Source organism: Halomonas sp. WWR20 (assembly GCF_054602495.1).
In genome coordinates this window covers 114,813-163,274 of the sequence record NZ_JBTRHR010000008.1, presented here as the reverse complement: position 1 = coordinate 163,274, position 48,462 = coordinate 114,813, and the positions used below count along the sequence as shown (strand labels likewise).

General features: G+C 61.1%; 43 protein-coding genes and 1 tRNA gene (1 of these 44 cut by a window edge). 28 read left to right on the top strand and 16 right to left on the bottom strand.

All coding sequences use genetic code 11. The features are described from left to right. Positions 1-224 precede the first annotated feature (224 nt). From lamB to ACW4DH_RS15680, 4 genes are all read left to right on the top strand, one after another. Positions 225-1,622 (top strand): maltoporin LamB, encoded by a 1,398-nt coding sequence (gene lamB, locus ACW4DH_RS15695; protein WP_459637342.1) that lies wholly within the window; start codon positions 225-227, stop codon positions 1,620-1,622. 72 nt (positions 1,623-1,694) lie between these two features. Then, complete coding sequence (locus ACW4DH_RS15690; protein ID WP_459637341.1) at positions 1,695-3,065, top strand: MFS transporter; 1,371 nt, start codon at positions 1,695-1,697, stop codon at positions 3,063-3,065. A 1-nt stretch (position 3,066) separates the two neighbouring features. Then, positions 3,067-4,002 carry a glycoside hydrolase family 43 protein gene (locus tag ACW4DH_RS15685; RefSeq protein WP_459637340.1) on the top strand — a complete coding sequence of 312 codons (936 nt, stop codon included), beginning with the start codon at positions 3,067-3,069 and terminating at the stop codon, positions 4,000-4,002. 413 nt (positions 4,003-4,415) lie between these two features. Further along, the gene (locus tag ACW4DH_RS15680) at positions 4,416-4,706 is read left to right on the top strand and encodes a hypothetical protein (protein WP_459637339.1); all 291 of its coding nucleotides are present in this window, start codon (positions 4,416-4,418) and stop codon (positions 4,704-4,706) included. Positions 4,707-4,737: 31 nt separating this feature from the next. Here the strand turns inward: ACW4DH_RS15680 and ACW4DH_RS15675 are convergent, their stop codons facing one another. Then, entirely contained in the window at positions 4,738-5,646 is a 909-nt protein-coding gene (locus ACW4DH_RS15675) for a LysR family transcriptional regulator (protein ID WP_459637338.1), read from the bottom strand. Between the two features lie 156 nt (positions 5,647-5,802). Between ACW4DH_RS15675 and ACW4DH_RS15670 the strand changes: the two genes are divergently transcribed. Together ACW4DH_RS15670 and ACW4DH_RS15665 are read left to right on the top strand one after the other, a co-directional pair. Then, positions 5,803-7,314, top strand: a complete 1,512-nt coding sequence (locus ACW4DH_RS15670) for a CoA-acylating methylmalonate-semialdehyde dehydrogenase (RefSeq protein WP_459637337.1) — start codon at positions 5,803-5,805, stop codon at positions 7,312-7,314. Between the two features lie 22 nt (positions 7,315-7,336). Then, the gene (locus ACW4DH_RS15665) at positions 7,337-8,986 is read left to right on the top strand and encodes a GMC family oxidoreductase (protein ID WP_459637336.1); all 1,650 of its coding nucleotides are present in this window, start codon (positions 7,337-7,339) and stop codon (positions 8,984-8,986) included. Between the two features lie 10 nt (positions 8,987-8,996). Here ACW4DH_RS15665 and ACW4DH_RS15660 read toward each other — a convergent pair whose 3' ends face one another. Continuing rightward, positions 8,997-9,938 carry a LysR family transcriptional regulator gene (locus tag ACW4DH_RS15660; RefSeq protein WP_459637335.1) on the bottom strand — a complete coding sequence of 314 codons (942 nt, stop codon included), beginning with the start codon at positions 9,936-9,938 and terminating at the stop codon, positions 8,997-8,999. Positions 9,939-10,079: 141 nt separating this feature from the next. Between ACW4DH_RS15660 and ACW4DH_RS15655 the strand changes: the two genes are divergently transcribed. From ACW4DH_RS15655 to ACW4DH_RS15640, 4 genes are all read left to right on the top strand, one after another. Further along, positions 10,080-11,597 carry a CoA-acylating methylmalonate-semialdehyde dehydrogenase gene (locus ACW4DH_RS15655; RefSeq protein ID WP_459637334.1) on the top strand — a complete coding sequence of 506 codons (1,518 nt, stop codon included), beginning with the start codon at positions 10,080-10,082 and terminating at the stop codon, positions 11,595-11,597. A gap of 11 nt (positions 11,598-11,608) precedes the next feature. Beyond that, positions 11,609-12,385, top strand: a complete 777-nt coding sequence (locus ACW4DH_RS15650; protein ID WP_459637333.1) for an enoyl-CoA hydratase — start codon at positions 11,609-11,611, stop codon at positions 12,383-12,385. A gap of 65 nt (positions 12,386-12,450) precedes the next feature. Then, positions 12,451-13,341 (top strand): 3-hydroxyisobutyrate dehydrogenase, encoded by an 891-nt coding sequence (gene mmsB / locus ACW4DH_RS15645; protein WP_459637332.1) that lies wholly within the window; start codon positions 12,451-12,453, stop codon positions 13,339-13,341. Positions 13,342-13,372: 31 nt separating this feature from the next. Next, positions 13,373-14,524 carry an acyl-CoA dehydrogenase family protein gene (locus ACW4DH_RS15640; protein ID WP_459637331.1) on the top strand — a complete coding sequence of 384 codons (1,152 nt, stop codon included), beginning with the start codon at positions 13,373-13,375 and terminating at the stop codon, positions 14,522-14,524. A gap of 71 nt (positions 14,525-14,595) precedes the next feature. Here ACW4DH_RS15640 and ACW4DH_RS15635 read toward each other — a convergent pair whose 3' ends face one another. Beyond that, on the bottom strand, positions 14,596-15,960 hold the full coding sequence (locus tag ACW4DH_RS15635) for an alpha-amylase family glycosyl hydrolase (protein ID WP_459637330.1): 1,365 nt from the start codon (positions 15,958-15,960) through the stop codon (positions 14,596-14,598). Positions 15,961-16,255: 295 nt separating this feature from the next. Between ACW4DH_RS15635 and ACW4DH_RS15630 the strand changes: the two genes are divergently transcribed. From ACW4DH_RS15630 to flhC, 4 genes are all read left to right on the top strand, one after another. After that, the gene (locus ACW4DH_RS15630; RefSeq protein ID WP_459637329.1) at positions 16,256-16,441 is read left to right on the top strand and encodes a hypothetical protein; all 186 of its coding nucleotides are present in this window, start codon (positions 16,256-16,258) and stop codon (positions 16,439-16,441) included. A 42-nt stretch (positions 16,442-16,483) separates the two neighbouring features. Continuing rightward, positions 16,484-16,696 (top strand): hypothetical protein, encoded by a 213-nt coding sequence (locus tag ACW4DH_RS15625; protein WP_459637328.1) that lies wholly within the window; start codon positions 16,484-16,486, stop codon positions 16,694-16,696. A gap of 589 nt (positions 16,697-17,285) precedes the next feature. Continuing rightward, entirely contained in the window at positions 17,286-17,621 is a 336-nt protein-coding gene (flhD, locus tag ACW4DH_RS15620; protein WP_459636090.1) for a flagellar transcriptional regulator FlhD, read from the top strand. 4 nt (positions 17,622-17,625) lie between these two features. Continuing rightward, positions 17,626-18,222 (top strand): flagellar transcriptional regulator FlhC, encoded by a 597-nt coding sequence (gene flhC, locus ACW4DH_RS15615; RefSeq protein ID WP_459636091.1) that lies wholly within the window; start codon positions 17,626-17,628, stop codon positions 18,220-18,222. A gap of 31 nt (positions 18,223-18,253) precedes the next feature. Here the strand turns inward: flhC and ACW4DH_RS15610 are convergent, their stop codons facing one another. The 5 genes from ACW4DH_RS15610 to mntR form a co-directional block, all read right to left on the bottom strand. Further along, positions 18,254-19,417 carry a metal ABC transporter permease gene (locus tag ACW4DH_RS15610; RefSeq protein WP_459637327.1) on the bottom strand — a complete coding sequence of 388 codons (1,164 nt, stop codon included), beginning with the start codon at positions 19,415-19,417 and terminating at the stop codon, positions 18,254-18,256. After that, positions 19,417-20,565 carry a metal ABC transporter permease gene (locus ACW4DH_RS15605; RefSeq protein WP_459637326.1) on the bottom strand — a complete coding sequence of 383 codons (1,149 nt, stop codon included), beginning with the start codon at positions 20,563-20,565 and terminating at the stop codon, positions 19,417-19,419. Before ACW4DH_RS15605 ends, ACW4DH_RS15610 begins: the two co-directional genes overlap by 1 nt. Further along, positions 20,562-21,359, bottom strand: coding sequence for a metal ABC transporter ATP-binding protein (locus ACW4DH_RS15600; protein ID WP_459637325.1), 798 nt, complete (start codon positions 21,357-21,359; stop codon positions 20,562-20,564). The genes ACW4DH_RS15605 and ACW4DH_RS15600 overlap by 4 nt, the downstream gene beginning before the upstream one ends. A gap of 65 nt (positions 21,360-21,424) precedes the next feature. Beyond that, on the bottom strand, positions 21,425-22,402 hold the full coding sequence (locus ACW4DH_RS15595; RefSeq protein ID WP_459637324.1) for a metal ABC transporter solute-binding protein, Zn/Mn family: 978 nt from the start codon (positions 22,400-22,402) through the stop codon (positions 21,425-21,427). A gap of 179 nt (positions 22,403-22,581) precedes the next feature. Further along, entirely contained in the window at positions 22,582-23,034 is a 453-nt protein-coding gene (gene mntR, locus ACW4DH_RS15590) for a manganese-binding transcriptional regulator MntR (RefSeq protein WP_459637323.1), read from the bottom strand. Positions 23,035-23,225: 191 nt separating this feature from the next. On the opposite strand from mntR, the gene ubiT reads away from it, so the two are divergent. Then, complete coding sequence (gene ubiT, locus ACW4DH_RS15585) at positions 23,226-23,702, top strand: ubiquinone anaerobic biosynthesis accessory factor UbiT (protein WP_459637322.1); 477 nt, start codon at positions 23,226-23,228, stop codon at positions 23,700-23,702. A gap of 128 nt (positions 23,703-23,830) precedes the next feature. Here the strand turns inward: ubiT and ACW4DH_RS15580 are convergent, their stop codons facing one another. Next, positions 23,831-24,727, bottom strand: coding sequence for a U32 family peptidase (locus ACW4DH_RS15580; protein WP_459637321.1), 897 nt, complete (start codon positions 24,725-24,727; stop codon positions 23,831-23,833). 26 nt (positions 24,728-24,753) lie between these two features. Continuing rightward, complete coding sequence (ubiU, locus tag ACW4DH_RS15575; protein ID WP_459637320.1) at positions 24,754-25,749, bottom strand: ubiquinone anaerobic biosynthesis protein UbiU; 996 nt, start codon at positions 25,747-25,749, stop codon at positions 24,754-24,756. Positions 25,750-25,909: 160 nt separating this feature from the next. On the opposite strand from ubiU, the gene trhP reads away from it, so the two are divergent. Further along, positions 25,910-27,253, top strand: coding sequence for a prephenate-dependent tRNA uridine(34) hydroxylase TrhP (gene trhP, locus ACW4DH_RS15570; protein ID WP_459637319.1), 1,344 nt, complete (start codon positions 25,910-25,912; stop codon positions 27,251-27,253). A 42-nt stretch (positions 27,254-27,295) separates the two neighbouring features. On the opposite strand, the gene ACW4DH_RS15565 is transcribed toward trhP, so the two are convergent. Together ACW4DH_RS15565 and ACW4DH_RS15560 are read right to left on the bottom strand one after the other, a co-directional pair. Beyond that, complete coding sequence (locus ACW4DH_RS15565; protein ID WP_459637318.1) at positions 27,296-28,186, bottom strand: prenyltransferase; 891 nt, start codon at positions 28,184-28,186, stop codon at positions 27,296-27,298. A gap of 105 nt (positions 28,187-28,291) precedes the next feature. Further along, the gene (locus ACW4DH_RS15560; RefSeq protein ID WP_459637317.1) at positions 28,292-30,520 is read right to left on the bottom strand and encodes a heavy metal translocating P-type ATPase; all 2,229 of its coding nucleotides are present in this window, start codon (positions 30,518-30,520) and stop codon (positions 28,292-28,294) included. 279 nt (positions 30,521-30,799) lie between these two features. Here ACW4DH_RS15560 and ACW4DH_RS15555 point away from each other — a divergent pair, with 279 nt between their 5' ends. Genes ACW4DH_RS15555 through ACW4DH_RS15505 form a run of 11 tightly spaced genes read left to right on the top strand, consistent with a single transcriptional unit; the run spans position 30,800 to position 42,229 of the window. Further along, positions 30,800-31,453: a cytochrome c3 family protein gene (locus tag ACW4DH_RS15555; protein WP_459637316.1), complete on the top strand. Its 654-nt coding sequence runs from the start codon at positions 30,800-30,802 to the stop codon at positions 31,451-31,453. Beyond that, the gene (locus ACW4DH_RS15550; protein WP_459637315.1) at positions 31,441-34,578 is read left to right on the top strand and encodes a TAT-variant-translocated molybdopterin oxidoreductase; all 3,138 of its coding nucleotides are present in this window, start codon (positions 31,441-31,443) and stop codon (positions 34,576-34,578) included. Before ACW4DH_RS15555 ends, ACW4DH_RS15550 begins: the two co-directional genes overlap by 13 nt. Beyond that, positions 34,575-35,936, top strand: a complete 1,362-nt coding sequence (gene nrfD / locus ACW4DH_RS15545; protein WP_459637314.1) for an NrfD/PsrC family molybdoenzyme membrane anchor subunit — start codon at positions 34,575-34,577, stop codon at positions 35,934-35,936. Before ACW4DH_RS15550 ends, nrfD begins: the two co-directional genes overlap by 4 nt. Next, complete coding sequence (locus tag ACW4DH_RS15540; RefSeq protein WP_459637313.1) at positions 35,929-36,456, top strand: DUF3341 domain-containing protein; 528 nt, start codon at positions 35,929-35,931, stop codon at positions 36,454-36,456. Before nrfD ends, ACW4DH_RS15540 begins: the two co-directional genes overlap by 8 nt. Continuing rightward, positions 36,453-37,052 (top strand): c-type cytochrome, encoded by a 600-nt coding sequence (locus tag ACW4DH_RS15535; protein WP_459637312.1) that lies wholly within the window; start codon positions 36,453-36,455, stop codon positions 37,050-37,052. The genes ACW4DH_RS15540 and ACW4DH_RS15535 overlap by 4 nt, the downstream gene beginning before the upstream one ends. Further along, a complete protein-coding gene (locus tag ACW4DH_RS15530) occupies positions 37,049-38,083 on the top strand; it encodes a hypothetical protein (RefSeq protein ID WP_459637311.1) in 1,035 nt (344 codons plus the stop codon). The genes ACW4DH_RS15535 and ACW4DH_RS15530 overlap by 4 nt, the downstream gene beginning before the upstream one ends. Next, positions 38,076-38,603 carry a hypothetical protein gene (locus ACW4DH_RS15525; RefSeq protein WP_459637310.1) on the top strand — a complete coding sequence of 176 codons (528 nt, stop codon included), beginning with the start codon at positions 38,076-38,078 and terminating at the stop codon, positions 38,601-38,603. The genes ACW4DH_RS15530 and ACW4DH_RS15525 overlap by 8 nt, the downstream gene beginning before the upstream one ends. Continuing rightward, positions 38,596-39,615: a cytochrome c oxidase subunit II gene (coxB, locus tag ACW4DH_RS15520; protein WP_459637309.1), complete on the top strand. Its 1,020-nt coding sequence runs from the start codon at positions 38,596-38,598 to the stop codon at positions 39,613-39,615. Before ACW4DH_RS15525 ends, coxB begins: the two co-directional genes overlap by 8 nt. Continuing rightward, a complete protein-coding gene (gene ctaD, locus ACW4DH_RS15515) occupies positions 39,612-41,228 on the top strand; it encodes a cytochrome c oxidase subunit I (RefSeq protein ID WP_459637308.1) in 1,617 nt (538 codons plus the stop codon). Before coxB ends, ctaD begins: the two co-directional genes overlap by 4 nt. Continuing rightward, entirely contained in the window at positions 41,200-41,868 is a 669-nt protein-coding gene (locus tag ACW4DH_RS15510; RefSeq protein WP_459637307.1) for a cytochrome c oxidase subunit 3, read from the top strand. The genes ctaD and ACW4DH_RS15510 overlap by 29 nt, the downstream gene beginning before the upstream one ends. Before the next feature lie 13 nt (positions 41,869-41,881). Further along, positions 41,882-42,229 (top strand): cytochrome C oxidase subunit IV family protein, encoded by a 348-nt coding sequence (locus tag ACW4DH_RS15505; protein ID WP_459637306.1) that lies wholly within the window; start codon positions 41,882-41,884, stop codon positions 42,227-42,229. Positions 42,230-42,234: 5 nt separating this feature from the next. Here ACW4DH_RS15505 and ligB read toward each other — a convergent pair whose 3' ends face one another. Both ligB and ACW4DH_RS15495 read right to left on the bottom strand, forming a co-directional pair. Then, positions 42,235-43,842 (bottom strand): NAD-dependent DNA ligase LigB, encoded by a 1,608-nt coding sequence (gene ligB / locus ACW4DH_RS15500; RefSeq protein WP_459637305.1) that lies wholly within the window; start codon positions 43,840-43,842, stop codon positions 42,235-42,237. Positions 43,843-44,065: 223 nt separating this feature from the next. Continuing rightward, complete coding sequence (locus ACW4DH_RS15495) at positions 44,066-46,099, bottom strand: carboxy terminal-processing peptidase (RefSeq protein ID WP_459637304.1); 2,034 nt, start codon at positions 46,097-46,099, stop codon at positions 44,066-44,068. Positions 46,100-46,228: 129 nt separating this feature from the next. Here ACW4DH_RS15495 and ACW4DH_RS15490 point away from each other — a divergent pair, with 129 nt between their 5' ends. Beyond that, complete coding sequence (locus ACW4DH_RS15490; RefSeq protein WP_459637303.1) at positions 46,229-47,527, top strand: M18 family aminopeptidase; 1,299 nt, start codon at positions 46,229-46,231, stop codon at positions 47,525-47,527. A gap of 112 nt (positions 47,528-47,639) precedes the next feature. Here the strand turns inward: ACW4DH_RS15490 and ACW4DH_RS15485 are convergent. Both ACW4DH_RS15485 and ychF read right to left on the bottom strand, forming a co-directional pair. After that, positions 47,640-47,716, bottom strand: a tRNA-Met gene (locus ACW4DH_RS15485). An 88-nt stretch (positions 47,717-47,804) separates the two neighbouring features. Continuing rightward, positions 47,805-48,462: the 3' portion of a redox-regulated ATPase YchF gene (gene ychF / locus ACW4DH_RS15480; RefSeq protein ID WP_459637302.1), read on the bottom strand. Its footprint extends 434 nt past the window's final position; only the last 658 of its 1,092 coding nucleotides appear in the window; the start codon falls outside the window, past its right edge; the stop codon is at positions 47,805-47,807.

The following is a 48,462-nucleotide window of genomic DNA, read 5'->3' as shown; positions in this document are numbered from 1 at the left end:
CAGCTGTATATCGAGCGGGTGCTGCAGGCCGACGAGGGCTGCGATTTCGACTTCCTGGTCGGCTGCCGCGGCGCCGAGGTGCCCCGACATTCGCATTGAGACATAACTGTAGCTTGGCAGCTCTAAATCTCAAACGGAATGTGCCAAGTCACAGTTACAACGGCCATCGTTGATCGAAATGGCCAATTCACTGCCGCTGTTTATACAAAAATAAGGATTATGGCATGAGTCAAACTCCGAAGACTTTATGTTCGTTTGCCAGCTTTGCGCTACTTGGCGCCGGTTGTTTCGCCTCAACATTTACTTTTGCCGCTCCCGAGCTGCCTGAGTTTGAATTTTCCGGCTATGGGCGTTCCGGCATTGGTAGCACCGCCGGTGGTGGTGATCAGGCCTGCTTCAAAGCTAATGGCGCCCCTTCCAAGTACCGTCTGGGAAATGAATGCGAAACCTATGCGGAAATTGCACTTGGCGCCAATCTTTACGAGCAGGACGATAAGACTTTTTTTGTCAATACCATGATCGGTTATTCTTCTGATCAGTCCGATGATTATGAAGGTACGTCTGGAGACGATAGCGACATTGCACTGCGGCAGTTAAATGTGCAGGCAACCAACGTCATCAATGGCCTACCAGGCGCCACGCTGTGGGCTGGTAAACGTTTCTACCGTCGCCATGACATTGTGATTAACGATTTCTTCTACTGGGATGTTTCAGGACCTGGTGCAGGGATCGAGGATATCGACTTGGGGATTGGTAAACTGAGCGTAGCCTGGCTACGCAACAGTAATAATCTTGATGAGGACTATCCAGACGCCCAGAACCGGACATCGAACGATACAGTGGATATACGCTGGTCCGATGTGCCGACCAACCCTGGTGGTACGCTCGTGATCGGTTATGACTACGGTCGCGCCACGCTTACCGAAGCTCAGGACGATTACCTAGATGATCGCGGTATCGATTATGACGACGCCGACAAAGGTCATATGGTGACGCTTCAGCATAAACAAGAGGGTTGGTTTGGTGGCTTCAACAAGGCTGCCATTCAATACGCCACCGACGGCATAATCAATCAAGGTAACGGCAATGGCCGTTTCGGTGTGGGCGATTTCAGTGATGGCATTTCCAGCGGTCATATGTGGCGCATTCTAGACCATGGTCAGGTATGGCTTGTTCCGGACAAGATCGACATGCTTTATGCCGCCGTCTACGAAAAGCAGAGCTTCGATGACAATTCCGGCCGTACCTGGATTTCTGCAGGTATCCGTCCCTCCTATTATTGGAGCGACATCATGAGCACAGCACTAGAGCTAGGTTACGACTATATCGATCCCGAAGATTCCGATGTCGCTGGCTATAGCGATCATCATCTCGGCAAGCTCACAATCGCACAGCAGTGGTCTGCCGGCCGTGGCGCTATGGCCCGCCCAACCATCCGTCTTTTCGCTACCTATGCCAAGTGGGACGGCGATGCTCTTCAGGCCAATCCTAACTATTCCTCAACCGGAGAAAGCTCACGTTATATCGGCGCGTCACTCGCCGCAGATGACACAACTGATGCTATTGAGATTGATGATAATGATGGGCTGACCTTCGGGCTGCAGATGGAGGCTTGGTGGTAAAGCAGTGCGTACGGGCATGTCACCTTGGGGCATGCCTGTACACCTCTATTTCCTATACAGGGTAGTACTTCCATGAAGACTTCAAGGCTGACCTACCTTGAAAAGGTAGGCTTCGGTAGTGGGGACATGGCAATCAACGTCGTCATCTCCTCTATGTTTCTGATTATTTCTTATTTCTATACTGACGTGTATGGTCTCAAGCCGAGCCATATGGGAATATTGTTTCTTGTAGCTCGATTAGTTGATGCAGTTACCGATCCACTGATGGGCATCATTACCGATAAACATCGCACCCGCTGGGGACGTTACCGTCCTTATTTCCTTTTTTTCTCTGTTCCTTTTGGAATATCAGTATTGCTGCTCTTTACCACACCAGACTGGGACTATAATGCCAAGCTGGTATGGGCATATTCAACCTATATTTTCGTCACGCTTATGTTCACTGCCGTAACGATCCCCTATATTTCCTTAATCGGGGTGCTAACCCCTGATCCCAAGGAAAGGCTTTCCGCTAATGGATACCGGCTTTTCTTTGCCAAGATTGCAGCTTTTCTCGTGACTATCATTGTGCCGAAGCTGGCCGAATACTGGGGCGGCGATAACCTTGCAGTAGGGTATCAAGCAGCTATGGGGTTAATGGGCGCTATAGCGACACTTTTATTTTTATTCTGCTTCTTCACCACTACGGAGCGTGTCGAGCATGTAATAGAAAAGAAGCCTTTGAGTGAACAACTGCGCATGCTGTGGAGAAACGACCAGTGGCAGGTTCTTTGCGCTGTCTGTTTTACCGGTACTCTTGGCTATGTCATTCGCAGCTCCGTAGCCGCCTACTATGCCAAATATTATCTGGATGCAGGGGCAACCATGCTGTCTGCGTTCCTGACGGTTGGCGTAAGCGCCGCCATTCTCGCCATGGTCGTTTCTACCTGGATCACCAAACACTATTGCAAGATTCAATTATTTCGCTGGAGCCAGGTCGCCGTCGGTGTATTGAGCCTTGCCATGCTCTTCGTCGTTAAGCCGGGGGACATCGTCCTTGCCTTTATATTTTACTTCCTGATCTCGTTTGTCGTGGATCTTCATGCTCCGATATTCTGGTCCGCAATTGCAGAATCAGTGGACTATGGTGAAGCCAAGACAGGAAAGCGGGTTTCAGGACTAGCGTTCGGAGGAATTTCTTTTTGCCAGAAGGCTGGCATGGGAGCTGCGGGCTTCTTGGTCGGAATATTGTTAACTTACTTCAATTATGAACCTGATGTCGAGCAGAGCAGTTTTACTCTCACAGGCATCGCATTAATGTTGACTATTATCCCGGGGTTGTTTCATACGTTAATGGGCCTCTTCATGTTCAAGTATCGAATCACTAGCGAGTATTACGAGAACATGGCCCGCAACGGGATGGAACTTCCAGAAATAACCACGACCAAAGCGATGGAGTACTAATATGTCACTATCGAAGCTCTTGATCGAGCAGCGTGCCGATCCTTTTATTCATAAACACGATGATGGTTGCTATTACTTCACAGCCTCTGTGCCCGCTTATGATCGTATTGAACTGCGAAGAGCAAGTACAATCGAAGGCTTGGCAGACGCCGAAGCAATTACTGCTTGGCGTAAACCCGACACAGGCCCCCTAGGCGAACTGATCTGGGCACCCGAAATCCATTTCCACCAAGGCACATGGTATGTCTACTTTGCTGCGGCCCCTACAAGAGAAATAAAGGATGGGTTATTCCAGCACCGCATGTATTGCATCAGTACGTCGTCGGAAAACCCACTAGAGGGTCACTGGGGCGAGCCTGTGCAGATAGAAACCGGCATTGACAGCTTCTGCTTGGATGCCACGACTTTCGAACATCACGGCACGCTCTATTATGTGTGGGCCCAAAAGGACCCTGACGTTCCCGGAAACTCCAATCTCTACATCGCCGCCATGGAGGATCCAACAAGGATTTCAGGGAAGCCGGTGCGTCTGAGTGTACCTGAACATGACTGGGAGAATCGCGGTTTCAAGGTCAATGAAGGGCCTGCACTCATTGCCCGGAAGGGCCGGGTGTGGCTCAGTTATTCGGCAAGTGCGACGGACGAGAACTACTGCGTCGGCCTTTTGCATGCCGATGAGGATGCTGATCTTTTAAACCCTTCTAACTGGTCGAAGCATCCTTCTCCCGTATTCCGTAGCAATTACGATAAGGGTGTTTACGGGCCTGGCCACAACAGTTTTACAGTGTCTGAGGACGGTAATACTGACCTGTTGGTTTACCATGCCCGGACCTATAGGGAGATCCAGGGAGATCCGCTTTGGGATCCCAATCGTCATACTTTCATCAAGCCTATTACGTGGCGAGCGGATGGTTTTCCAGATTTTGGCGAACCTTGATTCCTAACCCAAAGCGCCATTGCCGGCTTCCACTTACTGATACAGAAAAGTGTTATGCGACTGGTCTAATGTGAGCACGAAGGTAGCCTGCGGGCAGCAGTAGTGGAAAGCCCCGAGCAGGCCCGTCTGGCCGGTGGCGATACTATGGCCTGGCTCAGCAGGCCATCGCCGAGGCGCGCCCCTTGGCCGAGGTCGTCGAGGCTGTCCTCACCAAAACTCGCCTTGGCTATATCGTGCTGATCGATGAGACGCGTCTGTGTCCACCGCTGCCCCATCCCGAACCGGGGCACTGCGGGTCAGCGGTACCGGGCTCACTCATCTGGGCCGTGCCGACACGCGTTCGCCAATACACGCCAAGGCCCAGGCCGACGAGAGCGAGTTAACCGATTCGATGCGCATATTCAAGCTTTGGGGTGGAGGGCGATAAGCTGGAGGCTGAGGTCTGCGGTGCCCAGCCAGAATGGTTCCGCAAGGGCGATAGTCAAGGCGCATCCTTCAGGCATCAGTCTGAAACTCCACTGGTAGTCTCGTTCGGCACGCTGTTGCTATGGTTTGCGCTGTTACGCCGCTATTGGATTCACAGCTCGGATATTGCCGGTATTCGGTGTGATTTCGGCGCCGTGCTGTTGAACGAGCCGCTGATGGCCAACTTCATGGTGGGTGGCGTTGTGATTCTGGCGGGTATCGTACTGGTCAGCCACTAAGTCAGTGCGGCTTGACGTATCAGATGTGTAATCAACCAATGGCAATTCCCCAAGCCTTTCCCAGCGCCTGCAAGGCTGTATCGACCACCGGATCCTCACGTTGTTCGCGTCGCCAGATAACGCTGAGTGCGCAGGGTAGCCGTACGTTGGGGACAACGGTCAGTCCGCGTTCCTGACGCTCCTGTATGGCAACGGCATCTCGCGCCAGGCTCAACCCGACCCCTGCGCGAACCAGATCGAGCATGGACATTTCCTGATCTACCTGGGCGACACGGTGGCGCGTCAAACCTTGTGGGGCGAGTACGCTCTCGACCAGGCGGTGGTGTACCGAGGTGGTCGGCGTCACGATCCATGGTAGCTCCGCTAGGTGAGGCCAGTCGGTGCGCACAAGCTGGCGCTCCCAGCCGGAAGGAGCAATAACCAGGTAATCGAAGCAGGTCAGTTCGAAGTGGTCTATCTCGAGTGCCTCATGCTGTCCCCACGGCCCCGGGACTTCGAGGAAAAAGCCGATATCCAGCTCGCGGCGCTGCAGGCGCTCCAGCACGGTGCCGCTCATGCCGTGATGCAGCTCGGTCTCGATCTGAGGCGCGCGCTCCATCAGTCGTTGCAGGAAAGCGCCGAGCCGGATGAATTCGGGATCGACAATGGTGCCGATGCGAAGTTTGCCACGCACAGTGGCATGCAGAGTGCGGGCAGCGAGATCGAAAGCGTCGACGGCGGCCAGTGCCTTTTCGGCTGCGGAGAGCAGGGCGTGGCCATCCGGTGTCAGGGTCAGACCTTGCGGGTGGCGTGTGAACAAGGTGCGTCCGACCTGCTCCTGGAACTGCTTGAGCTTGAGGCTGACCGCAGGCTGGGTCAGATGGAGCGTTTCGGCGGCGCGGGACACGCTGCCTTCACGGGCCACACTGACGAAGGCGTGCAGGGCGCGAAGATCACGCATGCCGATCTCCTGTCGAGCGCGCAATGAGCGTTACAGTATATAAGCCTTGCTTATATCCAGGTTTTGAATTTCTCAATTGCTTGCCTCTTTCAAGTCTCGATAGCCTTGATAAATACCACCAGCTTCGCTGATTACAACGAGACAGGTAAGCATGCCATGACGATCTCTTCTATCGACCATTATATCAATGACCATATGACGGCAGGTGACAGCACGCGCCGCCAGGACGTCACCAACCCGGCCACGGGAAAGACAACCGGGCAGGTGGCGCTGGCCTCACGAGCCGATGTCGATGCTGCGGTTGCTGCCGCCACGGCGGCGTTTCCCGCTTGGGCGGATACGCCGCCGATCCGGCGCGCGCGGGTGATGTTCCGCTTCCTGGAGCTGCTCAACGCGCGCAAGGAAGAGTTGGCCCGTGCCATTACCGCGGAGCATGGCAAGGTGTTAAGCGATGCGATGGGCGAGGTGGCGCGTGGCATCGACATCGTCGAGTTCGCCTGCGGTATTCCACAACTGCTCAAGGGTGACTACACCGAGCAGGTCAGTACCGGCATCGATAACTGGACGATGCGTCAGCCGCTGGGTGTGGTGGCCGGCATCACGCCATTCAACTTCCCGGTCATGGTGCCGATGTGGATGTTCCCGGTGGCCATTGCCGCGGGCAATACCTTCATTCTCAAGCCGAGCCCGCTCGATCCCAGCCCGTCGCTGTTAATTGCCGATCTGCTCAAGCAGGCCGGGTTGCCGCAAGGTGTGTTCAATGTTGTCCAGGGAGACAAGGAGGCGGTCGAGGCGCTGATCGAGCATCCCGAGGTGCAGGCGCTGAGCTTCGTCGGCTCCACGCCGATTGCCAATCATATCTACGAGCAGGGGGCACGCCACGGCAAGCGGGTACAGGCGCTCGGTGGCGCCAAGAACCACATGGTGGTGATGCCGGACGCCGATCTCGACAAGGCCGTCGATGCGTTGATCGGGGCGGCCTACGGTTCTGCCGGCGAGCGCTGCATGGCGGTCAGCGTGGCGGTACTAGTAGGCGAGGCCGGTGACAAGCTGGTGCCGCGCCTGGCCGAGCGGGCCCGTGATCTCAAGATCAAGAATGGCATGCAGGCTGACGCCGAAATGGGGCCGATCGTCACTCGGGCGGCACATGAACGCATTCTCGGCTATATCGAGAAAGGGGTGGCCGAGGGCGCCGAACTGATCGTCGACGGCCGCGAGTTCGATGCCACGGCGACCGGCGATGGCTGCGGTGAGGGCTTCTGGATGGGCGGGTCGCTGTTCGATCATGTCGAGCCGGAGATGGCCATCTATCGCGAAGAAATCTTCGGGCCGGTACTGGTGTGTGTCCGAGTGCCGGACATCGCTTCCGCCATCGAGCTCATCAACGCTCACGAATTCGGCAATGGCGTGAGCTGTTTCACCGAAAGCGGTCACGTGGCGCGCGAATTTGGTCGGCGCATCCAGGTGGGAATGGTCGGTATCAATGTACCTATCCCGGTGCCCATGGCGTGGCACGGCTTCGGCGGCTGGAAGCGCTCGCTGTTCGGCGACATGCATGCCTATGGCGAAGAGGGCGTGCGCTTCTACACCAAGCAGAAGTCGATCATGCAGCGTTGGTCGAACAGCATCGAGGCCGGTGCCGAATTCGTCATGCCCACCGCCAAATAGCAGCGGCGAGAGGAGGCATGACATGAGCCAGCACCATTTCGACTACATCATCGTGGGCGCGGGTACCGCCGGGTGCCTGCTCGCCAATCGCCTGAGCGCCGACCCTACCAAGCGTGTGCTGCTGATCGAGGCGGGCGGGCAGGACAACTACCACTGGATTCACGTGCCGGTGGGCTATCTCTACTGTATCAATAACCCGCGAACCGACTGGCTGTTCAAGACCGAGCCGGATGAAGGCCTCAATGGCCGTTCCCTGATCTATCCGCGTGGCAAGGTGCTGGGCGGTTGCTCAAGCATCAACGGGATGATTTACATGCGTGGCCAGGCGCGTGACTACGATCACTGGGCCCGCGTAACCGGTGAAGACGACTGGCGCTGGGAGAGGTGTCTGGAGGACTTCAAACGCCACGAGGATTATTATCGTCTGGACGACCCGCAAACCTCGGCGCCCTGCCGGGATTTTCATGGCCACGGCGGCGAGTGGCGGGTAGAGCGCCAGCGGTTGAAGTGGCAAGTACTGGACGATTTCGCTCAGGCCGCCCAGCAAGCGGGCATTCCGGCGACCGAAGATTTCAACCGCGGCAACAACGAAGGTGTGGCCTACTTCGATGTCAATCAGCGCAACGGCTGGCGCTGGAATACTGCCAAGGCATTCCTGCGCCCGGTCCTCAAGGCGCGCGATAACCTCACGCTGTGGCACGCCAGTCAGGTTCACCGGCTGCTGTTCGAGCCGGATGCGCAAGGCACGCCGCACTGCTGCGGGGTCGAGCTCAAGCGCGACGGTCGCATGCTCAAGGTCGCGGCCCATCGGGAGGTGGCGTTATGTGCCGGCGCCATCGGCTCGCCGCAGTTGCTGCAGCTCTCCGGCATCGGCCCGGAAGCTCTGCTCAGACGCCACGAGATCGCTCCGGTACGGGTACTGCCGGGGGTGGGCGAGAACCTGCAGGATCACTTGCAGATCCGCTCGGTCTATCGGGTTACCCGTGCCAAGACGCTCAATGCCATGGCTTCGACCCTGTGGGGCAAGATGGGCATCGGCCTGGAATACCTGCTCAGGCGCACCGGGCCGATGAGCATGGCGCCTTCCCAGCTCGGCGCGTTCACGCGCAGCTCACCGGAGTACGAGCACCCCAACGTCCAATACCATGTCCAACCGCTGAGTCTGGAGGCCTTTGGCCAGCCGCTGCATACCTGGCCCGCCATCACCGCCAGCGTATGCAACCTCAACCCCACCAGTCGCGGTCACGTGCGCATCAAGAGTGCCGAGCCCGGCGCGGCGCCGGCCATTTCGCCGTGCTATCTGAGTACTGATGAAGATCGCAAGGTGGCAGCGGACTCGCTGCGCCTGACCCGTCGTATCGCCGAGCAGCCGGCCTTCGCCAGATATGCCCCGGAAGAGGTCAAGCCGGGCGTGCAGTTCCAGACCGACGAGGACCTCTGGCGACTCGCGGGGGACATCGGCACGACCATTTTTCACCCGGTGGGAACGGCGAAGATGGGACGCGAGGATGATCCGACGGCGGTAGTGGATCCGCAACTGCGGGTGCGCGGGGTCGTGGGGCTGCGCGTGGTGGATGCCAGCATCATGCCGACCATCACCAGCGGCAACACCAACTCGCCGACGCTAATGATTGCCGAAAAGGCGGCACGCTGGATGCTGTCGGCAGGTTAATGAGACGTTATCACCAATCGCAGTGTCCGGTGCGTTCAGCGTCGGGACGCGTGCGGCCCATCATGGCGGCCTGCGTAGCCTGCGCCATGTCGCGCAGATGATCCCAGGCCGCTCGCATGCGTGCCACTTCCCTGAGCTCCGTCGGCATCAGCATCCAGAAGGTGCGAACGAATTCTACCTGGCCCCCGAGTACCTGGCGTAGCGCAGGTTGTGCACCTGCGGAAAAGGCCGGCAGGATGGCGATACCGGCACCGGTGGCGCAAGCGTGCTGCTGGGCCAGGATGCTGGTACTGCGCAAGGCAACGTGTCGAGGACGACCGAGCTCCGCGAGATAGCGGAGTTCCTTGCTGTAGAGCAGGTCATCGATATAGCTGATAAAGGTGTGCTGGCGCAGGTCATCGCGTGTCAGGATCGGCGGGTGCTGGCGCAGATACGCTTCGGAGGCATAAAGCCTGAGGACGTAATCGGTCAGTTTGGTAATGATAAAGGGTCCCCGTTCGGGCCGCTCCAGGGTGATGACGATATCCGCCTCGTGCCGGGAAAGCTGAACCATGCGCGGGACAGCCAGCAGATCGACACTGAGATCGGGATGGCGCGCCGTGAGTTCGGCCAGGTGGGGCGCCAGCATTGCGATGCCGTAGCCCTCGGTGGCACCGATCCTGACCAGCCCCGAAAGATTGTCGCGGCCGCCCGGCGCATACTGCTCGATGGACAGGCAGGCACTTTCCATGGCCTCGGCCCGAGGCAGCAGGTTGCGGCCATTCTCGCTGAGGCGATAACCCGCGGCGGCACGGATGAACAGCGGCATGCCGAGCGCCTTCTCCAGCGCCTGTACCCGGCGGGCCACCGTCGTATGATCGACCCCCAGGCGGCGTGCCGCCACGGTCAGCTTGCCGGCCCGTGCCAGCTCGAGGAAGTAGCGCAGATTGTCCCAGTCCAGAGGTTTTTGCATGGCCTGCCTGTGCAAAAATGCAGAGTGTATCTGCAGTTCGTCCTGTTGTATTCCGCAAGATCGCACCTAGTATCGTTAATACCCTCGGTATCGCTTGGGTTATCCGGCTCACAACAACAGTTTCAATACGAGCGACTCACTATGCCAGCGCAACACGATGCTTCCATTCCCACCGTCAAGCTGCTGATCGACGGTGACTTCACCGAATCCAAGACCCGTGAGTGGCGCGATGTGATCAATCCCGCCAATCAACAAGTCCTGGCACGTGTGCCTTTTGCCACTTCCGAGGAGGTCGCCGCTGCGGTAGCGGGTGCCAAACGGGCCTTCAAGACCTGGCGCAAGACGCCGATCGGCGCACGCGCGCGGATATTTCTCAAGTATCAGCACCTGATTCGCGAACACATGCAGGAGCTGGCGGCGATTCTGAGCGCCGAACAGGGCAAGACGCTGCCGGATGCCGAAGGCGATGTCTTCCGCGGCCTCGAGGTGGTGGAACATGCCGCCGGCATCGGCAACCTGCAGCTTGGCGAGCTGGCCAACAACGTTGCCGGCGGTGTCGACACCTATACTCTGCAGCAGCCGTTGGGCGTCTGTGCCGGAATTACCCCGTTCAATTTCCCGGCGATGATCCCGCTGTGGATGTTTCCCATGGCCATCGCCACCGGCAATACCTTCGTGCTCAAGCCCTCCGAACAGGACCCCATGGTCACCATGCGTCTGGTCGAGCTGGCGATGGAGGCCGGCATTCCGGCGGGCGTGCTCAACGTGCTACATGGCGGCGAGGAGGTGGTCAACGCCATCTGCGACCATCAGGACATCAAGGCCGTGTCGTTCGTCGGCTCCACCCGCGTGGGCACGCATGTCTATCAGCGTGCCTCCCAGGCGGGCAAGCGCGTGCAGTGCATGATGGGAGCCAAGAACCATGCCATCGTCATGCCCGATGCCAATCGCGAGCAGACACTCAACAACCTGGCCGGTGCGGTATTCGGCGCGGCGGGGCAGCGCTGCATGGCGGTGTCCGTCGCGGTGCTGGTGGGCGAGGCCAACGACTGGCTGCCGGAACTCGTCGCTAAGGCCAGAACCCTCAAGGTCAATGCCGGGCACGAGGCCGGCACCGATGTCGGCCCGCTGATCTCCTGCGCCGCGCTCGAGCGCGTCACTCGCCTGATCGAGCGCGGCGAGCAGGAGGGCGCGGAGCTACTGCTCGACGGGCGCAGTCCGAACGTTGCGGGCTACGAGAAGGGCAACTTCGTCGGGCCGACGATCTTCTCGGGGGTGACGCCGGAAATGTCGATCTACCGGGAAGAAATTTTCGGGCCGGTGCTCTGTGTGATGCACGCCGCGAGTTTGGATGACGCCATCGAGCTGATCAACGCCAACCCCAATGGCAACGGTACCGCCATCTTTACTCGCTCCGGTGCCGCCGCACGGCATTTCCAGGAAGAGATCGACGTGGGGCAGGTGGGGATCAACGTGCCGATTCCCGTGCCGGTGCCGATGTTCTCCTTTACCGGCTCGCGGGCCTCCAAGCTGGGCGATCTGGGTCCCTACGGCAAGCAGGTCGTGCAGTTCTACACCCAGACCAAGACGGTGACCTCGCGCTGGTTCGACGAGGAGGAGGTCGGCGGTGCCGTCAACACGACTATCACGCTGAAATAAGCGAGGCCATCATGAACTATCGGAATCTGCAGCTTGAACGGCACGGCAAGGTCGCGCTGATCATCCTTGACCGGCCCCAGGCATTGAATGCGCTGTCGCCCGAACTGACGGCGGAACTGTCGACGCTGCTCGACGAACTCGAGGCCGACGACGGCGTCAGCGCGGCGGTGCTCACCGGCAGTGACAAGGCCTTCGCCGCCGGCGCCGATATCAAGGCGATGAAGGACTGGTCGTACATGGATGTCTACCAGGCCGATTTCATCACCGCGACGTGGGAGCGCCTCTCGAGCTTCCGCAAGCCGGTGATCGCCGCGGTGGGCGGCTACGCCCTGGGCGGCGGCTGCGAGCTGGCGATGATGTGCGACTTCATCATCTGCGCCGAGACGGCGAAGTTCGGCCAGCCGGAGATCACCATCGGCACCATTCCCGGCGCGGGTGGCACCCAGCGTCTGGCGCGCTTCATCGGCAAGTCCAAGGCCATGGACATGGTGCTCACCGGGCGCATGATGGACGCCGAGGAAGCCGAGCGCTGCGGTCTGGTCAGTCGCGTGGTACCGGCCGAAAACCTGCGTGAAGAAGCGCTCGCGACGGCCGAGCGGATCAGCCAGCTCTCGACACCGATCACGATGATGGCCAAGGAGGCCGTCAACCGGGCCTTCGAGACCACGCTCGCCGAGGGGGTACGCTTCGAGCGGCGTCTGTTCCACTCGACCTTCGCTACGCAGGATCAGAAGGAGGGCATGGCCGCCTTCGTCGACAAGCGCAAACCCGATTTCAAGGATCGCTGAGACGGCGTGGCTCCTGACGCGTCACGTCAGACAGGCAAACACGACAAGAACAACAGGAGGATGTCATGCATATCGGATTTCTCGGCCTCGGCAATATGGGCGCGCCCATGGCGCACAACCTGCTCGAGGCCGGCCATCGGCTCACCGTCTTCGACCTCAACGCCCAGGCGGTGGCGGGCCTTGCCGAGGCGGGCGCCACGGCGGCCGACTCCGTGGCGGCGCTGGCCAGGCGCGACGTGGAGCTGATCATCACCATGCTGCCCGCCGCACCTCAGGTCAAAAGCGTCTATCACGGCGAGGAGGGCCTGCTCGCGCATGTGGCGCCCGGCGTGCTGTTGATCGATTCTTCCACCATCGATCCCATGTCCTCTCGCGAGGTGGCCGAGGCCGCCAGTCGGCAGGGCAACCCGATGCTCGATGCGCCGGTCTCGGGGGGCACCGGCGGGGCCGCGGCCGGGACATTGACCTTCATGGTCGGCGGCGAGGCCGAAGATTTCGCTCGCGCGGAGCCGATACTCGCCGCGATGGGCAAGAACATCGTGCACTGCGGGGCGGCGGGCAACGGGCAGGTCGCCAAGGTGGCCAACAACATGCTGCTGGGTATCTCCATGATCGGTGTCGCCGAAGCCATGTCGCTGGGGGTGGCGCTGGGCATGGATGCCGACGTGCTGGCCGGGGTGATCAACTCGTCGAGCGGGCGCTGTTGGAGCTCGGACACCTACAACCCCTTTCCCGGCGTGTTGGAGAATGTTCCCGCCTCTCGCGGCTACAGCGGCGGCTTCGGCACCGACCTGATGTTGAAGGATCTGGGCCTGGCCAGCGAGGCTGCCCGGCAGGTACGTCAGCCGATCATGCTCGGCGCTCTGGCCCAGCAGCTCTATCAGAGTTTCAGTGCCCAGGGCAACGGCGGGCTCGACTTCTCCGCGATCATCACGCAGTACCGTTCGCAGAATTGACTCGTTGTCGCCGACGGCATGGAGGTGGCGTATGCACGATATTGAACTGAGCGAAGAGCAGCGCATGGTCCGCGACATGGCCCGTGATTTTGCCCGGCGCGAACTCGCGCCGCACTCGCAGGAATGGGAGAAGGCCGGCTGGATCGATGATGCCGTGGTGGCGCAGATGGGCGAATTGGGCCTGCTCGGCATGGTGGTGCCGGAGCAGTGGGGCGGTGCCGGGGTCGATTATGTCGCCTACGCCCTGGCGGTGGAGGAAATTTCTGCCGGAGACGGGGCCACCGGGACGCTGATGAGCGTGCACAATTCGGTCGGCTGCGGGCCGATCCTGCGCTATGGTAACCAGGCACAGCAGGATGCCTGGCTGACCTCTCTGGCTAGCGGTGAAATCATCGGCTGTTTTTGTCTGACCGAGCCGCAGGCCGGCTCCGAAGCCCATAACCTGCGCACCCGCGCCGAACTGCGCGACGGCCAGTGGGTGCTCAGCGGCGCCAAGCAGTTCGTGACCAACGGCAAGCGTGCCAGGCTGGCCATCGTCTTCGCGGTGACCGACCCCGAACTGGGCAAGAAGGGGCTGTCGGCGTTTCTGGTGCCCACCGACACGCCCGGCTTCGTCGTCGAGCGTAGCGAGCACAAGATGGGCATTCGCGCCTCCGATACCTGTGCGATCGTCCTCGATGACTGCGCGGTTCCCGAAGCCAATCTGCTCGGCGAGCGCGGCAAGGGGCTGGCCATCGCCCTGTCCAATCTCGAGAGCGGGCGCATCGGTATCGCCGCCCAGGCGGTGGGAATCGGGCGTGCCGCCTTCGAGGCTGCGCTGGGGTACGCCCGTGAGCGGGTCCAGTTCGGCAAGCCGATCAGCGAGCATCAAAGCGTCGCCAACATGCTCGCCGACATGCACACGCGGTTGAACGCTGCACGGCTGCTGATCCTGCATGCCGCGCGTCTGCGCAGTGCCGGCCAGCCCTGTCTATCACAAGCTTCTCAGGCCAAGCTGTTCGCCTCGGAAGCCGCCGAGTGGGTCTGCTCCAAGGCGATCCAGATTCATGGGGGCTATGGCTTTCTGGAGGACTACCCGGTGGAGCGTTATTACCGCGATGCACGCATCACCCAGATCTATGAAGGCACCAGCGAGATCCAGCGCCTGCTGATTGCGCGTGAGCTGAGCAATTATGCCCTCTGAGGCGTGCGCCAGCCGATGCGATCATCCACCTGCCCGCATGGGCTTAAAAACGGCTGGGACAGGACGGGCAATCACGCTCTCAAGCTGAGAATGCGCCCGCCATAGGCGGGTAGCGTCTCGATATGCACTTGGCCACCATGAGCTTCGAAGCGTCGCTGCGGCTCCAGCAGGTCGATAAAGACACTGCCATCGGCGACCGGGGCGTCGAGAGTCAGCGCTGCCGGTTGCGCTGTCGCATTGACGGCGACCAGCACGCATTCCTCTTCGACTTGGCGTATGAAGCCCAACTGCTCGTGATGCACTGCGGCCTGACGATAATCGCCATGGCGCAGGGCAGGGCTGGCATGGCGGATATGCGCCAAGCGTGCAATGTAGTCGGCAAGCTCCGGATGCGGCGCGTTGTGCCTGATCTCGGGGCTGGGCATCGCGGGCCGTAGCGCAGAATCATCTCCGGCACGCCGTTCGCCCTGTATGCCCCATTCACTGCCGGCATAAATCGAAGGCATGCCGGGGATGCTGAACAGTAACAGATATAGCGGATAGAGATGCTCCGGCTGGTGCAGCGTGCTGGCGATGCGGTCGACATCGTGATTATCGACGAAGTTGTACAAGGGCAGGTGGCGATAGATCCCCTCGGGACCGAATTCACGGTTCAGCGAGTAGGCGATTTCGAAGAAATTGCGGTCGTTAAGGCTCGACCACAGGCCCTTGTAACACTCGTAGTTAGTGGTGGAGTCGAGAGTGTCGGCGTTGGCCCAGCGGCGATAATCGCCGTGTATGGTTTCGCCGATAAGCAGGAAGTCCTGACGCTGCTTACGGCAGAAATCGGCCAAGGTGCGCAGGAAATCGTCATCGATATTCTCGGCGACATCGAGTCGCAGGCCATCGATATCGAACTCGCGAATCCAGTTCGCCACCGCGCCGAACAGATGCTCGCGGACCTCGGGATTATGCAGGTTGAGCTTTACCAGGTCGTAGTGACCGTGCCAGCCATCGTACGCGAAGGCATCGCCATTGGGGCTTTCACGATTAAAATCGATGCCGGCGAACCAATCCCGGTAAGGGGAGGCTTGCAGGTGATGCTGCAGGTCGCGAAAGGGGCCGAAATGGCGTCCGACATGGTGGAAAACGCCATCGAGCAGCACGCGGATACCCTGTTGGTGGAAGGCGGCGACCAGCTCGGCCAAGGTCTGATTGGTGCCCAGACGGCGATCGACACGAGTGTAATCGGCGGTGTCGTAGCCATGTGCGGTGGATTCGAATACCGGACCGAGATAGACGGCATTGATGCCGAGATACTGCAGATGCTCGATCCAGTCGTTGAGTTGGGCGAGGCGAGGCTCGGGGATGGACGAAAAATCGTTGGTACGCGGCGCGCCACACTGCCCCAGGGGATAGATGTGGTAGAAGACCGCGTCGGATGTCCAGGACGGCATTCGTTTCCTCCTGCTATGGGAATGGGGCCGTTCCGATAAGGCGCCCTGTATCTGCTGATCGTCACCATCACGCGTCAACCATGTCGGTCAGGATGGACGACGCCTGGACGGCTGGCAACGTGTCTCAATCGCGCTGGCAAACGGACATTCGTCCACTGGCTCAAGTGCGGTTAGCACTGGTCAGAGTAGCCGAACATTGCCGACCTCGTTGGCGCAAGGCGTATGACGCCTACGCATATACTGCGGTCTTGCTCATGTCTTAAAGCTTCCCTCGTTCGGGGCCGATAACAGGCAATTGGCTATCCGTTCGGCCGCCGCACGTCAGATCAAGGCACTGGTCGATGCATCGTCGGAGAAGACTCGGGCGGGAGCTGGACGGGTATGCGACGCCGGCATGCCCATGAATGCGCTCGTCGCCAGCGTGGCACGGGTGGCCGATGTACTGGGCGAGATCAGCGCCGCGACTCGGGAGCAGAGCTAGGGTATCGGTCAGGTCAACCAGGCGGTTGCCGAACTCGACCGCATGACTCAGCAGAACGCGGCACTGGTGGAGGAATCCAGCACGGCCGCCAGTCAGCTTCAGGAGCAATCCGAGCGTCTTTCAAGCCTGGTTGCGGCTTTCACGCTCACGGCACATGAGCGAGGACTCCCGCGGCGGCCGACGCCCCGTTTGCGGGCAAGGGAACATTCGATACTCGAGACGAGTCAGGCGCTTTCACATCCCGAGCGCGGGTAAACAGCGATAGAGCAAAGTATCTAACCTGAAGGCGTCCGCATAGCGAAGGCGCCTGAACATACCTTATCCGGCGTTATTCTCCCTATCGTGCTGAGTGGTAACTCCCCATCAGATTCATGATGGGGAGTTTCGTCGCGCGCCCAGCCTGCTCAATGCTTGATTTACAGCTGTCTGGGGCCCGAGAAAGGGTATGTCGCGTCCACCGGGGCATGGGCGCTATATCGATTCTCGCGCCCACTCGGCGAGCGTCTCTGGCGGGAGGTTCAATACGGGCACGCCAAGCGCTTGTTACAAATTTTAACCATTTTATGCGTGAGAGATTATCGAACATTGTTCAGTTACAAAAAAGTCGAGTCTGTGCAGGCCTTGCGACCTCAAAAAAACTCACTTTTAATTCAATTATTTAGACAAGAAATGTGGTTTTCTTCATTGATTTGCGTAAGCTTGATGTAAATGGATGGTTAAAAAAGGCTAGATTTTTCACAAAAATGTCTCAGAATGCATCCCATAATGACTTCACAGCCAATGTGGTGTCTGGCCAAGGCAGCATCGGGCCTTGACCCTTATAACGATACTCTCGGGAATGACAATGCAAATCGACAGCCTTCTGGATGACATCCGCGACATCAACCTTTCCTACCTGCTGCTGGTGCAACGGCTGCTGAGTGAGGATCGGGCCACCGCCATGTTCCGCCTGAAAATCGGCGAATCGATGGCCGACCTGCTGTCCTCGCTCTCCGTCAAGCAGCTGAGCCAGCTGTCACGCACCAACCAGCTGTTGTGCCGGTTGTGTTTCGACGATGCCGCCCAGCTGCAGCAACTGGTCAACAATCCCCGTGAACAGGGCCTCGGACAGACCCATGCCGCTCTGCTCATGGCGGCCGACCGTGTCGTACCGATGACAGCGGCGAAGAAAGGAGCCTGATGTCATGACCGAGAAGAGCCTTGTCAGTGAAATGATGCAGGTCCAACTGGCCATCGAGCTGATCGAGCTCGGCGCCCGCCTGCAAGTGCTGGAAACCGAGACCGACCTGAGCCGTGGCCGTCTCATCAAGCTCTACAAGGAAGTGCGCGGCATGTCGCCGCCCAAGGGCATGCTGCCATTCTCCACCGACTGGTACATGACCTGGCTGCCGAACATTCACTCCTCGCTGTTCTACAACATCTACCGCAGCCTCAACGAAGAGCTCGGCTGCGAGCGCATGGAAGCCTTCGTCAAGGCGTTCCGGCTCTATCTGGAGCAGGTGTCGCTGGACGACGCCGAGCCGGTTCTCGGACTGACCCGCGCCTGGACCCTGGTGCGCTTCTTCGAAAGCGACCTGTTGCAGCTGTCCGCCTGCAAGAGCTGCAAGGGCCATCTCGTCGCCCATGCCCATAGCCCGACGTCGAGCTTCGTCTGCGGCATCTGTCAGCCTCCCTCACGCGCCGGCAAGACACGCAAGGCGCGCCTGGCCAAGGAAGAGGCGCAAGCGCAGGAAGACCACGCCGCCCAGGAGGTTCCGCAACGCCTGGTGCGTTCTGCCTGACGATGGCTAGATAGCGGGGCTTGAGCAAGGCTTAGCCGTAATGGGCTCGTCGCTGAGGGGATAGCCCCGCCTTGGCGGGTTCCAGAATTTCCTGTGCCATGGCGCGTCCGCTGGGCGTAAGGCACAGCAGATCCCCGTCACGCACGATGAGCCGTTGGTCGAGGCTGCGCAGTACGACCCGGCGGGCCCGGGCATCGTCCCAGTGCAGATGATCGCGCAGTGCCTGCGTGACGTTTTCCACGCCCTGGTTGGGCTCGCCTTCATGGTTGTATAGATGTACCGCCAATGTGCGGCTCTCGTTGACACGCCGCTGTCCCTGGCGGCGCAGGCTCTGGGCAATCAGTCCATAGCGAGGGCCGGCCAGGAAGGCAAGCATCAGAAAGACACCGGTCATCACCGCCATCATTCCTCCAATGGACACGTTCCAGGCCACCGCCAGAAAGTAGCCACTGACACTCGAGGCGATCGAGACCGCGATTCCGTAGACAAACATCAACCATAATCGGTCCGTGAGCAGATAGCCCGTGGAGGGCGGGACAATGACGAAGGCGACGAAGAGCACGGCACCCACGGCATCGAACGCCGCCACGGCCGTCCCGCTGGTAAGCAGCAGCAGGACATAGAACAGAATGCCAGGCGCGAATCCCAGCGCCTTGGCCAGCGCGGTGTCGAAGGTGGCGATCTTGAGTTCCTTGTAGAACAGCCCGACAAAGAGCGCGTTGATTAGCGTCATGGCGCCCATCGACAGCAGCGACTGGGGGATGCGGTAGTCGCCGAGCGTTACGGTATCGAGCCATACGAAGCCGATCTCGCCGAGCAGTACGGTATGCGTATCGATATGTACATCGCGGGCATAGAGATTGATCAACAGCACGCCGAGCGAGAAGAGCACCGGAAAGACCAAACCGATGGCAGCATCCTTCTTGACCCGCTGTGTGCTGACCAGCAGTTCGGTGAGAAACACGGTGAGGATACCGGTCAATGCGGCGCCGATGATCTGAATCGGACCGCTTTGCTGATGGGTCAGCAACCAGACGATTACGATGCCGAACACGATCGAATGACCGATGGCATCCGACAGCATGCTGGTACCGCGCAGCACCAGGAACGTCCCCACGAGTGTCGAGGCGGTACCCACCAACATACCCACCAGCATGATCATCAACGGCACATTATCCAACACTGCGCTTAGCATCAGGCGTCCTCCCTGCCCAGCGAGTTGAGGATTCGTTCGGCCTCGTTGATGCCTGCCGGCGTCAATGCCCAATGGGCTCCGCTGCTCGGTTCGTCCGGGGAGGGGGAGCGCAATTCGATGAAGCCGCGGCGCTCGAGCTTGGTCAGTGCCGTCTGCGTGGCCACGCCATGATAGGTGTCAACCATCCCTTGTTCGGAACGATAGGCGGGGTCGCCGTGGTGGACGGCAAGCTGATAAAGCGTGGTCAGCACCTGCTGATACTGCAGGCGTCGCCGGCCGCGCCATAGCCGCGCGGTTTCCCACACGAAACCACGCCCCGGCGCAAAGAGAAGCGAGAAGACGACCACGCTGGAAACGCTGAGAATGATCAGTGGCCCCGTCGCGAGTCCACGTGCCAGGGCACTCAGTAGCGCCCCGCAAACTCCCGATGTGATCCCGATGATCGCCGCGAGCGTCACCATGCTCTCGAGACGCCGGGTCCATTGCCGGGCGGCCACCGCCGGAGCGATGATCATCGCCGCCATCAGAACGACACCGACCATCTGCAGGCCGACCACCACGGCGAGGGCAATCATCACTGTCAGCAGCACTTCCAGCCATACCACCGGTAGGCCGAGCGAAACGGCGAATTCGGGATCGAAGGAGACCAGCTTGAATTCCTTCCACAATAGCGCCACCAGCATCAGGGCGGCGGTGGTGATGCCCCCCATGATCCACAGATCGCTGCGCAGCGTGGCTGCCGCCTGGCCGAACAGGAAGGAGTCGAGCCCGCCCTGGGCAGCATTGTTCATGCCTTGGATATAGGTCAGCAGTACCACGCCGAGCGCAAAGAAGGTGCTCAGGGTAATGCCCAGGCCGGCATCGGTCTTGAGACGGCTGTTACGGGTCAGCAGCAGCATCAACAATGCGGCCAGCGCGCCGGTGAGTAGCGCGCCGATCAGGATGCTGCCCATGTGCCGCGTGCCGGAGACGATGAACCCCAGGCAGACGCCGGGCAGGGCGGCATGCGACAGGGTATCGCCGAGCAGACTCTGCTTGCGCAGCACTGCGAAGCTGCCAAGCACGCCACTGATCATGCCCAGCATCGCCGCACCGATGACGACGTTCTGGAGCGTGTAATCCCCGAGCAGCTCACCGATACTGATCATGGCTTGTCGCTCATCTCGGCAGTGTCGTCATGAGATCGCAAGGTGGATTCCTCGAGCAGGGCGATCTGGCCGCCATAGGCCTTACGTAGATTGGCGGCGGTATACACGTCGCGCACCGTGCCTTGAGCAATGACCCTGACGTTGAGAATCAGCAGCCAATCGAAATAACTGCGCACTGTCTGCAAGTCGTGATGCACGACGATGACCGTCTTGCCGGCATCGCGCAGGCTGCGCAGGATGTCGACGATGGCACGTTCGGTGGTGGCATCGACGCCGGCCATGGGTTCGTCGAGAAAGTAGACCTCGGCCTGTTGTACCAGTGCCCGGGCCAGAAATACGCGCTGCTGCTGCCCACCGGAAAGCTGGCTGATCTGGCGCTGGGCGAAATCCTGCATTCCCATCATCTCGAGTGCCTGCAACGCTGCGTGCCGCTCGCGGCGTCCGGGTCGCCGCAGCCAGCCCAGATGGCCATAGAGCCCCATGGTGACCACATCCAGGGCGGTGGTGGGAAAGTCCCAGTCGACACTTGAGCGCTGAGGCACATAACCCACACGCCGACGCTGGCGGCGGTAGGGCCGTCCGAAGAGTGTGACGTGACCCGCCACGGACGGTACCAGTCCCAGGATGCTCTTGATCAGCGTGCTCTTGCCGGCGCCGTTGGGACCGACGATGGCGGCCATCACGCCGGGGGGAACATCGAAGTCGATATCCCATAGCACCGGCTTGCTGTGATAGCTCACGGTCAGGTCTTCGACATGCAGGGCGAGATTCGGCTCGTGAAGCGGCGTAGTCATGACGCAGACGTTCCTGTCCTTGGTGTTGTGAAGCCGCAGGCTTTCCCTACTGGGCTGATGCTCCGCTACGGTGACTCAAGAGTCCATTGCTCGGCCCAGGCGTTCAGCTCGTCGGGTAGGGCCGGCACATCGCCACCAAGCGCCTCGACGATATGGTGCGTATTGGCGTAGATCATGCCGATATAGGTGCCATCGGCCGTCCCCGCCTCGCCCATGGCATCGGAATAGAGCTGCCCGCCAATCGAGACGTCATGCCCCTGATCTCGGGCGGCATCGATCACGGCCTGAACGGTGCGCGGGTTGATCGTGCTCTCGACGAAAACGGCCGGGACTTGTCGCTCGACGACGGTACGAGTTATCTCACGGATATCGGCGACGCCGGTTTCGGTCTGGGTACTGATACCTTGGATGCCCACCACTTCGATAGCGTAGGCCCGACCGTAGTAACTGAAGGCATCGTGTGCCGTTACCAGGATACGGTGTGCGTCGGGAATCGTGGCGATACTCTGTTTGACCCAGGCATGCAGTGCCTGCAACTGAGCGTCGTACTGCGCGGCATTGGCCCGGATAAGCGTTGCGCAGGCGGGGCGCTGCTCGCTTAGCGTATCGGCAAGGGTAGGAATGATCCGTGACCACAGACCAACGTCCATCCACAGGTGCGGGTCTATGCCGTAGTCATCCTGAACGGTAATGAGGCTTTCGCTGTCGATCGAGGCAGGCGCTACGGCGAGCGTCGGCCTGATATGGGAGAACCGCTCGAGTACATCGCCAAGCTGGCCTTCCAGAGAATAGCCAGAATAGAGAATGATGTCGGCCTGCTGAAAGGTTCTCACATCCTTGGCGCTGGCTTGATAGAGGTGGGGATCGACGCCCGGCCCCATCACGGTCGTGACCTCTACGCATTCGCCACCAACGTGTTCGACGGCATCGCCGAGCATGCCGATCGTCACGACCGCGTTCATGGGAGATGCCTGGGCGTATGCGGCATGCGGCCCATATGCCAGTGACGCCAGTGCGCTCAACCATATCAAGCTACGTTTCATGCCGCTATCTCCCCTGGCGTCATCGCAACGCTGCATTGTATAGCATTAGCTATACTCTCGCTTATACCTTCGGCAAAAGCCCGTCACAAGTCAATTGAAGCCCGAGGCCGGGGGAATGAAGCAATGAAACGGTATCGCCGAACCATATCAAGCTACTGAGGGCAAACAGGACGAGGAGGCTAGCTTTTTTCCAGATAGCGCTGGAAGGCGGCGAGGGTTTCGCCACTGACATGATGTTCGATGCCCTCGGCGTCGATACGCGCGGTTTCGGCATCCACCCCTAACTTGCGCAGGCAGGCTTCGACGATCTGATGGCGCTGCCGGCTCACCACGGCCAGTTGTTCGCCTTCTTCGGTCAGGAGTGCGCCACGGTACGGTCGCTTGATGATCAGGCCCTCTTCGGCCAAGCGCTTGAGCATCTTGGCAACGGTGGGCTGCGCGACTCCCAGGCGGCGTGCGATATCGGTCTGTCGGGCTTCGCCCGTATCGCCGATCAGGTCGGCGATGAGCTCGACATAATCCTCGATCAGCTCGGTACGGCGTGCGTCGCGCGCCTTGCGAAACCCTTCCACGTGGCTCTCGGCTTCTATCAACGGCCCGCGGTGTGAGGCGGGGCGGGATGTGGGTTTCATGCGCGGGCGACGACCTTCGGACATTGACAGGAACGGAGCAACCATCATGCCTGTCGCGACAAACATTGCAACAAGGCATGGCATCGGCGATTCCAATGCGGTCTGGCTTGATGCGTATCAGGTATCGGTCCGGGAGCTCGATCTAGCATGACAGGCATTCCGCTCATGCCCCCTCCACCAGGAGTTGCTTCATGTTCCCTGCTACCTTGCCTCGCCTACCGGCTCCCGCTCGCCTGCTCGGCACGCTCGACTCGCTTCTGCCGGCAACGTTCAAGCGACAGTTGGTCGAGCCACTGCTCAACCGCGTCTTTGCCGAGCCCTTGGCGGAGGGCGAGTTCGACGCACTGGAGGGGCGGTGCATTGCGCTGTGCCTCGAGGACCTGGACATGTCTCTGACGCTGGGCATGCAGGAACGCCGCCTGACGGTGCTCGATTCCAAAGGGGAGGCGGTCATCCGCGGTGGCTGGCGCGAATTCCTGTGCCTGGCCACGCGTAAGGAGGACCCGGACAGCCTGTTCTTTCAGCGCCGCCTGGTGATCGAAGGCGATACCGAACTGGGACTGATGGTCAAGAACCTCCTCGATAGCCGCGAAGAGGGCGTGATTCCCGCGCAACTGGGAGAGTGGCTCTATCGTCTCGAGGCGCGCTCCCGCCGCGAGTCTCGATAGGCACGACCGGACCTGCGAGCACAGGCGGTACGACAGACGCGAGTGCTCGCTTTGGGCGAAGCGCCTTGCGCTGACGCAGCGGACCGGCGGCTATATAGCATAGCGAAACCACCGGTCCGCTGCGACGGTCATGCCGGTGGCTGGGTCAGGGCCATGCCGGGACGGCCGTGCCAGTAGCCATTGCAGACCTCGGCGTCCACCAGGGCCAGCGGGTCGCGGGGCAGCGGCTCTCCCCGGCGGGCGCAGTCGAATGCCATTACCACATCAGTCATGTCCAGGGCAGTGGGGCTCAGGCGTACCACGGCCACGCCCATTTCACGCATGGCGGGGATGTCGTGACGCAGGTCCTGGCAGGCCCCCGAAAGGGTCTGGATACCGTTCAGCGTGAAGACCTCGCAGGATTCCTGGGAGCGTAGCGGCAGACCCTGAGGGTATTGCTGGCAGACGAACTGGCAGCGATCCTTGGGCTTGTCGTGGCGCCGGGCAGTGAAACAGCGTGCCGACCAGGCCAGAGGCAAATGCCCGTAGGCGAACACTTCGCAGGGCAGCGCCAGTTCGCGCTCCTGACAGCTCTCGAGCAGGGCGGCCAGAGCCTGTCGGGACATTTCCACCGGCGCCTGCCAGCGTTGCAGGCCGGCAGCGGCCAGCACGGCAAGCGTGGCCGGGTTGTAAAGATTGAGCGATGCGCCGCCGACGAATGGCAGTCCCGCCCGGGACAGCAGTTGCAGTGCGCTCTGATCGTTGGCCTCGACCAGAAACTCGCCGTTGGCGCACAATCTGCGCAAGCTGCGCAGGTCCGCCTCGGATTCGATCAGGGTCTGCGACGACAGCACCACTTGCTTGCCGCTCTGGCTCAGCCTGCGGCCGATATCCAGCCAGTCGTCGAGCTTCATGTCGCGTCGCCGGGAGCAGACCGTCTCGCCCAGATAGACGATATCGACCGGCCAGCTGGCGACGTCGCAGTAGAAATCGGCGAGACGTTCACGCGTCCAGTAGAACAGCACCGGGCCCAGGGAAAGTTGCATGTTGCCTCCTGCTCTGTCGTATCGGGTCATTTCCAGCGACGTTCGTAGGCACCCAATGTCGTGGTGGTGCCTTCGGAAAGCTCTCCGAGTCCCGTCATCCAGGCTGGGGCGGGGCGGAAGCCTTCCGGGTCGCGTTCGAGGCTGTCCAGCGCCTGGCGCCAGATGCCGGCCACCCTGGCCACATAGGCAGGACTGCGCTGGCGGCCTTCGATCTTTACCGCGCTGATGCCCAGTGCCCTGAGTTCGGGAAGCAGGTCCAGAGTATTGAGGCTGGTGGGTTCCTCGATGGCATGGTAGGTCTCGCCATCCACCTCGAAGCGCCCCTTGCATAGCGTGGGATAGCCGGCACGTTCGTCCGCGGCATAGCGATCGATCAGAACGCCGCCCAGGCGCGATTCCAGGCCCTCGGGAGTCTCCTCCCAGCGTACGTGGGCGGCCGGCGAGCACACGCCGCGCGTGTTGGGCGATTCACCGGTCAGGTAGGAAGAGAGGTAACAGCGTCCCTCGGCCATGATGCACAAGCTGCCGAACGCGAAGACCTCCAGCTCCACCGGGCTCTGGCGGGCCAGATCGCGTACCTGGGTGAGCGACAGCACGCGCGGCAGTACGGCACGCACGATACCGAAATGCTCGTGATAGAAGCGCAGCGCCTCATGACTGGTGGCCGAGCCCTGCACCGACAGGTGCCGTGGCAGGTCGGGGTGGCGGCGGGCGGCGTAATCGAGCAGTCCCATGTCGGCCAGAATCAGCGCGTCGACACCGAGCTCCGCGGCCTGATCCACTGCGCGCGTCCACTGTTCCCAGCCATCCGGCTGGGGATAGGTATTGATGGCGCAGAATACCCGACTGCCTCGCGAATGGGCGTAGGTCACGCCTTCCCGGGCACGCTTGCCGCTGAAGTTGAGTCCGGCGAACTGGCGGGCATTGGTGGCGTTCTGGAAGCCGAAGTAGACGGCATCGGCTCCTTCGTCCACGGCGCGTTTCAGGGCGGGCAGGTTGCCCGCCGGACAGACGAGTTCCATGGGCTGCCTCCTGACTGAAAGACCGACCATGCTAGTCGACTATTTTCGGTTTCCCCTTGATGCGGATCATGGCCGTACCGTTTTTGAGCTTCCCGAGCTGGGCGTGGAAAAGGACCAAAGGCATCATGCCGCTGCTCGTCACTATCATGAGGAACCCGCCATGCCGCAGGCCCCCGAACTGCTGTCCCCCGCCGGAACATTCAAGAACATGCGCTATGCTTTTGCCTATGGGGCGGATGCCGTCTATGCCGGGCAACCGCGCTATTCGCTGCGGGTACGCAACAATGATTTCAGCCTCGATAACCTGCATCGCGGCATCGCTTACGCCCACGAACGCGGCAAGGCGTTCTACGTGGCTTCGAACATCGTTCCCCACAACAGCAAGCTCAAGACCTATCTGCACGATATGGCGCCGGTCGTCGAGGCGGGGCCGGATGCGCTGATCATGTCGGATCCGGGGTTGATCATGATGGTCCGCGAGCGCTGGCCGGAGCAGACGATCCATCTGTCGGTGCAGGCCAACGTGGTCAACCATGCCGCCGCGCGTTTCTGGCAGCGCCAGGGGATTCGTCGCATCATCCTGTCCCGGGAGCTGTCGCTGGAGGAGATCGCCGAGATCCGCCGCGAGTGTCCGGATCTGGAGCTCGAGACGTTCGTTCACGGTGCCCTGTGCATCGCCTACTCGGGGCGTTGCCTGCTGTCGGGTTATTTCAACCATCGCGACCCCAACCAGGGCACTTGCACCAATGCCTGCCGCTGGCAGTACAACACCATTGCCTCGACCACCGACGAGACCGGGGACCTGATGCCGGTCGATGTGGGGGCTGATGCGGGGAGAGCCGTGGCAGGCGAAGCGGCAGGGCAGGAGGAACGTTCGGCGCTGATCGAGGAGGGATCGCGTCCCGGCGATTACATGGCGGTCCACGAGGACGAACACGGCACCTACATCATGAACTCCAAGGATCTGCGCGCCGTGCAACACGTGACGCGACTTGCCGAAATGGGCGTGGCCTCGCTGAAGATCGAGGGTCGCACCAAGTCGCCCTATTACGTGGCGCGCACGGCCCAAGTTTACCGGCGCGCCATCGATGATGCCGTGGCGGGGCGCCCCTTCGACATGCGTCTCATGGACGAGCTCGATAACCTGGCCAACCGGGGCTACACGGAGGGCTTCTATCGCCGCCACGTGCATGACGAGTACCAGAACTACGAGCGCGGCCATTCCATCGGGGTGCACCAGCAGTTCGTCGGTGAGGCGCTCGGCTACGATGCGGACCGCGGCTGGCTGGAGATCGACGTCAAGAACCGCTTCGCCGTGGGCGAGACGCTGGAGCTGATGCTGCCGGGCGGCAACCGTCGCTTCGTCCTTGAGTCGCTTGAAAGCTCGCGCGGCGAGCGGATCGACGTAGCAGCCGGCTCGGGGCATGTGGTGCGGCTGCGTGTGCCGGGAGCCGTCATCGACCCGGCCCGGGCCGAATACGCCCTGCTGATGCGCGACCTGTAAGTCACTGTGCTAAGCAGCCGGGCTCATCGCCGTCGACAACCTTCAGGCCATGAACAGTGCGAGGTCGAGCAGCGCCAGACTGCTCAATAGTGTGGCGACATTCAGGCCCAAGGCCGGTAGCAGACGGTGCGGGGCCTGCCCGACGTGCAGCAATTGCCAGGCGACCCGCAGGGCCGCCGGCAGAGGAAGCAGGGCGATAAGCGCTGCCAGCGGAAAGATGCCGGTGATGCTTGCCGCCGCCACGCCCAGGTAAGCGCCGATCAGCAGTCCCGGGGCGATGCGCGCACAGGCCGGGATGCCCAGCACGATGGGCAGATGGCGACGCCCGACACGTCGATCAGCCTCGATGTCGGGAAACTGGTTGACCAGCAGCAATTCACTGACCAGCAGTAAGGCAACCGCTGAGGCGAGTGTCGCCGTGGCATCGATATTCCCCCCCAGCGCGAGCGTGGTCCCCAACACCATGATCGGACCGAATCCCAGGCCTGGCGCGAGCAGGCACAGCAGTGGCGAACGGGTAATCCAACGGGTATAGGTCACCACGAGCAGCAAGCCGGCCAACCCGATCGCCAGCAGACCGGGACCGCGCAGCCATAGAAAATAACTCCCGATCAGGGTGGTGACGCCAAGCATGAACAGCCCGGTAATCCCGACGCCAGGCGCCGCCAAGGGAAACGCGGGCAGCGAGCCGCTACCGCCCGAGAAGGGCGTGCGCCGTGTCTCCAGGTCGAGCCCTGAGCGGAAGTCCTCATATTCGTTGAGTAAGTTGACGGCGGCATGTGCGCATACGGCCCCCAGCAGCACCAGCAGGACATGACCCGGTGCCAAATCCTTCTGGTGCGAGGCGACGGCGATGCCTAGTAACCCGCACAGGGGGGCGAGAAGAAGGAAGTTGGGCCGCGTTGAGCGGATGACGGCCGATATGGCTTGCATGTGATGGAGAATCGCTTTTGAGTTATAGGAAATCTATTCTGATGCTAATTCAGCAGGGTGCAATGATAGGGGGCAAGGCCTTGTGCGCGCCGGCGCCAAGCCGGGCTACTTCGAGGCGTCGGGAAGATAGAGGCGCGCGGCGTTCGCCAGCACGCTGAGCGAGCTGATGGTCATGGCGGTGACTGCAATCACCGGTGGGATCGGCATCCACACTGCCAGGCTGAGCGCCAACAGATTGTAGACGATGGAAAATCCCAGGTTCTGACGCATTAGCCGGTAGGCACGCTTTGCCAGGTCGTGCGCCTCCCAGACCTGGGCGATGCCCGGCGTGAGTAGCGACACCGCGGCGATATCACGTGCCTGCTGGGTCGCGCCGGCGACACTGATTCCGGTAGTGGCGGACGCCAGCGCCAGCGTATCGTTGATACCATCGCCGACGAAGATAGACGGCCTGGGCAGGGCGTCGATCAGACGCGCCTTGGCCTCGGGCGTCAGTGCAGCGAACAGTTCCCTGTCGCGGAATCCGGCTCGGTGCCCGACAGCATGCACATTGTCATGCTGATCCCCGCTCAATAATGCCAGGGTGAAGGACGCCCGCCGAAACTGGCCAACGGTGGCTTGAGTATTCTCTGTCAGCCTTTCGTCCAGCGCCAGGATGCCCAGCCATTGCGTATTACGGGCCACGGCGACCCGCTTGCCCGTCATATCCGCGATATCGGGCAGGACCACGCCGTGTTCGGCCAGCCATGTCGGTGCGCCGACACGGAGGCATTCATCCGCTGAGAGACGCATCTCGACCCCGAACCCAGGGTAATGGATCGTCTCGACCTCGTCAGCGAGCGACAGGCCTTGATCGGTGGCATGGCGCCGCAGCGTCTGGGCGACGGGATGCATGATGCCCTTTTCGGCCTGGGCGGCAAGCTGCAGCAGGTGTCGGGCATCAACCCCCGGCGCCGTGCGAATCTCGCCGATGCCGAGATTTCCGGCGGTCAATGTCCCCGTTTTATCGAAGGCAATGCTGCGCGCCTTGGCCAACGTCTCGAAGGCCACCAGATCCTTGAACACGATGCCACGCCGCAGGCCGCAGGCGCCGGCGGCCTGTGTCACGACCGGAATCGCCAGACCCACGGCGCAAGGGCAGGCGACGACCAGTACCGACAGCGCCCAGGCAAAGGCCGCTTCGATACCCACGCCACGCATCAAGGTCAGCGCGAAGGTGGCCAGGGCCAGACACAATGCCAGCGAAGGCAACCAACGCGCGAAAACATCGGAAATCTTCTGGAATTCTCCCTTGCGGGCATGTAACTCGAGCATCTTGTAGCGCAGGGTATCGATATAGCGCTTGCCCAGTGCCGCCTCGACGATCAACGTCAGGGCGGGACCGGCATTGCGGCAGCCTGCCTCGAGACGGTCGCCGCGGGTCAAGGTGATGGGGGTGTTCTCTCCGGTCAGTGCGGCCCGGTCGACCAGGGCCTGGGTCTCGATCAGCATGCCGTCGAAGGGGATGGTCTCGTGTTCACCCACCGCCACTTTTTCCCCCACGCGGACCTCGGCGATCGGCAGTTGACGCCATTCTTCCGCCTGCCAAACCTGCGCGGTTTGCGGCGTGAGACTGTCCAATGCCGATAACGCCTCGAGCCCATCCTGGCGGCTGAACATCTCCACCAGGCGTCCCACCAGCAGCAACGTAATCAGCATGACGGCGGTATCGACATACACATCCGCCGAGCCCCGCCAGAGGTGCCACAAGGAAAATAGCATGGCACTGAATACCCCTAGACTGACCAGCACGTCCATGCCCGGCCGGCCGGCCCGCAGCGTACGCCATGCGGCGCGATAGAAGGGTCGCCCGGCATATCCCACCACCGGTAGGGAGAGCGTGGTCGCGACCATTGCGATCACCCAATCTACCTGCGCGCCCAATCCATAATTGAAGTACAGCAGTGCCGAGGCCATGACCGTCCACATGCCAAACGCCACGCTGACGACAAGACGCACGATCAGAGCGCGCCTTTCCTGGGCGAGCCGGGTGCGGCTGGCGGTTGTATTGGACTCGCGGGACAGGGCATAGCCGAGCTTGGCGACCCGGGCGCTCAGGGTCTCGAAGTCGGTCTGAGTAGGGTCCCACTGCAGGAAGGCGGTACCCGAAACGAAATTGACGCTGACCTGTTCGACGCCGGTCTGACGCTTCAGGAAATGCTCGATGGCGAAGGCGCAGCTGCTGCACCACATGCCGTCTATCGTAAAGACTCCCTCGTGCGCTGTGGCGGTTGGGACGCGCTCGGCATCGGAGGGCATTGGCTGCTCACGGGGTACGGCCAGGCGTAGGGACATGGCATTCCATCGATATCGTGTATCCACCGATCAGGGTAGCGGATATCGCCACGGATGCGGCCTATCGATGTCAGGCGGGAGGTGCCGCGGCAGGGCGAAGACGCAAGTACGCGGGAGGGCCGTGGGAATTGCACCCGGCATTACCGGGGGTCGCTAAATTAACCTAAATCGACATACAGGATTGGCACGCTTGGACATTCTTTTCCTATAGTGAGTTCCGTGAGGGCGATATTAGTGCCGTGAGGAGATAAAAAAAGAACAAGGTCAAGGAGAGGCCGAATGCCGCAAATTTTTCCCCGCCGGGCGAATTCTCTGGTCAGTGTCACGCTATGGGGCGGCATCCTGGGACTGGTGGCGCTGGTCATCGTCGCGATCACTCTTGGCAGCTCGGCGCACGATACCGGTGTCAACTCGACGCCGGAACAGCCGGTTCCCTTCAGCCACGACCACCACGTCGGTGGGCTAGGCATCGATTGTCAGTATTGTCACACCAGCGTCACCCAGTCCGACTTCGCGGGGCTGCCTCCCACATACACCTGCATGTCCTGCCATTCGCAATTATGGACCAACGCCGAAATGCTGGCGCCGGTGCGCGAAAGCCTCAAGCGCGAGGAGCCGCTGCACTGGGTGCGTGTACATGACCTTCCCGATTTCGCCTATTTCAGTCACCGCGTGCACGTCAACAATGGTGTGGGGTGTGAGTCGTGCCATGGTCGCGTCGACGAGATGCCCATCACGACACAGCGCAAGCCCTTGACCATGCAATGGTGTCTGTCGTGTCACCGCAATCCGGAACCCAATCTGCGCCCCGCCGACAAGATCACGGCGATGGGCTACGACCCCGCCGAGGACGGCATCGCGGGGCATGAACTGCTGGAACGCTACGGTATTCACAAAGATAACCTGACCGAGTGCGTCACATGTCATCGATAAGCCACAACGAACTGCAGGAGATTCGCGAACGGCTGACACGGGCGCGTGGACCTCAGTATTGGCGTAGCCTTGAGGAACTGGCCGAAAGCGAAGCCTTCGGGCAGTTCCTGACCCAGGAATTTCCGCGTCTGGGCGCCGTCTGGGAGGCACCGCTGGATCGCCGCAGCGCCCTCAAGCTGATGGCGGCCAGTATGGCACTGGCCGGTCTGACGGCATGCAGCCGTCAGCCGCGTGAGTTCATCGTGCCCTACGTCAACATGCCCGAAGGGCAGGTGCCGGGTGTGCCGCGCTATTACGCCACTTCCCATCTGGTCGGCGGCTACGCACATGGACTGCTGGCGCAAAGTCACCAGGGGCGGCCGGTCAAGCTTGAGGGCAACCCCGAGCACCCGGCGACGCTGGGGGCCTGCGACGTCTTTTCTCAGGCCTCGGTGCTATCGCTCTACGATCCGGATCGCGCGGCGGCGGTGATGAACCGTGGCGAGGTCGCCGGTTATGGCGGCTTCCTCATGGCACTTCAGGAAAAGCGCCGTGACTGGGACGCGACCCAGGGCCGCGGATTGCGCTTCCTGACCGGTAGCCTGACTTCGCCAAGCCAGTACGCTTACTTGCAGGAGCTGTTGGTGCGCTGGCCGCAGGCACGTTGGCATGTGCATGAGCCTATCGACCGCAGCGCCGTCTATGCCGGTAGCGAAATGCTGTTCGGCCAGGCATTGGAGCCGATCTACCGGTTTTCCCGGGCACGTGTCGTGGTCTCGTTGGATGCCGATTTCATGCAGTCGCAGCCGGGGTTTCTGCGCTATGCACACGATTTCATGGCGCAGCGCAGGCCGCGTGACAACGAAGGATTTCTCAGCCGACTGTATGTGGCCGAGTCGACACCCAGCATTACCGGCAGCGTCGCCGACCATCGCTATCGCCTGTCCTATCTGCAAGTGGAAAACCTGGCGCGCCAGCTCGCCACGGCGCTGGGAGTCGAGGTTGAACCGCCCACGCAGGCGGTGGTGCCGGACAGCTGGCTGACCCCTCTGGTGGAGGAACTGAGACAGCATGTCGGCGAGGTCGTCGTGGTTCCCGGCGATCAACAACCTGCCTCCGTGCACGCCATCGCCCATGCCATCAATCAGACGCTTGGCGCCTATGGTCAGACGCTGGAGTTCATCGCTCCGGTCGATGCCAGCCATACGGCGCGCCCGTTGAACGAGCTGACCCAGGCCATGCATGCCGGCGACGTCGAGGCATTGATCGTCATGGGAACCAACCCCGTGTACACGGCTCCGGGCGATCTCGAATTTTTCCAGGCCTATCAGCAGGTGCCCTGGCGGCTGCACTGGGGTGAGGTCTACGACGAGACGGGGCGGATGTCGCACTGGCACATTCCCGCCACGCATCCGCTCGAGACGTGGGGGGATGCGCGAGCCTACGAGGGTACGACGAGCTTCTTGCAGCCGCTGATCCAGCCCCTGCATGGCGGCAAGACCGGCTTGCAACTGCTGGCGGCGTTGCGACAGGGCACTGATGAGGATGCCCGTGAACTGTTAATCGGGTATTGGCAGTCACAGTACACGGGCGGCGATTTCCAGACTTTCTGGCGAGGTTGTCTGCATGACGGCCTGCTGGCGGATTCCGCTTTCGCCCCGGTCAGCGTCACGCCTCGTGACGGCTGGACGGGAAGTCTGGTGCCAGCGTCGCAAGCCAGCGCTCTCGATGACGATAGCGTAATGCTGCAATTGCAGCCCGACCCGGCGATATGGGATGGCCGTTATGCCAATAACGGCTGGTTACAGGAATTGCCCCGGCCGCTGACCAAGTTGACCTGGAACAACGCGTTACTGATCAGCCCTGTACTCGCCTATCAACGTGGCCTGAAGGAGGGCGACGTCGTACGCATTCGTTCCGACCGTCATGAGCTCGACGTGCCGGTCTATCCGTTGCCGGGGATGCCCGATCAGGCCGTGACGTTGCAACTGGGCTATGGTCGCGAGGGTATCGGACATGTGGCCGATGGGGTGGGTGGCAACGCCTATCCGTTCTATGCCAGCACGCATGCGTGGGCGACACCGGTTCGGCTGGAGGCGATCGGGCGTCATGTCAGCCTGGCCACGACGCAGAATCACCACGCTATCGAAGGTCGCGATCTGATTCGTGCCACTACCCTGGAGGAGTATCGCAACAACCCCGAGTTCGCCAAGCATCCGCCGCCGCACGAGTCGCTTTACCCGGAGCCTTGGCCCGCCGAGCGCAAGGCCGAGCATGCCTGGGGCATGGTCGTCGATCTCACCGCCTGCATCGGCTGCAATGCCTGTGTCACGGCCTGTCAGGCCGAGAACAACATTCCGGTGGTGGGAGCGGAGGAGGTCAAGCGTGGCCGGGAAATGCACTGGATTCGCATCGATCGCTATTTCGAGGGCCCGCCGGAAAGCCCGCATCTGATTTTCCAGCCGGTGCTATGCATGCATTGCGAGAATGCCCCTTGCGAGTATGTGTGTCCGGTCGAGGCCACACAGCACTCCGCCTCGGGACTCAACGAGATGATCTACAACCGTTGCATCGGCACGCGCTACTGCTCGCAGAACTGTCCGTACAAGGTGCGACGCTTCAACTGGTTCGACTACACGGGGCAACAGGCGACCTATGCCCAGCCCGCACCGGTACACAATCCAGAGGTAACGGTGCGTTCGCGCGGTGTCATGGAAAAGTGCACGTTCTGCGTGCAGCGCATCAATCGCGCCCGGATCACCGCTGATGTCGAGGATCTGCCGATTCCCGACGGCGCTCTGCAAACCGCCTGTCAACAGGCATGCCCAACCCAGGCGATCATCTTCGGCGATATCAGCGACGAGCAAAGCCATGTCAAGGAACTCAAAGAGCATACCTTGAACTACGGCATGCTCGAACACCTCAATACCCGGCCGCGCGTGTCGTACCTGGCGGGGGTGGGCAATCCCAACCCGCAAGTCGAAGCGCCGCAATCCGATCCGCTCGTCAATCCCGATGCGCAAGGGCCCGATACGCAAGGGTTGGAAACACCGCAGCCATCGGCCGATCGGGACGACGACGTTCAGCTCGTCAGGATATTCGAGCCGCCGGCCCATGATACAAGCGGCAAGGGAGGGACGGTATGAGCAAGCCTAAAGAGCAGCCACTGCTGCCGCCCGACCTGACGCATGCCCGGCTCACCGAACGGATCAGTGACTTGGTGCTGCGCAAGTCGGCGCCGCGCTCATGGTGGGTGGGGATCTTCATCAGTGGCCTCGTCGCCGTCTCGTTCTTCTATGCCGTGCTATACGTGTTCGAGGTGGGAGTCGGGTTATTCGGCATCAATATTCCGGTGGCCTGGGGCTTTCCCATCACCAATACCATCTGGTGGATCGGGATTGCCCATGCCGGCACGCTGATCTCCGCGGTGCTGCTCATCACCCGTCAGCCCTGGCGGGCCTCGATCAACCGCTTTGCCGAAGCGATGGCCATGTTCGCCGTTGTATTGGCAGGGGCTTATCCGATTATCCACCTTGGCAGGCCCTGGTTCTTCTACTACCTGTTGCCTTACCCCAACCACATGGAGCTGTGGCCGCAGTGGCGCAGCCCTCTGGTATGGGATTTCTTCGCCATCTTTACCTATCTGGTCTTCACGGCCACCTTCATGTACGTGAGCCTGCTGCCCGACCTGGCGACCTTACGTGATCGGGCCAAGAGTTGGCTGGGGCAATGGTTCTACGGCGTGCTGGCGATCGGCTGGCGCGGGTCGGCGACGCACTGGGCGCGCTACGAGAAGGCCAACATGATCCTGTCCTCTGTAGCTGCCCCCATCGTGGTGGCGGTGACCGGCATCATCTCGCTGGATCTGGCAGTATCCATCGTTCCCGGCTACCACTTCACCATCTTCCCGCCTTACTTCGTCGCGGGGGCCCTGTTCTCGGGATTTTCGACCGTCGCGCTGCTGGCGGTGATCCTGCGCAGCATGTTCCGGCTCAAGGATCTGGTGACACGCACGCACCTCGATTATCTGGGCCGCATGATGCTGGTGTTCGCGCTGGTCGTGGATTATGCCTACACCCAGGAAATCTTCTTCGCCTGGTATTCGGGCGAGGATTTCTACCGCTACGTCTACATCGACCGCTGGACGGGGCCTTACGCGCCGGCTTGGTGGAGCATGATCTTCTGCAACGTAGTGCTGGTCCAGCTGCTGTGGTTCAGGCGCGTGAGACGCTCGCCGATCGCCATGCTATGCCTGGCGATCACCAGCGATATCGGCATGTGGCTCGAGCGTTTTCAGATCGTGTTCACCTCGACGCATGCCGACTATATGCCTTCGGCCTGGGGCGAGGCGTGGCCAACGCTATGGGACTGGGCGGTATTCATCGGCTCGCTGGGAGTGTTCTGGCTGTTGCTGCTGTTGTTCGTACGCATCATGCCGCTGATCTCACTACATGACATGCGTGGGCTGATCGCCAAGCTCAACAAGGGAGGCGACGATGGCTGACTATGGATTGATGGCGCGTTTCGAGAGTGCCGAGGCGCTAGTGGCTGCCGTCAAGGGGTTGCGCCAGGACGGGTATCGCAACCTGGAGCCCTTGACTCCCTACCCAGTGGAGGGGTTGTCCGAAGCGCTGGCGTTCAAGCCTCGTTGGGTGCCGGTGGTGGCATTGGCGACGGCGGTGATCGGAGCGGGGGGCATCTACTTCATGCAATGGTATGCCAGTGTGCTGAGCTATCCGTTCGTGGTGGGTGGCAAACCCCTGCATAGCTGGCCCGCCTTTCTGATACCGACGTTCGTGATCGGTCTGCTTTCGGCGGTCGTGGGCAGTGTGGTGGCGATGTTGGCTGGCAACCGATTGCCTCGTCCCTATTATCCCGCTTTCAATGTTCCCGGGTTCGATCGTGCCACCGATGACGCTTACTTTCTCATCGTGGCAGCCGACGACGCCTGGTTCGACGGTGCTAGAACCCCGGCCCGCCTGCACGAACTGAACGCTGCCCAGATATGGGAGGTGCCGGCATGAGCTTCAAGCCGGCCTCCAGTGGCGTAGCGCTGCTGCTGGCGCTGCTGCTGTCCGCATGTGGGCAGGAGATGGATGATCAGCCCAAGTACGAGACATTTGAGGCGGCGCCGCAGTGGCCGAATAACCAGGCGGCGCGCGATTCGGTGCCGGGAGCCGTGGCGCGCGATGAAGCGGTCGATCTGAGGGTGCCGGAGGAGTTACCGATGCCGTTGACGCAGGCGCTGCTCGCTCGCGGGCAGGAGCGTTTCAACATCTACTGTTCCCCCTGTCATGGGCGTGTCGGTTACGGTGAAGGCATGATCGTGCAGCGCGGCTTTCCGGCACCGCCATCGTTTCATAGCGACCGACTGCGCAATGCGCCGTTGCGCCACTTTTACGACGTGATCAGCGAGGGATATGGCGTGATGTATTCCTATGCCGACCGGGTGGCGCCGGAGGATCGCTGGGCCATCGCCGCCTACATTCAGGCGTTGCAGCTCTCGCAATATGCACCGCTCGAGGATCTGACCCCGGCACAGCGCGATGCACTTGAGCCTGCTCCAGGCCAGCCTGTACACGAGGCCGGGACATCGGCGACACGGGAGGGCGTGCAATGACGAAACCCATCGTCTGGATCGTCGGCCTGGTGGCGTTGCTGGTGTGCCTGGTCGGGGCCGTGATCGATTGGACGGCCTTCCTGCGCAGCTGGCTGGCGGCGACGCTGACCTGGGGGGCGTTGCCGCTGGGGGCTGTGGCCGTGCTCATGACTTTCGGCCTGACCGGTGGCGCCTGGGGGCGGGAAAGTCAGCATGTCTGGCGTGCCTTGGCGGCGACGATGCCGCTTTTCGTGCTGGCCATGGTGCCGCTGTTGTTCGGGGTGGATGAGTTGTTCTCCTGGACGCGCCCGGTCGAAGAACTGCCCGAGGTGGTGCGCCACAAGCAGCTTTATCTCAACGAGCCTTTTTTTCTGGTGCGCTGGGGATTCTATGTCGTGGTGTGGCTGGTGCTGGCGTGGTCGCTGGCGTGGCGGGGAAGCCGGGCCAGGGCCGTGGCGGCGCCGGGGCTGATCCTGTGGGTACTGACACTGACATTCTTCTCGGTGGACTGGTACATGTCGCTGGAGCCCAAGTTCTATTCCGACGTTTTCGGCCTGGAGCGGGTCTGCGCCATGGCGGCGAGCAGTCTCGCCTTTGGCCTGCTGATCTTGGCACCCTCGGTGCGTTCGTCCGTGCGCAAGGATATCGCCAACATCTGGCTGACCATGCTGTTGAGCTGGGCCTTCATGGGCTTCTCTCAGCTGATCATTATCTGGTCGGGTAACATTCCCGACGAGATAGGCTGGTATATCCACCGTACTCAGGGAGCCTGGCACTGGATCGGCAGGGCCTCCTTCGTGCTCTTCATGTTGGTGCCTTTCATGATCTTATTGTCGACGGCGGCCAAGCAGAGCGGGCGGTGGCTCGGAATAGCCGCGGTTATCTGCCTCGTCGGCTATGTACTGCAAATGCAATGGATGATTCTGCCGGCCTTCGATAAGTGGCGGATGGCCCAGTCATGGATCGACCCGGCCGCGCTGGTAGCGGTGGGGAGCGGATTTCTATGGTTGACGGGACGGGCCTTGGAGCGGATGGGGAGGCACCATGAGTGACGATGCGCACAACCCCACCGCAGGTCACGAGCAGCGGGATGTGCCGGCCCGCATCCCGGTGTTGTTCATCCTGTTCATGGCCGTGTTCGTCCCGCTCGTCCTGGTGGCGTTATGGGGGCTCATGTCCACGGTGTGGGAGGAACTGCCCGGTCCGCCCAATCCCTTCGCCGGCGAGCCGGTCAGCGCGCCGCTGGCGCCCAGGCTGCAGGTGTCCCCCGAGGCGGATCTGGCAGTGTTGACCTTACGCATGAACGCGCAATTGGCCAGCGTTGGCTGGGTCGATCGAGAGGCCGAGCGCGTGCATATGCCGATCACGCGGGCCATGCAATTGCTGGTGGAGCGTGGCCTGCCGGAGCGGGGGCCGCTTGCCGATGACGGTATCGGTCTGGCGGAGCCACCGGTGAGCAAGGGCGTCGATGCGGCTGTCGCGGACAAGGTGAATGTCTCGGCCGCCCAGGCCGTGGTAACACCTGAGCGCAGTATCGAGACCCGTGACACACAGGAGGCGGGGAATGAATGACGAAGTCGCATCCTACCTTCCTGAGGTGGAAAAAGGGCTGCACCTGATTCCCGAGCAGGCCACCGATTACGCCGGTCAGGTCGATCATCTCTACTTCGCCCTGGTGGGCGCCAGCATCATCATCATGTTGTTGGTGGTAGGGCTGATCACCTTCTTCGGCATTCGCTACCGAGCCGGCAATCACAAGGCGGATCGCTCTAACCGGCCATCGACGCGCACCCAGAACAGGGTCGAAATCGCGGTGTTGGCAGCCATGCTGGCCGCGTTCATGGTGTTCTTCGGCTGGGCGAGCAGCCTTTATCTGGATGCCTACCGCGGGCCCGAACCGGCCATGACCATCGATGTGGTCGGTAAACAGTGGATGTGGAAGATTCAGCACCCCGATGGCACACGGGAGATCAATTCGCTCCATGTTCCGGTCGATGAGGTCATCGAGCTGCGTGTCACCTCGCAGGACGTCATTCATAGCTTTTTCGTGCCGGCGTTTCGCCTCAAGCGTGACGTGGTACCGGGTGCCGAGAAGCAGGCCTGGTTCAAGGCCACCCAAACGGGCGAATACCGGCTGTTCTGTGCCGAGTACTGCGGCAGCTTCCATTCGCGGATGCTGGGCAAGGTCGTGGTCATGGAGCAGGCCGATTATCAGGATTGGCTGACGCGCCAGGGAAGCGGGGCGAGTCTTGCCGTCGCCGGCAAGCAACTGTTCGAGACGCATGGCTGCAGTGGTTGCCACATGGGCAAGTCGAGCGTGCGCGCCCCCAAGTTGGCCGGTATTTACGGGCGTAGCGTCGCGCTGGACGACGGTCGCGTGATCATGGCCGACGAAGCCTATATTCGCGACTCGATTCTACAGCCGGACAAGCACATCGTTGCCGGGTTCGAACCGGTCATGCCGAGCTTCGCGGGGCAAATCACGGAGGATGAGATCTTGCAGATCATTGCCTACATCAAATCACTGGAACCCGGCGACTGGGTGAAAGAGGCGGTAGAGCCAAGCAGAGGAGGGAGCCAATGAGCGCCGAGACCGCCGACAACGTAGCGCAGGAGAGCTATCTGACCAGCGGCTGGCGGGTCCGTGACTGGCTGCTGACCACGGATCACAAGCGAGTGGCTTGGCTGTATACGATATCGATCACCGCATTCTTCTTTCTGGGCGGGCTCGCGGCACTGCTCATTCGCCTGGAACTGATGACGCCCGAGGGGGATCTGGTCAGCTCCGATGCCTACAATCAATTATTCACGATTCATGGCATCGTAATGGTGTGGTTCTTCCTGATCCCTTCCATTCCCAATACGCTGGGCAATTTCCTGCTGCCGTTGATGGTCGGAGCCAAGGATCTGGCCTTTCCCAAGCTCAACCTGATCTCGTGGTACATCTACAGTATCGGTGGGCTCCTGACGATCGCGGCGGTAATCACCAGCGGGGTGGATACTGGCTGGACTTTCTACACGCCTTATTCGACGCAGTTTTCCGACACTGCGGTCATCGCGGCCCTGTCCGGCGTTTTCGTCGTCGGCTTTTCGTCGATTCTGACGGGGATCAACTTCATCGTCACCACGCACAAGATGCGTGCGCCGGGACTGACCTGGTTCCGTCTGCCACTGTTCGTATGGGCCAACTACGCCACGAGTCTGGTCATGGTGTTGGCGACACCGGTGCTCTCCGCGACGCTACTGCTGTTGGTCATGGAGCGTCTGCTGGGCATCGGTATTTTCGATCCTCTTCTGGGGGGCGACCCGATCCTCTTCCAGCATCTTTTCTGGTTCTATTCCCACCCGGCGGTTTACATCATGATCCTGCCAGGCATGGGCGTGGTGTCGGAGCTGATTACCTGCTTTTCGCGCAAGACCGTGTTCGGCTACCACGGCATGGCCATCTCGATCCTGGCCATCGCCGTGTTCGGCTTTCTCGTCTGGGGGCATCATATGTTCGTTTCCGGACAGAGCCTGTATGCCGGACTGATGTTTTCCCTGTTCTCCTTCTTCGTCGCCTTGCCTTCGGCGATCAAGACCTTCAACTGGACGGCGACCCTGTACAAGGGACGCCTGATCTTCTCGTCGCCGATGATCTATGCGCTGTCGTTCGTCGGGCTATTCACCATTGGTGGTTTCACGGGGATTTTCCTGGCCTCGCTAGCCGTCGACGTGCACGTGCATGACACTTATTTCGTCGTCGCGCATTTTCACTACATCATGGTGGGCAGCATGGTCACGGCGTATCTTGGGGGGCTGCACTTCTGGTGGCCGAAGATGACCGGACGCATGTATCCGGAGATTTGGGCCAAGGTCGCCTCATTGGCGCTATTTATCGGCTTCAACCTGACTTTCTTTCCGCAGTACCTGCTGGGGTACGCCGGTATGCCTCGGCGCTACCAGACCTATCCCGAGGATTTTCAGATCCTGCATGTCATGTCGTCGCTGGGAGCCGGCGTGTTGGCTATCGGTTACCTGCTGCCGCTGGTCTACCTGCTCTGGTCGCTGCGCTGGGGCGAGCGAGCGCCGCCCAATCCCTGGCGCGCCGCGGGGCTGGAATGGCGAACGGATTCGCCGCCGCCGAAGCACAATTTCCTTGAACCGCAGCAGGTAACAGGACCGCCTTATGACTACGACACCATCGACAACAAGTAAGGCCGAGCCGGAAGAGCAGTTCGACGACCTGACGCAGCAGCGCCATGCGGACCTGATGGGGATGTGGATCTTTCTGGCCACGGAGCTGATGCTGTTCGGTGGAATCTTCACCAGCTTCGCGGTGTATCGCCACGCCTATCCCGACGTGTTCGCCGAAGCGGCCGGGCATCTGGATTTGATGCTGGGCACGCTCAATACGGCATTGCTGGTGACCAGCAGCCTGTTCATGGCGTTGGCCGAGCGTGCGGCCAACGCCGAGCGCAAGGGACTGACCCTGGCTTTCCTGCTCATCACGATCGGTATCGGGATGGTCTTCCTGGCGATCAAGGGGTACGAATGGCACCACGAATACACCGAAGGCTTGATGCCGATCCTCGGGTTGGAATTCACCTATCCTGGCCCGCATCCCGAGCAGGCACAGATATTCTTCGACTTCTATTATGTGCTGACCGGGATGCATGCCGTGCATATGTCCTTGGGCATGCTGGTATTGCTGGTGCTGATCGTCCTTGCGCTGCGCTGGCGCGACCCGCCCAGGCTGGGACGCCAGATCCAGATCAGTGGGCTCTACTGGGCCTTCGTGGATGTGGTCTGGGTGTTCATCTTCACGACGCAATACCTGTTGCGCGCTTCATCCTGATGAGGGCGGCGATATGAAAGACGTCAAGGCTCCCGTTTTCGCCTGGGTAGGGTATCTGGTTGTACTGGCGGCCAGCGTCGCAGTGGCCAAGCTCGCTCCCGGCACGCTGGGACATGCCTTCAGCCTGTTATGTGCATTCGTCATGGCCGGATTCATCGTGACTTTTTTCATGGGCCTGCGCTCGGCGGACAATCTGCTGCGCGTGTTCGCGCTGGCCGGCATGATGTGGCTGGCATTCATGATCACGCTGACCTTGGCCGACTACTTCTACCGGGATATCGAGCAGCAGGACCTGTTGCGCCAGGAATCGCCCGGGGTAATGTCGCTGGAGCCAGACACCATGCGCGACTCCGAGCAGTGAAGGTTTCAGCGCGCAAGAATGTGAGCGGTGACCAGCGTATCCAGCAGCTTCACCACCGGAGGGTGATGGAAAAAGGCGACGAGCTGGGCGGCGCGAGTCGGGCCGACTCCGGCGTATTGCTGCCACTCAACGCGACTGCGGGACTGCAGATCATGCAGAGAGATGTCCTGCAATGCAGCCTCGCGAACGGCTTTGGGTAACGGCGGCATGCCCAGCGCGATCAACCAGTGCTGCTCGTCGCGCTGTCGGGCCTGCTGAAAGGTCGTTCTCCAGGCATGGGCGCGTTTGGCGCCGACGCCGGGCAATGCCATGAGCTGATCCTCTTCCAGGCTCAACCAGTCAAGCAGCCCTTTCACGAGTCCGCCTTCCACCAGTCGATGCCAACTTTCCGGGCCGATGCCCGCAAGTTCCAGACCGTCGCTGCTGCCTAGCCAGTCCAGACGGGCCTCGAACTGTTCATGGCAGGCCGGGGCGTCAGCCATGCAGCTCAAGGCGTCGTAACGGCTGGCATCGGGCGAAGTAACCTCAGGACGCGGCTCGGCAGGCAGCAGTATCGACTCGAACTGCGCAATGGTCAGGCCGGCAAGGCGAATCAGGATCCGGTCGCCGGGGCGTACATCAAGCGCGTGCCAATGATCCAGCGAGCCCAGACTGATGCGGCTGACTTGCCGATCGTCGAGCTGCACCGGGACGACATGAACGACGGGGGTGATCCGCCCGGTCCGCCCGATAGAAAATTCCACCGACTCGACAATACTCGAGACGCGCTGGGCCGGGTATTTCCAGGCGATGGCCCACTCGGGGGGCGTCGGTTCCCAGGTCGCGCCCGGTGGACGGTCGCCCCGCTTGATCACGATCCCGTCGGTCACGAAGGGCAGGGCGGCGTGGTACCAGCGCTGACGCCATTCGGCCACATCCTCGATGTTACGGATGCGCTGGGTGTAGCGTTGGACCGTGTCGAATCCCCAGGCTGAGAGCTGTTCGAGGCGTGCCGACATATCGGCGGGCCCGTTTGGCCATTCCCAGACGAACAGGCCGATACTTGCCCTATCCGGAGGGGCAAGTCTGTTCTGCGCCATCATGCCTGCCACGGCGCTACGGGCACCGTCGCTACCGCTGTCTGCCTGTACATGCCCTTGGCGGCGCTGATACAGCTCGCCCTGCAGAACAATGTGCGGTGATATCGCCGCCGCCGGTGCGGGCAGGACTTGAGGAATCGCTGGCAGGCGACGCACCTGGGCCAGCCAGTCCTGTCCCTGTTCACCGTTGCCACGACTGATGGCGGCGGCCAACTGGCCGGCATCGTACACCAGGGATACCGCAACGCCATCCACTTTGGGCTGTGCCCAGAGCGGGGCGTCGCCTTGCCGGTCCAGCCACTGGGCGACTTCCTGGCGGCCGGGCAGCTTGTTGAGGCCAGTGTGGGGAATGGGGTGGCGGAGCGGGCCCTCCGGTTCGGTAGGCGTCAGGGTGGCGGGGGCTGTCCGGAAGCAGTGTTGCCACATGCGCAACTGCCGTTTGGCTTGATCGTAGACGCTGTCATCGACCAGGCGTTGTCCCTGGCGATAGTAGGCTTCGTCCCACTGATCGACCTGCTGGCTCAGCCTCGCCACGGCTTGCCGCCCTTGAGAAACGGATATGTCAGGGCACGACGCCTCGGGCAATGGCGATGGCTGGGCGGCCGCCAAGACGCAGGAGCATTGCAGGAACAAGCCGAGCGCGATTAACCCGCGCCGTAGGCGCTTGGCTGGGAACGCAGAGAACCGCGAGGGAGCGTGACTCCTCACGTCGGCACGGCACAACGACATCGCCCCGCGATTGGCGGGGCGATGAGCGTCAGGCTTGGTTGACCAGGTGGGCATAATCGAGCAGGATTTCGGCGCTTTCTTCTATCTGGGCCCGATCTACCGGCCGTGTTTCCTCCTCGTCGCGGGTTTCGGTCCAATCCTCGACGGGCTCGAGTCCCAGCGCTTTTCGGCGTTGATTCTCCAAGGCAAGCTGCTCGGCTTCCTGAGCCTCCATTTCTCGCTGACGCTGCTCGCGGTTAAGGCTGACACTGGTCTGCTGTTCACGTAGCCTCTTGCCGAGTTCGGCCTGGCGCTTGAGGTAGGTGAAGTCGGCATCCGTGGAGGCGCGTTTTTCATGCAGGTTTTCCAGCGTCTCGAGATAGCGCCACGGCTCTCCATACAGGCGATACTGTACCGGGCGTACCTGATCCCAGGGCAGAGCGTTATCGAGAGCGCTTTCGCCGATTTCCTCGGGATCGATCAACTGCGGAAACAGCAGGTCGGGCTCGACACCACGGTGCTGGGTACTCTCGCCGGAAACCCGGTAAAATTTGGCCCGGGTGAGCTTGATCTGGCCATGGCTCAGGTCATTGAGTGTTTGTACCGTGCCCTTGCCGAAGGTACGAGAACCGAGCACCAAGCCACGCCCATAATCCTGAATGGCGCCGGCAAAGATCTCCGAGGCAGAGGCCGAGAGGCGATTGACCAGCACCGCCAACGGGCCTTCATAGAGGGCACCGCTGTCGGTATCGCCATACAGGCTGATGCGGCCCTGTGCATCGCGGACCTGCACGGTGGGGCCGCGGTCGATGAACAGGCCAATTAGAGAATTGGCTTCCTGTAGCGCCCCGCCACCGTTGTTGCGTAAGTCGAGCACGATACCCTCGACATTCTGCGCCTTGAGCGACTCAATCTCCTTGGCCACGTCGCGGGTCGTGCTGCGATACTCTTCCTCACCGGCCTGCCAGGCATCGAAGTCGACATAGAAGGCGGGAACATCGATCACGCCGATCTTGTGTTCGCCACCGTCCCGGGTCAGCGTGATGACTTCGCTCTTGGCTGCCTGATCCTCCAGCTTGACGGTATCGCGTACGATTTCCACCACATGCGAGCGGGTGACGTCGACGGCCTTGCCGGGAACGATATCCAAACGCACCGTAGAGCCCTTGGGACCGCGAATCAGCTCGACGACTTCATCGAGGCGCATACCGATGACATTGGTCATCTCGCCATCGTCTCCCTGCCCGACCGCGACGATGCGATCAGCAGGCTGCAGCACGCCACTCTTGTCGGCCGGCCCGCCGGGGACCAGGCTGGATACCTTGACGTATTCGCCTTCGTTCTGGAGGAGAGCGCCGATGCCTTCCAGCGACAGCTTCATCTGGATATCGAAGGATTCGCTCTGCTGCGGCGAGAAGTAATCGGTATGCGGATCGATAGTCCCGGTCACGGCAGCCATGAACAGTACCAGCACATCCTCGGCATTGGTCTGACGGATCCGGGCGAGCTGATTGGCGTAACGTTCGCGCAGCGTGGCGGCGATGTCGTCATTTTCCGGATCGCTGATCGACACCGTCAATGCGGCATTCTTGAGCCGTTTATTCCACAGCTCGTCGAGCGCGGCTTCCGTCTGTACCCAAGGCTCGTCTTCACGATCCAAGGCGATGCGCTCGTTGCCGTCATAATCATAATCGAGGCCCGCATCGATGCGCGCCAGCAGCCACTCCAGACGCGCTTCCAGGCGTTCCTGATAGCGGTTGTACAGTGCGTAGACGCGATCCAGTTCGCCATCGGAAAGGGCATCGTCCAGCGATGTCTGGAGATCGCTGAAGGCATCCACATCGCGCTGCAACAGGTAGGCGCGCTGAGGATCGAGCAGATCAAGCAGGCGCGTCAGGGCGTGCTGCGACCATTCGTCATCGAAATTCACGTCGGCATAATGACCGTAGCGCAGCGATTCGGCGACTTCTATGGCGGCTTGGTTCTGGGCGTCGTTTGGGGTGGGGCCGGCCAATGTCGAGGTGCTCAACATGACCAAAAGCGAAAGCATCGCCGCTCGCCAGACGGCTACAGGCAGACTCATCAATGAAGCACTCCAGGATTCATATATACTCTGTTCCCTAGACCTCCGGATCCCTTGAGAATTCCCAAGCCGGACTGGCATTGTAGCAGTCTGTATCGTCTGACACAGACACTTTCACTGAGGAATTTCATGTCACACGCTCCGGTTGTGGAACGCTTACTCTCTTTTCTGCAGGGCTCGCCGACACCTTGGCACGCGGTGGCCAATATGACGGCCCGTCTGGAACAGGCCGGTTATCGCCGTCTCGACGAAACCCAAGCCTGGACACTATCGCCGGGCGACAGGTTCTACGTGACACGCAACGACTCCTCCCTGATCGCCATGCAGGTGCCCGAGACGGGGCTCTCTTCGCTGCGCATGATCGGCGCGCACACCGACAGCCCCGGGCTGCGCTTGAAACCCAATCCGGCGGTTACCGGACGCGGCTGGCTGCAGTTGAGTGTCGAGCTGTACGGTGGCGTGTTGCTGGCGCCCTGGTTCGACCGGGATCTGGGGCTCGCCGGGCGTGTGCAGGTGCGCCGCTCGGATGGCCAGTTGCAGGGACTCTTGCTCAACGTCGAGCGGCCGGTGGCGATCGTGCCGAGCCTGGCGATCCACCTTGATCGCGAAGCCAACAATGGGCGTGCCATCAATGCCCAGACCCAGATGGCCCCGGTATTCCTGCAGGGCGGTGACGCTGCGGATATCGAGCGGCTGCTCAAGCGCTGGCTGTTCGAGCAGCATGGTCTGGAAGCTGCCGATATCCTGGATTTCGAGCTGGGGCTCTATGACGTTCAGCCGCCTGCCGTCGTCGGCGTGGAGGGCGAGTTGATCGCGAGCGCACGGCTGGATAATTTGCTTTCCTGCTTTATTGGCATTGAAGCCCTGCTGGCGAGTGACGGATCGCAGGGCGCGGTTTTCGTCGCCAATGACCATGAAGAAGTCGGCAGTGCCAGTGCCGTCGGCGCGCAGGGGCCGTTTCTTGCCGATGTACTGCGTCGGGCGCATGCGCAACTGGGTGAAGGGGACGAAGAGGGCTGGATTCGGATGATTCAGCGCTCGCGATTGATCTCTTGCGATAACGCTCACGCCCTGCATCCCAATTTTGCCGACAAGCACGATGCCAACCATGGTCCCGCCATCAACGCCGGTCCGGTAATCAAGGTTAACGCCAATCAGCGCTACGCCACCAACAGTGCCACGGCGGCGCTGTTTCGGGATATCTGCCGTGAGGCGGACGTGCCGGTACAGACTTTCGTCACTCGTGCCGACATGGGGTGCGGGAGTACCATCGGTCCGATTACCGCGACGGAGCTTGGTGTGCCGACGCTGGACGTGGGCGTGCCGCAGTGGGCCATGCATTCGATCCGCGAAACCGCCGGCAGTCACGACGCCGAATATCTGATCCGTGCGCTGAGTGCTTTCGTCAATCGCGCCGAGCTGGCATGAGCCGCTGAAACGATCGGGCCCGTATCGGTGCGGGCCTGACTGCCGACGAGGAGAAGGGAACCCAACACAAAATACCCGCCAAGGCTAGCCTTGGCGGGTATTGGCGATTCGGTGGTGGCTACGCCCTGACTCGAACAGGGGACCCCATCATTATGAGTGATGTGCTCTAACCAACTGAGCTACGTAGCCCTTCAACGGGGGCGAATATTACCCATAAGCACATGATGCGTCAAGCTTTGTCCGCCATCTGAGCGCGGTGGGCCGATCTTGGCGTCGCTTAGACATTGAAGCGGAAGTGCACCACGTCGCCATCCTTGACGATGTACTCCTTACCCTCCAGGCGCCACTTGCCGGCATCCTTGGCACCTTGCTCGCCGCCCAGCGTCACGAAGTCCTCATAGCCAATGACTTCGGCACGGATAAAGCCCTTCTCGAAATCGGTATGGATGACGCCGGCGGCCTGGGGGGCGGTAGCGCCGACCTTGACCGTCCAGGCGCGGACCTCCTTGACCCCGGCGGTGAAGTAAGTCTGCAGATCAAGCAGGGCGTAGCCGGCTCGGATCACCCGGTCGAGGCCGGGTTCTTCCATGCCCATCTCATCGAGGAACATGCTGCGCTCTTCGTCGTCGAGTTCGGCGATTTCGGCTTCCAACTGGTTGCACACGGGCACGACGATGGCGTTCTCCTCGGCCGCGATTTCATGCACGACATCGAGGTAGGCGTTGTTCTCGAAACCATCCTCGTTGACGTTGGCGATGTACATGGTCGGCTTGAGCGTCAGAAAACCGAAGCTTTTGACCTGACGCTTCTCATCGTCGGAAAGGTCGAAACTGCGCAGTGGCAGCCCCTCGGCGAGGTGCGGCTGGATACGGTCCAGCACCGCCTTGGTGGCGATGGCGTCTTTGTCGCCGCCTTTGACCACGCGCACCAGGCGT

Bases quoted from the DNA above. Each gene is read 5' to 3' on its own strand.
- ACW4DH_RS15490 (WP_459637303.1), top strand. From the start codon at position 46,229: ATGTCACACGCTCCGGTTGTGGAACGCTTACTCTCTTTTCTGCAGGGC.
- ACW4DH_RS15505 (WP_459637306.1), top strand. From the start codon at position 41,882: ATGAAAGACGTCAAGGCTCCCGTTTTCGCCTGGGTAGGGTATCTGGTT.
- ACW4DH_RS15595 (WP_459637324.1), bottom strand. From the start codon at position 22,402: ATGAAACGTAGCTTGATATGGTTGAGCGCACTGGCGTCACTGGCATAT.
- ACW4DH_RS15635 (WP_459637330.1), bottom strand. From the start codon at position 15,960: ATGCCGTCCTGGACATCCGACGCGGTCTTCTACCACATCTATCCCCTG.
- ACW4DH_RS15655 (WP_459637334.1), top strand. From the start codon at position 10,080: ATGCCAGCGCAACACGATGCTTCCATTCCCACCGTCAAGCTGCTGATC.
- ACW4DH_RS15600 (WP_459637325.1), bottom strand. From the start codon at position 21,359: ATGACTACGCCGCTTCACGAGCCGAATCTCGCCCTGCATGTCGAAGAC.
- coxB (WP_459637309.1), top strand. From the start codon at position 38,596: ATGAATGACGAAGTCGCATCCTACCTTCCTGAGGTGGAAAAAGGGCTG.
- ACW4DH_RS15540 (WP_459637313.1), top strand. From the start codon at position 35,929: ATGGCTGACTATGGATTGATGGCGCGTTTCGAGAGTGCCGAGGCGCTA.
- ACW4DH_RS15550 (WP_459637315.1), top strand. From the start codon at position 31,441: ATGTCATCGATAAGCCACAACGAACTGCAGGAGATTCGCGAACGGCTG.
- ACW4DH_RS15605 (WP_459637326.1), bottom strand. From the start codon at position 20,565: ATGATCAGTATCGGTGAGCTGCTCGGGGATTACACGCTCCAGAACGTC.
- ACW4DH_RS15690 (WP_459637341.1), top strand. From the start codon at position 1,695: ATGAAGACTTCAAGGCTGACCTACCTTGAAAAGGTAGGCTTCGGTAGT.
- ACW4DH_RS15610 (WP_459637327.1), bottom strand. From the start codon at position 19,417: ATGCTAAGCGCAGTGTTGGATAATGTGCCGTTGATGATCATGCTGGTG.
- ubiU (WP_459637320.1), bottom strand. From the start codon at position 25,749: ATGGAACTCGTCTGTCCGGCGGGCAACCTGCCCGCCCTGAAACGCGCC.
- mmsB (WP_459637332.1), top strand. From the start codon at position 12,451: ATGCATATCGGATTTCTCGGCCTCGGCAATATGGGCGCGCCCATGGCG.
- ACW4DH_RS15640 (WP_459637331.1), top strand. From the start codon at position 13,373: ATGCACGATATTGAACTGAGCGAAGAGCAGCGCATGGTCCGCGACATG.
- flhD (WP_459636090.1), top strand. From the start codon at position 17,286: ATGCAAATCGACAGCCTTCTGGATGACATCCGCGACATCAACCTTTCC.
- ACW4DH_RS15525 (WP_459637310.1), top strand. From the start codon at position 38,076: ATGAGTGACGATGCGCACAACCCCACCGCAGGTCACGAGCAGCGGGAT.
- ACW4DH_RS15560 (WP_459637317.1), bottom strand. From the start codon at position 30,520: ATGTCCCTACGCCTGGCCGTACCCCGTGAGCAGCCAATGCCCTCCGAT.
- ACW4DH_RS15625 (WP_459637328.1), top strand. From the start codon at position 16,484: ATGACTCAGCAGAACGCGGCACTGGTGGAGGAATCCAGCACGGCCGCC.
- flhC (WP_459636091.1), top strand. From the start codon at position 17,626: ATGACCGAGAAGAGCCTTGTCAGTGAAATGATGCAGGTCCAACTGGCC.
- ACW4DH_RS15565 (WP_459637318.1), bottom strand. From the start codon at position 28,186: ATGCAAGCCATATCGGCCGTCATCCGCTCAACGCGGCCCAACTTCCTT.
- ACW4DH_RS15685 (WP_459637340.1), top strand. From the start codon at position 3,067: ATGTCACTATCGAAGCTCTTGATCGAGCAGCGTGCCGATCCTTTTATT.
- ACW4DH_RS15535 (WP_459637312.1), top strand. From the start codon at position 36,453: ATGAGCTTCAAGCCGGCCTCCAGTGGCGTAGCGCTGCTGCTGGCGCTG.
- ACW4DH_RS15510 (WP_459637307.1), top strand. From the start codon at position 41,200: ATGACTACGACACCATCGACAACAAGTAAGGCCGAGCCGGAAGAGCAG.
- ACW4DH_RS15650 (WP_459637333.1), top strand. From the start codon at position 11,609: ATGAACTATCGGAATCTGCAGCTTGAACGGCACGGCAAGGTCGCGCTG.
- mntR (WP_459637323.1), bottom strand. From the start codon at position 23,034: ATGAAACCCACATCCCGCCCCGCCTCACACCGCGGGCCGTTGATAGAA.
- ACW4DH_RS15675 (WP_459637338.1), bottom strand. From the start codon at position 5,646: ATGCGTGATCTTCGCGCCCTGCACGCCTTCGTCAGTGTGGCCCGTGAA.
- ACW4DH_RS15660 (WP_459637335.1), bottom strand. From the start codon at position 9,938: ATGCAAAAACCTCTGGACTGGGACAATCTGCGCTACTTCCTCGAGCTG.
- trhP (WP_459637319.1), top strand. From the start codon at position 25,910: ATGCCGCAGGCCCCCGAACTGCTGTCCCCCGCCGGAACATTCAAGAAC.
- nrfD (WP_459637314.1), top strand. From the start codon at position 34,575: ATGAGCAAGCCTAAAGAGCAGCCACTGCTGCCGCCCGACCTGACGCAT.
- ctaD (WP_459637308.1), top strand. From the start codon at position 39,612: ATGAGCGCCGAGACCGCCGACAACGTAGCGCAGGAGAGCTATCTGACC.
- ACW4DH_RS15670 (WP_459637337.1), top strand. From the start codon at position 5,803: ATGACGATCTCTTCTATCGACCATTATATCAATGACCATATGACGGCA.
- ACW4DH_RS15530 (WP_459637311.1), top strand. From the start codon at position 37,049: ATGACGAAACCCATCGTCTGGATCGTCGGCCTGGTGGCGTTGCTGGTG.
- ACW4DH_RS15665 (WP_459637336.1), top strand. From the start codon at position 7,337: ATGAGCCAGCACCATTTCGACTACATCATCGTGGGCGCGGGTACCGCC.
- ACW4DH_RS15555 (WP_459637316.1), top strand. From the start codon at position 30,800: ATGCCGCAAATTTTTCCCCGCCGGGCGAATTCTCTGGTCAGTGTCACG.
- ubiT (WP_459637322.1), top strand. From the start codon at position 23,226: ATGTTCCCTGCTACCTTGCCTCGCCTACCGGCTCCCGCTCGCCTGCTC.
- lamB (WP_459637342.1), top strand. From the start codon at position 225: ATGAGTCAAACTCCGAAGACTTTATGTTCGTTTGCCAGCTTTGCGCTA.
- ACW4DH_RS15580 (WP_459637321.1), bottom strand. From the start codon at position 24,727: ATGCAACTTTCCCTGGGCCCGGTGCTGTTCTACTGGACGCGTGAACGT.
- ACW4DH_RS15495 (WP_459637304.1), bottom strand. From the start codon at position 46,099: ATGAGTCTGCCTGTAGCCGTCTGGCGAGCGGCGATGCTTTCGCTTTTG.